Annotated in this window: 40 protein-coding genes; 4 read left to right on the forward strand and 36 right to left on the reverse strand. The window is 35.1% G+C overall.

All coding sequences use genetic code 11. The features are described from left to right. On the reverse strand, positions 1-831 hold an 831-nt coding region (locus J6L95_RS03470), incomplete at its 3' end, for an RluA family pseudouridine synthase (RefSeq protein ID WP_287458154.1). 222 nt (positions 832-1,053) lie between these two features. Here J6L95_RS03470 and J6L95_RS03475 point away from each other — a divergent pair. Further along, the gene (locus tag J6L95_RS03475) at positions 1,054-1,584 is read left to right on the forward strand and encodes an NUDIX hydrolase (RefSeq protein WP_029070608.1); all 531 of its coding nucleotides are present in this window, start codon (positions 1,054-1,056) and stop codon (positions 1,582-1,584) included. A gap of 11 nt (positions 1,585-1,595) precedes the next feature. On the opposite strand, the gene J6L95_RS03480 is transcribed toward J6L95_RS03475, so the two are convergent. From J6L95_RS03480 to J6L95_RS03515, 8 genes are all read right to left on the reverse strand, one after another. After that, positions 1,596-3,392, reverse strand: coding sequence for an HAD hydrolase-like protein (locus J6L95_RS03480; RefSeq protein WP_287458155.1), 1,797 nt, complete (start codon positions 3,390-3,392; stop codon positions 1,596-1,598). Between the two features lie 256 nt (positions 3,393-3,648). After that, a complete protein-coding gene (locus J6L95_RS03485) occupies positions 3,649-4,923 on the reverse strand; it encodes a phospholipase (protein ID WP_287458156.1) in 1,275 nt (424 codons plus the stop codon). Positions 4,924-4,980: 57 nt separating this feature from the next. After that, positions 4,981-5,763, reverse strand: coding sequence for an AraC family transcriptional regulator (locus J6L95_RS03490; protein ID WP_287458157.1), 783 nt, complete (start codon positions 5,761-5,763; stop codon positions 4,981-4,983). 91 nt (positions 5,764-5,854) lie between these two features. Beyond that, positions 5,855-6,640, reverse strand: coding sequence for a CpsB/CapC family capsule biosynthesis tyrosine phosphatase (locus J6L95_RS03495; RefSeq protein WP_287458158.1), 786 nt, complete (start codon positions 6,638-6,640; stop codon positions 5,855-5,857). A gap of 75 nt (positions 6,641-6,715) precedes the next feature. After that, positions 6,716-7,207 carry a hypothetical protein gene (locus J6L95_RS03500; RefSeq protein ID WP_074686481.1) on the reverse strand — a complete coding sequence of 164 codons (492 nt, stop codon included), beginning with the start codon at positions 7,205-7,207 and terminating at the stop codon, positions 6,716-6,718. A gap of 12 nt (positions 7,208-7,219) precedes the next feature. Beyond that, positions 7,220-8,212 (reverse strand): LCP family protein, encoded by a 993-nt coding sequence (locus J6L95_RS03505; protein ID WP_287458159.1) that lies wholly within the window; start codon positions 8,210-8,212, stop codon positions 7,220-7,222. Beyond that, entirely contained in the window at positions 8,181-8,864 is a 684-nt protein-coding gene (locus J6L95_RS03510) for a CpsD/CapB family tyrosine-protein kinase (RefSeq protein ID WP_287458160.1), read from the reverse strand. The genes J6L95_RS03505 and J6L95_RS03510 overlap by 32 nt, the downstream gene beginning before the upstream one ends. Continuing rightward, positions 8,864-9,604, reverse strand: a complete 741-nt coding sequence (locus J6L95_RS03515; protein WP_287458161.1) for a YveK family protein — start codon at positions 9,602-9,604, stop codon at positions 8,864-8,866. The genes J6L95_RS03510 and J6L95_RS03515 overlap by 1 nt, the downstream gene beginning before the upstream one ends. Positions 9,605-9,840: 236 nt before the next feature. Between J6L95_RS03515 and J6L95_RS03520 the strand changes: the two genes are divergently transcribed. Then, positions 9,841-10,035 (forward strand): hypothetical protein, encoded by a 195-nt coding sequence (locus tag J6L95_RS03520; protein ID WP_287458162.1) that lies wholly within the window; start codon positions 9,841-9,843, stop codon positions 10,033-10,035. Positions 10,036-10,046: 11 nt separating this feature from the next. Here J6L95_RS03520 and J6L95_RS03525 read toward each other — a convergent pair whose 3' ends face one another. The 6 genes from J6L95_RS03525 to J6L95_RS03550 all read right to left on the reverse strand — a co-directional run bounded on the left by J6L95_RS03525 (position 10,047) and on the right by J6L95_RS03550 (position 17,576). Further along, positions 10,047-10,514, reverse strand: coding sequence for a GNAT family N-acetyltransferase (locus tag J6L95_RS03525; RefSeq protein WP_287458163.1), 468 nt, complete (start codon positions 10,512-10,514; stop codon positions 10,047-10,049). Between the two features lie 58 nt (positions 10,515-10,572). After that, positions 10,573-11,124 (reverse strand): GNAT family N-acetyltransferase, encoded by a 552-nt coding sequence (locus tag J6L95_RS03530; RefSeq protein ID WP_287458164.1) that lies wholly within the window; start codon positions 11,122-11,124, stop codon positions 10,573-10,575. Between the two features lie 57 nt (positions 11,125-11,181). After that, complete coding sequence (locus J6L95_RS03535; protein ID WP_287458165.1) at positions 11,182-12,267, reverse strand: glycerol dehydrogenase; 1,086 nt, start codon at positions 12,265-12,267, stop codon at positions 11,182-11,184. A 98-nt stretch (positions 12,268-12,365) separates the two neighbouring features. Beyond that, a complete protein-coding gene (locus J6L95_RS03540) occupies positions 12,366-15,620 on the reverse strand; it encodes an SbcC/MukB-like Walker B domain-containing protein (RefSeq protein WP_287458166.1) in 3,255 nt (1,084 codons plus the stop codon). Further along, on the reverse strand, positions 15,589-16,206 hold the full coding sequence (locus tag J6L95_RS03545) for a DUF4194 domain-containing protein (protein WP_031588850.1): 618 nt from the start codon (positions 16,204-16,206) through the stop codon (positions 15,589-15,591). Before J6L95_RS03545 ends, J6L95_RS03540 begins: the two co-directional genes overlap by 32 nt. Continuing rightward, positions 16,206-17,576 (reverse strand): Wadjet anti-phage system protein JetA family protein, encoded by a 1,371-nt coding sequence (locus tag J6L95_RS03550; RefSeq protein ID WP_287458167.1) that lies wholly within the window; start codon positions 17,574-17,576, stop codon positions 16,206-16,208. Before J6L95_RS03550 ends, J6L95_RS03545 begins: the two co-directional genes overlap by 1 nt. 223 nt (positions 17,577-17,799) lie before the next feature. Here J6L95_RS03550 and J6L95_RS03555 point away from each other — a divergent pair, with 223 nt between their 5' ends. Further along, the gene (locus tag J6L95_RS03555; protein WP_074689169.1) at positions 17,800-19,266 is read left to right on the forward strand and encodes a nucleotide sugar dehydrogenase; all 1,467 of its coding nucleotides are present in this window, start codon (positions 17,800-17,802) and stop codon (positions 19,264-19,266) included. Positions 19,267-19,275: 9 nt separating this feature from the next. After that, the gene (locus tag J6L95_RS03560; RefSeq protein WP_287458168.1) at positions 19,276-20,358 is read left to right on the forward strand and encodes a GDP-mannose 4,6-dehydratase; all 1,083 of its coding nucleotides are present in this window, start codon (positions 19,276-19,278) and stop codon (positions 20,356-20,358) included. 13 nt (positions 20,359-20,371) lie between these two features. Here the strand turns inward: J6L95_RS03560 and J6L95_RS03565 are convergent, their stop codons facing one another. The 21 genes from J6L95_RS03565 to J6L95_RS03665 all read right to left on the reverse strand — a co-directional run bounded on the left by J6L95_RS03565 (position 20,372) and on the right by J6L95_RS03665 (position 41,584). Next, on the reverse strand, positions 20,372-20,965 hold the full coding sequence (locus J6L95_RS03565) for a YveK family protein (protein ID WP_287458169.1): 594 nt from the start codon (positions 20,963-20,965) through the stop codon (positions 20,372-20,374). Next, entirely contained in the window at positions 20,949-21,746 is a 798-nt protein-coding gene (locus J6L95_RS03570) for a DUF2334 domain-containing protein (RefSeq protein WP_287458170.1), read from the reverse strand. Before J6L95_RS03570 ends, J6L95_RS03565 begins: the two co-directional genes overlap by 17 nt. A 12-nt stretch (positions 21,747-21,758) precedes the next feature. Beyond that, positions 21,759-23,285 carry a lipopolysaccharide biosynthesis protein gene (locus tag J6L95_RS03575; protein ID WP_287458171.1) on the reverse strand — a complete coding sequence of 509 codons (1,527 nt, stop codon included), beginning with the start codon at positions 23,283-23,285 and terminating at the stop codon, positions 21,759-21,761. Next, on the reverse strand, positions 23,270-24,400 hold the full coding sequence (locus J6L95_RS03580) for a glycosyltransferase (RefSeq protein WP_287458172.1): 1,131 nt from the start codon (positions 24,398-24,400) through the stop codon (positions 23,270-23,272). The genes J6L95_RS03575 and J6L95_RS03580 overlap by 16 nt, the downstream gene beginning before the upstream one ends. Positions 24,401-24,409: 9 nt before the next feature. Further along, the gene (locus J6L95_RS03585) at positions 24,410-25,483 is read right to left on the reverse strand and encodes an EpsG family protein (RefSeq protein WP_287458173.1); all 1,074 of its coding nucleotides are present in this window, start codon (positions 25,481-25,483) and stop codon (positions 24,410-24,412) included. Beyond that, on the reverse strand, positions 25,480-26,556 hold the full coding sequence (locus J6L95_RS03590) for a glycosyltransferase family 1 protein (protein ID WP_287458174.1): 1,077 nt from the start codon (positions 26,554-26,556) through the stop codon (positions 25,480-25,482). Before J6L95_RS03590 ends, J6L95_RS03585 begins: the two co-directional genes overlap by 4 nt. Positions 26,557-26,561: 5 nt before the next feature. Continuing rightward, a complete protein-coding gene (locus J6L95_RS03595) occupies positions 26,562-27,611 on the reverse strand; it encodes a glycosyltransferase family 4 protein (RefSeq protein WP_287458175.1) in 1,050 nt (349 codons plus the stop codon). Beyond that, on the reverse strand, positions 27,580-28,482 hold the full coding sequence (locus J6L95_RS03600) for an ATP-grasp fold amidoligase family protein (protein WP_287458176.1): 903 nt from the start codon (positions 28,480-28,482) through the stop codon (positions 27,580-27,582). The genes J6L95_RS03595 and J6L95_RS03600 overlap by 32 nt, the downstream gene beginning before the upstream one ends. Position 28,483: 1 nt before the next feature. After that, the gene (locus tag J6L95_RS03605) at positions 28,484-30,100 is read right to left on the reverse strand and encodes a sugar transferase (RefSeq protein ID WP_287458177.1); all 1,617 of its coding nucleotides are present in this window, start codon (positions 30,098-30,100) and stop codon (positions 28,484-28,486) included. Between the two features lie 11 nt (positions 30,101-30,111). Continuing rightward, positions 30,112-31,323 carry a DegT/DnrJ/EryC1/StrS family aminotransferase gene (locus J6L95_RS03610; protein WP_287458178.1) on the reverse strand — a complete coding sequence of 404 codons (1,212 nt, stop codon included), beginning with the start codon at positions 31,321-31,323 and terminating at the stop codon, positions 30,112-30,114. Continuing rightward, entirely contained in the window at positions 31,316-33,259 is a 1,944-nt protein-coding gene (locus tag J6L95_RS03615; protein ID WP_287458179.1) for a polysaccharide biosynthesis protein, read from the reverse strand. The genes J6L95_RS03610 and J6L95_RS03615 overlap by 8 nt, the downstream gene beginning before the upstream one ends. A gap of 12 nt (positions 33,260-33,271) precedes the next feature. Beyond that, entirely contained in the window at positions 33,272-33,781 is a 510-nt protein-coding gene (gene loaP / locus J6L95_RS03620; RefSeq protein ID WP_287458180.1) for an antiterminator LoaP, read from the reverse strand. 333 nt (positions 33,782-34,114) lie between these two features. Further along, positions 34,115-35,026: an ATP-grasp fold amidoligase family protein gene (locus tag J6L95_RS03625; protein WP_287458181.1), complete on the reverse strand. Its 912-nt coding sequence runs from the start codon at positions 35,024-35,026 to the stop codon at positions 34,115-34,117. A gap of 214 nt (positions 35,027-35,240) precedes the next feature. Continuing rightward, entirely contained in the window at positions 35,241-35,753 is a 513-nt protein-coding gene (locus J6L95_RS03630; protein WP_287458182.1) for a DUF6568 family protein, read from the reverse strand. A 329-nt stretch (positions 35,754-36,082) separates the two neighbouring features. Next, positions 36,083-36,340 (reverse strand): hypothetical protein, encoded by a 258-nt coding sequence (locus J6L95_RS03635; protein ID WP_287458183.1) that lies wholly within the window; start codon positions 36,338-36,340, stop codon positions 36,083-36,085. Then, positions 36,337-37,461: a hypothetical protein gene (locus J6L95_RS03640; protein WP_287458184.1), complete on the reverse strand. Its 1,125-nt coding sequence runs from the start codon at positions 37,459-37,461 to the stop codon at positions 36,337-36,339. Before J6L95_RS03640 ends, J6L95_RS03635 begins: the two co-directional genes overlap by 4 nt. 139 nt (positions 37,462-37,600) lie before the next feature. Beyond that, positions 37,601-38,341 carry an ATP-binding cassette domain-containing protein gene (locus tag J6L95_RS03645; RefSeq protein ID WP_287458185.1) on the reverse strand — a complete coding sequence of 247 codons (741 nt, stop codon included), beginning with the start codon at positions 38,339-38,341 and terminating at the stop codon, positions 37,601-37,603. After that, the gene (locus tag J6L95_RS03650) at positions 38,329-38,553 is read right to left on the reverse strand and encodes a hypothetical protein (RefSeq protein ID WP_029070575.1); all 225 of its coding nucleotides are present in this window, start codon (positions 38,551-38,553) and stop codon (positions 38,329-38,331) included. The genes J6L95_RS03645 and J6L95_RS03650 overlap by 13 nt, the downstream gene beginning before the upstream one ends. A 143-nt stretch (positions 38,554-38,696) precedes the next feature. Next, the gene (gene groL / locus J6L95_RS03655) at positions 38,697-40,307 is read right to left on the reverse strand and encodes a chaperonin GroEL (protein WP_287458186.1); all 1,611 of its coding nucleotides are present in this window, start codon (positions 40,305-40,307) and stop codon (positions 38,697-38,699) included. A gap of 18 nt (positions 40,308-40,325) precedes the next feature. Further along, the gene (locus J6L95_RS03660) at positions 40,326-40,613 is read right to left on the reverse strand and encodes a co-chaperone GroES (RefSeq protein ID WP_029070573.1); all 288 of its coding nucleotides are present in this window, start codon (positions 40,611-40,613) and stop codon (positions 40,326-40,328) included. Between the two features lie 152 nt (positions 40,614-40,765). Next, the gene (locus J6L95_RS03665) at positions 40,766-41,584 is read right to left on the reverse strand and encodes a 4Fe-4S binding protein (protein ID WP_287458187.1); all 819 of its coding nucleotides are present in this window, start codon (positions 41,582-41,584) and stop codon (positions 40,766-40,768) included. Between the last annotated feature and the right edge of the window lie 287 nt (positions 41,585-41,871).

Here is a 41,871-nt window from a genome sequence, read left to right on the forward strand (position 1 = left end):
ATGGAATTCTTTCTTGATTTGTTTATTCCATTCAAAATCACCGTATTTCTTATCTCCCATCAAGGGATGATTGATACTAGACAAGTGCACACGAATCTGATGTGTACGACCAGTGACTAGTCCTACTTCAATCAAGGAGTAATCTTTTGTAGAAATAAGAGCGTGCACCTTTGTATGCATCTTTAGACTGTTAGGTGTTGTCGAAGGGACAATATGCATCTTCATTTCTTTTTCATCCTTGATAACGTAGTCAATCAGTTCCTGATCTTTTACATAGCCTTTTACAATTGTGCGATATGTCTTTTCAATGCAATGACGTTTTTTCATCATTTCATTAAGATCCTGCAAGGCACGCATATCCTTACCAAACATAACTAATCCACTGGTATTGCGGTCAAGACGATGAACTGGTCCTGGCGTAAAGCCAAGATCAGCTTCAGGATCATATTCGCCTTTTTGATAAAGGTATGTCAGCACTTGATTAGAAAGTGTGTTCATATCTTCATTGATATCAGGTTGCACTAGTAAGCCTGCTGGCTTATTGACAATGAGGATATGTTCATCTTCATAGACTACATCAAATGTGATTGGAAGATCGTGAATTGTAAGGGGTGAAGTATATTCTTTAAACTTATCATCATATAAGAAAAGAGAAACCTCATCTCCTAGATGAAGAATATGGTTTTCCTTGACACGTTTCCCATTTACTTTGACATCTTTTTTTCTTAGCATCTTATAGACAAGAGAAGATGGCGCTTTACACAAAAGCTTCTTTAAATACTTATCTATACGCTGATTTTCGTTATTTTGATCAATAATTAATTTCTTCATTTTTACCACCGCCAACATTATAGCATATCCGATTGACAAAAATAAAAAATATTTATGAAAGCCTTTACATCAAAACTATGTTTTGTTATCATGACTATGGGTAGAAACCATAATATGGCCCTCTAGACATCACATTCTGTGTGATCTTAGAAGAAAGCAATGCATCCCCCGCATTACTTTCTTTTTTCTTTATGTTATAATTTATAAAGCGAGGTACATATTATGGAAGAAAAATTGCGTTCTAAGACAATCTTTGAAGGAAAAGTCATCACTGTTACTCATGATGAAGTAAGACTTCCTGATGGCAATACTGCCTTAAGAGAAGTGGTGCTTCATCGTGGAGGTGTGGGCATTCTTGCCATTGAAGATGGCTGTATCCTTCTTGTTAAACAATACCGCTATCCTAATGGCATCGATACTTTAGAGATTCCTGCCGGAAAGCTTGAAAAAGGAGAAAATCCTGATGAAGCCTGCTTCAGGGAATTTGAAGAAGAGACAAACAGACGTGCTTCTTCAATGAATCTGATTTTTAAGGCTCTCCCTACTCCGGGATATTGTAGTGAAGTGCTTTATATCTATGAAGCAAAGGATTTTAAGGAAGTAGATGATTCTCTTCCTCAAGATGAAGATGAATTCATTAATCTTATTAAGATGCCATTAGATGAAGCATATAAAAAAGTCCTTACATCTGAAATAATGGATGCAAAGACAATCATGGCAATTCAATATGCCTATATAAATAAAGACCGCTAATCTTAGCGGTCTTATTCTTTATCTTTTTTCTTGTTAATAAAGTAAACAACAACTTCTACAATCGCAATAATGAAAGTATTGAAGAAATACACATTTGCGACACCAGCAGCAGCTGATGAGATAACACCATTGTTTTTCATCCAATTCGCATAGCTTGGAATTGGTGGAATAATAGCATGTAGCACTGTTAAGATTGCTGACATGAAAGCATTGGCAATATTGCTATAAACAAGATAGATATCTTTCACAAATGAAAGTACTCCATGTTCAAATGATGCCTGTAAACTTGTATAGATCAATAATCCAACAACAAGAATAACAAGTGAAAGAGAGAATGTATAAAGAATATTCATTAAAGCAGATCCCACTTTTTCAAGTGTAACTTTCTTTTTCTTTGGTTCTTCTTTATCAGTTTCTTTTTCTTCTTCAGTTTCTTTTTCTTCTTCACTAAAGATCTTATCAATAACAGAATCCAATTCACCAGTAGCCTGCTTATCTAAAGATAATGATGTTTCTTCATCATCTGGGAAGAAAAATTCTTTAGGCTTATCAACTGGCTTAAATTCCTTAGTTGCTTCTTCTTCAACAACTTCTTCATCTTCTTCTGCAGGTTCTTCTTCCTCTTCATCAAGTGAAGGAAGAGAATCTTCAAGAGCCTTGAGTTCTGCTTCTAGATCATCTTCTTCATCTTCAACTAACTCTTCAGCAGGTTCTTCATTTTCCTGAGCACCATGTTCAATAGCTGAAAGCATGTCTTCTAGACCTGCAAGTTCATCTTCCAATGAAAGTTCTGATGTTGATTCTTCAGTATCATCAAGTGGAAGTTCTTCCTCTTCTTCAACTGGTAACTCCTCAGGAGCTTCTTCCTGTTGACGTTTTTCTTCTTCAAGACGTTGTGCTTCTTTTTCAAGCTCTTCTTGCTTGATGATCTTAAGCTGCTGTGTCTTAGAGATTTCATCATCTAAAGCTACCGGATCAACATTCAATTCTGAAAGTCGCCATTCATATGTCTTGTTGACAATATCCATCAAGTCATTATCTCCACTGTAGACATCTGCAAGATGTCCTCTTACGGAATGAAGCTCTTCTGGTGACATATTATCATCCATTCCAAGAATGGACTGATACATTGAGAAGTCTTCATAGCGTCCAAAGATAATGTCATTCAATGTTTCATACATGCTCTTAGATACTTCGTAAGAGATTGTATGTTCCTTATCTCCAGCCTTTACAAGATCTTCTACATAAATAAGATTAATGCCAGCTGCATGTCCTGAATCCAACAATTGTCCAATAGAAGTAATAAGCAATGTCTGAGACTTATTTACGCCATATTTTTCAACGAGGAAATCGATAATGTCCGTTGATGGGAATGGCTGAAGCTTAGTATCTGTACCAATAACGTAGTCGATTCTATTATATAGTTTTCCTTTTTCAAGATAACGAATAGCATCTTTTGTCTTATGCGTTGAAACAACCGCAATCTTAATATCTTTCTGTTTAAGATATTCCAAAAGTTCCATTACGCCATCATTAGGCTTAATGCCTTTCACCTCAAGATAATCATATAGGTCTTTTTCTACAGTCTGATTAAACGAAGATGAGTTCGTCGTACTAGATAGAGGCAATGAATCATACATGGTAAACATGTTTCCCAAGGCATTATAGAAAGTCTGTCGATCCATTGCGACCTTTTGTTTCTTGCATAAGTTTTTATAAAAGTTATAACGATAATGATTTAATGGAAAGATACATCCATCTAGCTCAATTATTACAAGCTTTAAATCACTGACATTCTGTCCTGCCATAAATCCATCCCCTTTTGCCTATTATAACAAATATTAATATATTACGTTATAGAAAAAAAAGCAAGTCTTATAGAAATAATCGTAAATGTGTGTTGCTATTTTCTAAATCATCATGAACTAATCTACCTCTATATTTTCCTACTTCTTCCTAGGTTTTGCAATACTTATCTGTTACTCTTTCTTTAAGGATAACATATTTCAAATCAATATAGAAAGTTTTATCTTCTAAAAAGAAAAAAGCGCAAATTCTTGCGCTTTATTTCATATAACGTGATGCCCAATTAAAGATGCTTATTCCTTTAACACTACGTGGATGATTTCTCATGACATAGATCCATGTCCAATGGTCATTGTAGTAGACAGCTTCTTGTCTATGATCATAATTATAGTCTTCATACACTTTAATCTTTCCATCATATGTCTTATAGAGCGTCAGCTTCAATCTGTCATTAGCAGTTTCATATGTTGTATAGCCAAAGCGATCAGTGCGTTGATGTACTCTTTGTCCTTCACTTAATAGTGACCACATACGCTTAGAACTCTGTTCAGGATCGACAGATGCATCTGTTTCTCCCTGAACAAGCCATATGGAAGTCTTGGCCTTCTTCATTGTCAAAATATCCTCATTTGAGACTTGATTGACAATTGCAGGACAAATGATGATACCTGTATCAAAGAGACGTGGATAGCGAATAATCATGCGTGTTGACATATAGCCACCAGCTGAAGCTCCTGATACCATGATCTTATTGATACGATATTTCTTTGCTACAAACATAATTTCCTTATAGGCCTTTTCAAGCAGATTCTCACTATCCGCATTATACCAAGTATCTGGTACCTGGAATGCCATCACATTAGCGCCTTTAAATGTTCTTTGTGCTTCTTTTGTAGCCCATCCAACAGTTCCACGATTAGCGAGCATCTGTGCGACATTATTATGAGTCTGTCCCTTGATATCTCCTTCTCCATTGCCGTGGAACCACACTATAAGACGTCTGCTATTGGCATTATAGAACTGGTAATTCAATCCGTAGTGTCCTTTGACACTTCTGAACTTGGATGTTTCTTCATTGATGATCTTCTTCTTAATAACAAATCTCACATCCTCCTTCTTGAGAGAATACAAATCATGATTAAGCGTAATCGTATAAATCAGCTTACCAGGATAATTACGCTGTTCAGTAAGCCATGTCAATGTAGAGCCTTCCCCTTGATTTAAATACAGTATCACTTTCTTGCCCATCTTTTTTACTTTCTCGATGGTTCTGTTGGTATCATAGTAGACATTTCCTTTATCTACTCCAAAATCCACAATGCTTTTCGCATTGATCGTAAAACTGTTCTTAGTGATACCTTTCAGGGACTTCAAGGAATGAAAATCAATAACAATACGATCGACCACTTCACCTGCATCAGTAACGCTCGCATAAAGCTGTGCCTGATATGATGAAGAGGCATGAATTGGCATAATCATAAATGAAAGCATCATTATGCCAGATAGTACAATAGTCATTATCTTTTTCATCATAATGCCCTCCTTATAATTATTGTAAAGAAAAAGAGAATGACATGTCTTCCCAATTTTCTAGGAAGGACATACCATTTCTCTACTTCTTTCACGATAGTTCTTAGGTGTCTCGTCATAAAGCTTCTTGAAGATTCTATTAAAAGACTGAATGCTTTCAAAGCCATTCTGAAAAGCTATTTCCAATATCTTCTTATCACTTTCCATAAGGTCCAATAAGGCATGTTCCATACGTACATTTCTTAAGTACTCATTGATGCCAATACCAAACGTCTTCTTGAACTGTGTAGAAAGATAGCTTTCATTATAATGCGTCAATTCAGACAGAGCTTCTAGATTAATATGATTCTGATAGTGTCTATCAATATATTGCTGAACAAAAAGAAGAACATTAGAAGAAAATGAATCAGTAGATACTATTCCTGTTTCTTCTTTTAAAATCTTTATCATCTTCAACAATAATAAATACGTTTCAAGCATCCTATCTTTTTTATGATAAGAATAGACTTCCAAAAGAATAAGTATAAGTTCTGGCGTGCGATACGGATTTTTTCTTATCGCAAAACCAAAATGCTTATGATTAAGCATCCATGACAAGAAGCGATGATTGATTATCAAAGAAAGCATTTCTGTGTCTTCAAGTAGAATTGCTTCATGAAAAACATTATTATTAACGAGGCAAAGATCACCCTTCTCTACAATAGTTTCTTCTCCCTCTACCGTATATTTTAGTTTTCCTTTTAAGATGTAGTTGATCCTCAAGGAATCATGGTAGTGGCGTACTTCATCGAGATGAGTGAAAAAACAATGTTCAATAGCATAATCCGAAGATGATATTCTCATATGAGCCCCCCTTTATATTAAGGTTAACATGAGAAACTCCCTATTCTATCCTCATTTTCACAAAACGAAAAAATAGTGCTTTTTATGAGCACTATTTATGATGAAGCATTTTCTTGATTAAATGTCTTCTATATTTCGGATGAGTAATAGGCTTATCCAATAAAATCTGATGCGCATTTTCATCCATTAACAACTGGCAATATGCTTTAGGATATCCGTATTTTACAAGATACTTATAACATTCTTGCATATTAGGAATACGTCCTCCCTGCGCTCTATGTGTATCAGTGCCGATCACATGTACCATATTGCGATCAAGTAATGTCATCGCATTTTTATGATGGAGAGACTGCTTATCAAGTATGCTTGTAGTATTGACCTGGATTACACATCCTAAATCGATGAGATACTGTACATAATCAATGTCTAATACGCTATGGAAATATCGTTCAATATGTGCCACGATGGGAATATAGCCCTTTTTAATAATTGCACGTAGATAATCATCAAAATGTTCCATAAAGCTATCTGTCGGCTTGATAACATTGTATTCACATAAAACATAATGCGTATTTTCAATTGGAAGAAATAGGTCTTTTTCTACAACTTCAGTACTGTTTTCATTAAGCATCAGTTCACATCCACTATAGACGTTAATATCAAACTGTCTTGCTAATTCTTTTAATTCATTGATGCGATCTAACGCAATGTCTTTGATATCGCTGCTCATAAAGCCACTTGTAAAATGTGGTGTTGCAACTATGTCAGAGATTCCTTGTTCCCGAGCTAAAGCAAGAGCTTGCTCTGCTTCGTTTTTTGTAGAGATTCCATCATCGATGTCCCATGCATAATGGCCATGAATATCTACATACCCCATTTGAATCACCTCTGGTAGTCATTTTACCATAAAAAAAGAGATAATCCCATAGAGGATTATCTCTTTTTTATTACATTAAGCTATATAAACTAATGCAGTAGTACCAAGTCTGTTCCATTTACCAGTAACTGTTTTTTTCTTACGGTTAATAGTTAACTTAGTGAGGTACCATTTTTTAGCCTTTGCACTGTAATGTAATGCATAAACTTTCTTTACTTTCTTAGAAAGGTTAGGTACTTTAAGAGTTACTTTAGTGTTCTTAGATGATTTTTTCTTTTTTCTATAGATACGAACCATCTTAGAAAGTTTTTTCAACTTTCTTAATTTAACGCCTTTAGCTTTAACAACTTTCTGTCCCTTAAGTGCCTTAGCTACTGAAACAGACTTCTTGTTGTACTTGGCAGCTACCCCTTTCTTTGAAACAATCTTGCTAGATAAAACAACTCCGCTCTTGCTTGCTTTTTTAAGCACTAAGCTTGCTGTCTTTGATCCAGCTGCATTGACACCTGCGAACGTAGAGAAAACCATTGCGAACGCAAGCACAAATGCCATCATGAATTTTTTCATAATACTCTCCTCCTATTCATAATATATTTTGACAATCATATCTTTTAGAGATGATTGATCAAGGTAATATGCATCATAATCGCCATCCTTGCCATTCTTTCCAGGCAAGACATAGTTTTGATCAGATGTGTATTTATATTCAAGCATCATATTGCCAAATGTGACGATATCCTGATAGGACACATTAGTAACGATACGTGATACAAATCCATACAATTTAGCAACAGTCGATTCGAAATCATCACTAAGCATCGCTTTTATCTTTGCATAGAAAGCTTCATAGTATGCCTGCTGACGAGCAAGTCGATCCTGTGCAGAATAATCCTTATCTGTGTCTCTGGTTCTGACAAATGTTTCAACATTTTCTTTTGTGATTTTCACAACATCGCCTTTTTTCATTCCATTTACTTTTGCAAGTGAATCATTTGGTACTTTTACTTCTAATGTACCAACAATATCCTGCAGCAGTTTGAGGGAATCAAGATCCATTGACCCATAGCGAGCAATCGGAATATCCATCATCATCTTAGAGACAGCACGCATGGCTTTCATACATCCAGATTTCTCATCCGTACCATAAGCATAAGCAAGATTGATATGATCTTTTTCCCATCCTAATGATTCTCCATCAAAATCAGTCTTTTCAATTGATGTTATAGAATCACGGGGAATAGAAATCAATTTCACCTGCTTCTTTGCACGGTCAAAAACCAATAATCCCATTGCATCAGACTGTCCAAGTTCATTTTCTGTTTCCGGGTTCTTTTCCGTCTTATCAATTCCTAACAAAAGAATTGAAATGATTGACGTATTGTACTTATAGCTCTTTCCATGATAACTAATATGACGATAATCAGAATCCTTATTAACCTTAGTACTTTCACCTTTATGATAAGTTGCAACAAGTCCAATACACAATGCGACTGACAATAATCCGATAAGAAAGAACGCAAACTTTTTTCGTTTCTGTTCTTTAATAATATCCATAATATCCATAGTAGCCATAGCGGCCATAATCCTGGGAAGAAGCTTTTACTCGACTCAGGACAACCCCTACAACTCTTCCTCCGTTATTTGTTAATTCACCAATTGCACGCTTGGCAACCTTCTTTGAAGTGAATTCATTTCTTAAAACGAATACAGTTCCATCAACTGCGCGTGATACAACAGTTGCATCAGATCCAGCCGCTACAGGTGGTGTATCGATAATCACATAATCAAACTGTTCTCTTAAAGTTTCAATCATATCTGTAAAATGAGAAGACGAAAGAATCTCTGATGGATTTGGCGGTGTCTTACCTGCCAACATGATATAGAGATTATCGATATTAGTACTATTTAGACCATCTTTTCCTTGATTAGTTAAAAGTTCAGAAACACCATCATGATGCTTAGTAAGCATTAGATACTCTTTTAAAGATGTTCTTCTTAAATCACAATCCACAAGACAGACCTTCTTGCCCATCTGAGCAAAAGCATATGCTAAATTAAAGGCAATAACAGTCTTTCCCTCATCAGGAATAGAAGATGTCAATGAAATCACTTTCAGATTCTCCGTATACATTAAATTTGTTCTTAGCTTCTTAAATGATTCAAGAGAAGAAGAATGAGTTGTAATGGTCTGTGTTTCAATTTCAATAAAATTTTTCTCTTCCATTATTTCTTACCTCTCTTCTTTCCAGATTTCTTGACATATTTCAATGATTTATCATCTACTACAACCGCTAATACTGGAAGATCAAGTGTTGCTTCCACATCTTCAACACTCGTAAATGCATCATCAAGTACAAAACGCAATGTAATATATCCTAAACAAAGCAACATACCAATTAAAGTACCTAAAGCAGTTGCTTTTACAAGACTAAGCCCTACTCTTTCATTATTAACAATCGCTTTTTCAATACGATATGGTTCCTGTGAATCAATCTCACGTATATCATCCATTCCTTCTTCTACAAGAGCATTACAGATTTTCATCGCTTCTGTAGCACTATCAGAAGTAACAGAAATCTTTAAAATACGTGTTTCCTGAGGATTTTCAATTTTTATCATATTATTAAGCTGCTTTGTTGTATACTTTAATGAAAGCTTATTAATAACTGCCTCAAGATTAGGTCTCGATGTAAAAATAATTTCATAATCTGATGTTAAATTAGAACTCAACTGTAAAGATTCCAATGAAATCTTTTTATCCGAGCTTCTTAAATACACCATTGAACTAGACTGATAATGTGGTGTTGACAAAAATGTAAAATAAGATAATCCCAAGATACCTCCTGCTAATGCACATACAACGACAAAGTACCATAATGTCTTGATCTTTATAAACAAAGCTTTAAGATCAATCTCATAGACATCATCGTTAAACTGTTTAAGTGATTCATTTGCTGAATTCACACTACCCCTCCTATAACCAAAATACTGATTAACGGTATTTTTTTGTCAAATATAAATATATTATAACATAAAAATTACTTTTTAAAAGAAAATCAAATTTAAAAATTTGAAAAAAGCTACCAAAAGGTAGCATGCGAATAATCTTATACTTATAAAAACAGTATCTCTTTTGTTCAAGAGCATAAGTCTTGTCAACATCATATAAACTGTTAGAATAAAACAAAGGAGCGTGAATCATGGATAGAGTTCTGCATCGTATTCTTATTGCAAACTGTTTCGTACTGGTTTTTTTCATCAGCATTGCTATTTTAATGAACACTTCTGATTTATTTGACACTTTCTTCTTTTATTACAGCATAGCTTCTGCCAGCTATTTTATAGCTGTTATCATCATTTATTATTTTACTGAACACAAAAAAGCAAGGAGATAATTCTCCTTGCTTTATAGTTTCATATAGTCTTCCATATCCTGAAAGCCCAGCCTACGATAAAGATGCTTACCTTCTTCTGTACTTTCAAGATAGATCTTATCAATACCAATCTTTTTTGCAAGACGAATAAGACAACGACAGATGGCTTTACCAACACCTTTTCCACGGTGTTGTTTTTTTGTATAGATATTCATAAGATATCCACTTTGACCACTCATATTATCAGGTGAAGGCATTTCTCGATGAAGACACATACCGCCCCATCCTAACAACTCTTCACCCTCATAAGCTGCCACTGCAATATGTCTATTGGCTTCAAGCTCTTCTAAATAATACAGTCTCGTCTCTTTCTCAAGACTTGACCATTCCTCATCGCTCATCTCTTTCTTTTCTTCTTCAAAGACCTGCGATAATGAGAGTTTTCTCATCTTAAGTAGTTCATCTACATTCTCAATTGTCAATTGCTTTATCGCAATCATAATTTCACTCCTCTTCTTCATTATAGAAAAAGGAAGTAAAATCACTGTGAAAAATGAATTATATATCTTTATACGCTTTAATTGATGGATGAATAATATGTTCATTAATGATTTTTTCCATCCAGATCATATGATACCAGCGATCAAACTTGTAGCCACAGTTTTTAAATGTACCTACTTTATGAAATCCTAAATGTGCATGGAACTGTTCACTGTTGTTGGTTAATGTTTCATCTTCAACTTCAGGAACGCTAATGCAGGCATAAAGGTTGGTCATTCCCATTTTAAATAATGCCTTCTCTATCTCTTCATAAAGCTTACGTCCATAGCCTTTCCCTTTAGCGTGGTGATCAAGATAGATGCTTAGCTCACATGACCATGAATAGGCAGCACGAGGATAGAAGGCATGAGCATAAGCATATCCTTGAACTTGACCTTCATCTTCAATGACAAGATAAGGATAAAAAGACATGATCTCCTTCATACGATCAATAAACTCATCTTCACTCACTTCATCATATTCAAATGTGATGGCTGTATTTTTAATATAGTAGTTATAGATTTCAATAAGACGTTTTGCATCTTCAATTTTGGCATCTCTAATATGCATATATTCTCCCCCCTTATTGTTTTCAAGTTTAATCAACAAGAAAGAGGAAGTCAATCTTTAGAGTTCTTGTCCTAAGGCATCTGCTAAGATAATAGCATCATAAAGTTCATCAGGAGTGACATCACCTGCAAGGTTATGAATCGTTTCTCCTTCAACGCAGGCATTTTTAGCAATAGTGCGCACATCTTCACGATTCGTGATGCCTAGTTTCAATAAAGTAGTAGGAAGACCTACTTCTTTACAGAAGTTCTGCACTTCATAAAATTCTTCTTTTGAAGCACCTTCAAGAATCAGCTGTACAAGAGTCCCAAAAGCCACGCAGCATCCGTGATCAGCACTATGTCCACCAAGTGAAGTCACACCATTATAGAATGAATGTGCGGCTGCACAATTGACATTGTCCGCACCTACTCCTGACATATAGACATTCGCTTCAATAATAGCATCCAAAGCTGGTGTCACCACATGTTCCTCACAAGAGCGAACAGCCTGTAAGCCATATTCACGCAATGTCTCATAACAAGTTTTCGCAATCGCCATTCCGGTTCTTGTAATACCTGTTCCTTCAAGACTTGGCGATTCAGTACGATAAGATGCACGACCTTCAAAATAAGTACCTAAGGCATCTCCCATACCTGCAATCAAAAAGCGCACTGGGGCATCGGCAATCACCTGGCTATCTACCATGACCGCATCAGGGTTAGTTGGATAGAATAAATACTGATTGAAGCTGCCATCATCATTATAAATAACTGACAGACCAGTACATGGGGCATCAGTTGCTGCTACAGTTGGAATAATGACAATATGCTTGCCTGTATAATAAGCTGTTGCTTTTGCTGTATCGACAGCTGATCCCCCACCAACTGCAACGACAACGTCAATATGGTCTTCTTCAACGATGGATTTCATTTTTTCAATTTCACTTTTGCTTGAAAGACCACCGAATACTTCATAGCGACGATAGTCATCATGATCCTTAAAGCTTGTTTCTAATGCATCATGGCAAGCCTTATATCCACTGTTGGAACAGATAAACAGCCATCTTTTTCCCATATAGTGCATTTCATCATAAAAATGATAAGTCGCATCTCTTCCTTGTACATATTTAAGAGGTTCTCTCATTGCACGCAATAATTTCATATGTATCACCCTTTCTTTTTGCGATATCTATATTATAGTTCACAATAGAAGCTTTGTATTAAAATTATTACATATTGAAAAAAGGAATCCGAAGATTCCTATTTAAAATGATATGGCAATAGTTTCATGCTATTGTCTTTTCCATATTTTATAGCCTGTAAAATCACATCTGCTTCTTGTCCAATATCACCAAGATTGCTTGCTGAACAGAAGAAACACTGTAGTTTCTTTTCCTTGAAGAATCTTACCATCTTCATGACATTATCAGGACTAAGTTTTTCAAATGGTTCATCAATAAAGAGAATACGCGATGAATTATCACGATGATTATAGATCATCAATAAAGCTGAAATTAAGATCAAAGTATAAGGAATCTGCAGTTCGGCACCCGAGTTGCTGCCAATCTGCTTAGATAAGCTTCCCTGCTTAATTGTATCATTGCTGAAGAGAATATCATAAGACAAGTAGTTACGATAATCAGCGTAGTCATCAATATCATCAGAATTGATGATATCATCTACAATCTGATCCATTTCCTGATCTAATTCTTCAATATTAACATTACCTGATGTAAAAGTAAGCAGACCTTCACTTAATGTCTTACCAAAACGAATGATTGATGCATAATCCGATGAATCATCTTTAAAATGTACATCAAAGACATACTGTGTATCATAGCCTGTTTCACTTAATTCCTTATTAAGTCGTTTTAATTCCATCATGGCATCATTACAGAACTTAAGGATCTTTAAGGCAAACTCATTCTTGAAGTTTTCACGATAATGAGATTTCTTTTCAATCAAATCTGTCTTGATCATTTCAATATTGCCCATCTGAATATCATTATAACGATGACGGAACATCTTCTCTGCTTCTAACGTATTGACAATAGTGGCTTCAGAATAATACTTTCCACCAAATTCTCCCTGTAATCCCATAATGCTTGCGACCAGCTGTTCTCTTTTCTTATGAAGAGATTTTGCTTTGCTTTCAGAAAGAACATTGCCTTCTTTATGAGAAGAAAGATAATCTTCATATTGATTAATAGCCTCATTGGCAGTAATCTCATTTTTCTCTCTTGCATCCTCTAATGCCAGCTTTGCTTCTTCTACTTCTTTTTTACGTGTATCAAGCACACTCTTTAGCTTCTTGATCTGTCGATCAATATTATCCATCTCATAGCGATTATTCGCTACTTTTTGTTCATTGTTCTTCTTCTTTTCAAGAGCTAATTCTCTTTGATGACGGATGTTTTCAAAATCAATGTTTTCATGCATCTGTCTTGTCAGTTCTTCAATATGACTTTGACATGCAAGCAATGCCTCATTGTTTTCTTCTATATGAAGATCAATATCAAAATCATACTGATCATGCAAAATAGAAAGCATTGCCTGGAAATCATTCTTGAAATCCTGAGCGTAATGCTGATTCTTTTCTAATGAAGAAAGACGTGCCATCAATTCATTCAAATGTTTTTCATGTTTCTCTATATTTAAAGATAACGCACTTTCTCCAAAGACATAATCGTTCACATGATGAAGATCTAAAGAGAAGATTGTCATATTAAGACTGGCAGTCCCATCTTTTTTCATGCCTCGTGGATATTCTTTTACATTGTCATCTTCAATAGCAACAATCTTTCCAAGAAGGAACTTAAGATAACGAGTAGCATGAATATTGCTGACAGAAAGCTTTTCCATCAATGACTGTTCTACGCATTCAAAATCTTTTAGCTGATACGTATTGACCAATCTTGCATGAGGATAATTCCCCTTGTTTCTTACCTGTTGAGCGATATCAAGATAAGAAGGATCAACGATGATATCATATCTTCTCCATCCAAGATAGTTTTCAATAACCGCTCTCCACTCTTCATCTATTTCAGTAACATACTTGCAGACCATTTCTACTGGTGAATCAATATTTTTCTTTTTAAAGACATCCTTGATATCTTTAATTAAAGCCAAATTCTCTTTTGCTTCATGGTAGACAAACTTATTCTTTGATAAGGCTTCAATAATATCCTTTTCTTCAACACTTTGTGTATGAACATTTCTTTTCTTTTGTTCAAGAAGTGGTATTTTCGCATTATTGATAGAAGCACACTCTTCAACAATACGACGCAAGTTAAAGATTGCTTCTTTTTTCTTTGTCTTTATTTGAGAAATGATCTTATGATCAAGTGCATCTAGATGATTCTCTTCACTAAATGTATTGATCTTCTTTTCAATATAGCCAAGCTGTCCCATCAGCTCTTCTAGATCTCGCTTTTTAAATTGAAGCTGTCTGCTCTTTTCTTCAAGCTGTGATTCTCTATCTTTATAATGATGAAGTGACTTAGTGACATCCCATTCATCCAATGTTTCATCTAATCCTTCTATTTCTTGAGCAAGAAGAAGTATTTCATCATTTAAGGATTCATTTTCTTTTTCACAAATTGCTCTTTTTTCTTTGTTTTCTTCAATTTGATTATTGATATCTTCAATAGTGTTCTTTGCTTCTACAACTCGCTTGTAGGCATTCTTGATTTCATCAAGAAGAAGAATATGATCATAATGATGATATTGATCATATTGATCAATGATCTTTTTGATAAAACTGATTTCTTCATCTAAACGTGTTAATGTACGATTAAGTTCATCAATGTCTTCCTTGGTTTTCTTTAATTTAGAAATATCAACTTTCTTTTCATCATCAAGAACATAGTTCTTAATGAAATCACTGATCTTTCCTACTTCTTTTGGATCATAAGTCAAAATGGATTTAAGTTTTCTTAAATAATTCTTTCTTCCTTCATTGTAAGTAGAAATCTTTAATCCCAATAGTGACATTGCTTCATTGAATGCTTCATCTTTATTAGGCGCATAGCTGATGTCATTGACTTTTCTAAATTGCTGGAAAGTGTAAGGAATATTGTCTTCACTTAATGGATGAATATCATCGAGTGACATATTTTCAATATTGAACCATCTTGTTTCTGTAGTGTTAGCTGCATCATCTTTGATAATACATCCGGTAATTAAATATTGATCATTGAGATCATCATACCATTCAAGCATGATGTAGGCGTAGACTTCATTATATTGAGAAACCGGTCTGCCATATTCATTTCTTGATGCATTGATAAGCTTTCTTACATAAGAATCAATTGTTCTTTTCTTTGAGCCTGTACCTTTCGCATCAGATGAACTGTTGAATCCAGTATCACCGATGTAGGCATACTTGATCGCATCAAGCCAGGCAGATTTTCCTGATCCATTGTTTCCGGTAATATCGGTCATTAATCCGACACGATCAATGCTGTTTTCAAATCCATACCAGTTAATCAGCCATGTTCTCGTCATTGTAATCATTGTCTTCACCTTCTTCCCTTTCCTTTATTTTTTCTTCTAGATCTTTTAGAACCAATGCAAACTGTTCTTCTTTCATACAAAACATAATAGAAGGATAGATTTCTAGTGTTCCTCCTTCTTCTACATTAAGACGAAGATCTCTATCTTTAACTGAAATCAGATTATAGCGTCTAAACTGCTTATAGGCATTTCTTTTTTCAGATGGCGTAATGTCAAGATGCAATGACTGAAGTCGATCTTGTACTTCTTCAAAGTTAACGATAATACGTTCTACCCAATTGGCTTTCTTTTCTTCATAAATAAGCATCAATACAAAAAGCATATAGATGGTATGAGGAGAAAAACGATGGAAATTATAAGGAGTCTCTTCTCCATTTTGTAAAGAGAGATCGATTAATGAAACAATTTCATCTTCTTCATTCCACTCTAATCCATAGCCGATTTCTTCTAGTCTAGACATAATGAATTCTCGATGTTCATTATCCATAATGTAGTCATAGACCTTCTTATCTTTTCTTCGCATGATAAAAGTTGAACCTAATAGTTTTCTAATAGCAACTTTATACATCTCTTCATCTACTATCATTATTTTCTTCTCCTTATAATCATATCTGGCATTTCACAAAAATCAGTCACTAATCTTCGATCGGTAATATTGATTTCATATGGGAAATCTTCATTGTTTACATACATCAGTGCAGCAATCAAGGTTAAGACATCTTTCTTATTCTTGATCATATCCTTATTGATATGTACCTTCTCCTTAATATGCCATCCATCCATATATTTTGCGACATTATGTTTAGAGTAGGCTCTATTTATTGATCGAGATAATAGTTCCTGTTCTTTCTTGATTGTATCTTCATCAATAACAATGGGCTTAATTGGCATTACTCGTCCTTTATGCATATCTCTTTTCTTCTTTAAATCAAATGACTGTCTTGCGATAAAAGACTGATTGACAATATTGATACATTTCTTATTAATACTCTCTACACTTTCTTCCATTAGATCAGGATGGTTGTTTACAATCTGGAAGAAACGTTCTATAGCTGGATGAAGACTATCATGATAAGTCAAACGCATACGTATACGCTGATTAGCAAGTACATAATATTCATCAATACGGTTTTCAATGATGTTCATATTATCTTCATAGCTATAATCCAAAAAGCTTATAATGCTGCTGAGTCTTAAACGAATTGTTTCCTGGTTGACATGATCTTCACGTGGTGCATCATAGACCATCTTTTCTATTAAGGCATCATCTTCATATTCTAGCTTTCTACAATAGTTGATAATGACAGGAATAAAAGCCAATACGTTCCCATCATTCTTTAATCTAAAGTAGTTGTTAAAGAAATCCTTGATCATCTCTTCTTTACTTAAAAGATGTCCCATATGGGATAACTCATTGGTATCCAATAACTTCTTAATTAATGCAAGGATATTATCACGTAAATCAATAAGTTCATTTTTCAAGGCATTCTTATGCATTTCCAATGGCTCTAGAATCTGCTTGTAAGGTTCTAATCGACGGTAGCCAAATGTATCATCGCTTGCCGCTCTGACAATTTCATACATGGCAAAGATATGGCCTTTACTGTTGTCAGCCCCTCTTCTTACACTCATCAATCCATCCATCAGGATACGACACTCAGATGTGATACGAACATAGTATTCTAATCCGTTTCTTGACTGTTCTCTTCGGATCCATCCACATTCTTCAAAATATTTTAATATATCATTAGGTGTGCTTCCCATTGCTTCTTCTTCAAGAAGAGACTGATAATCAAATATCTTGTTTTTAGCATCCTGTTCATAAAGATCTTCCCTGCTATTAGCCATCGCTATTAAAGCCTGAATGATCTGAAAATAGATTGTACGGTTTTCTCCTGTTAAGGGATTAAAGAATTTCTCATTATCAAAGGTATCAAATAGATTCCAGAAATTCATCGCATAACACCTCTTTTCTAAACGTGATTTCTATTATACAAAAGTTTTCCTCCTTATTCTATGGCTTTTTTCATACTTTATGTCTAAAACTTTGTATTTGTTATTTTAAATAACATTTATAAAGAAGCAACTTGTTTTTATATTCTAAAATTGATTTTAATTGAAATATAATGTATAATATTTTCTATAAAATGTTATTTATAATAACATAAGGAGGACTGGAATGAAAACTTTATCCAAGAAGCGCCTAAGTGAGACGCTTATCTCAAAAAGAAAAGAACTAAACTTTACACAAAAAATGCTTTCAGAAGCAACTGGCATCAACCGTGCTATGATCAGCCGTGCAGAAAAGATGGACTATGTTCCTTCAATTGAACAGCTTGAAAAACTATCTGAACAGCTTCATTTTGATATCACTGATCTTTTTGAAGAAAAAAGATCAGTCAAGAAAACAATTGATAAACACTATAACATCGCTGTTGCGGGTACAGGATATGTAGGATTATCCATCGCTACGCTTTTATCTCAGCATCATCATGTAGAAGCTGTTGATATTGTTAAAGAGAAAGTAGATATGATCAATAATCATCAATCACCTATTCAAGATGACTATATTGAAAAATATCTTAAAGAAAAAGAATTAGATCTTCATGCAACTCTTGATGGAGAAGAAGCTTATCGTAAGGCTGACTTTGTGGTCATTGCAGCGCCTACAAACTATGATTCAAAGAAAAACTTCTTTAATACCTCAGCTGTAGAAGATGTTATTTCTTTAGTATTAAAAGTTAATCCTCATGCGACAATGATTATTAAATCTACCATTCCAGTTGGATATACAAACACTGTTAGAGAAAAATTCCACACTGATCGTATTATCTTCTCACCTGAATTCTTAAGAGAATCAAAGGCTCTTTATGATAACCTTTATCCTTCTCGTATTATTGTAGGATGCGATGAATCAAGCAGAAAAGAAGCTGAAATCTTTGCGGAATTATTAAATGAAGGTGCTTTAAAAGAAAATATCGATACATTATTTATGGGCTTCACTGAAGCGGAAGCTGTAAAGCTTTTTGCAAATACTTATTTAGCACTACGTGTTTCTTACTTCAATGAATTAGATACTTATGCAGAAAGCAAGAACTTAAATACTCAAGAGATCATCAACGGTGTCTGTCTTGATCCTCGTATTGGTTCACATTACAACAACCCTTCATTTGGATATGGTGGATACTGCTTACCAAAAGATACTAAGCAATTGTTAGCAAACTTTGAAAATGTTCCTCAGAACATGATTGAAGCCATTGTTGCTTCTAACAAGACAAGAAAAGATTTCATTGCGGATCGTGTTCTTGAAATCGCAGGTGCCTATGAAGCCAACAGCAGCTATGATGAAAGTAAAGAAAAAGAGGTTATCATTGGGGTATATCGTTTAACAATGAAATCTAACTCTGATAACTTTAGACAATCTTCTATTCAAGGGGTTATGAAGAGAATCAAGGCTAAAGGAGCAACAGTCGTTATCTACGAACCAACTCTTCCTGATCATTCAACTTTCTTTGGCAGCAAGGTTATCAATGATCTAGATGAATTCAAACGCATTTCACAGGCCATCATTGCCAATAGATACAATTCGTGTCTTGATGATGTAAAAGACAAAGTCTATACACGAGATCTATTTAGAAGAGACTAGGAGGTTTTTATGGAACATATAGAATTAAATGGAAAGACTGTTCTCGTAACAGGTTCAGCTGGCTTTATTGGCAGCAACCTTGTTCTTTCTTTATTAAAAACAATTTCTTCTATTCATATAATAGGATTAGATAACTTAAATGATTACTACGATGTAAACATTAAAAACTGGCGTCTTAAAGAAATTGAAAAAGAAGCTTCTTTACATCCTTCTTCTTCATACACTTTCATTAAAGGAGATTTATCAGATGCACAGTTAATCAATACTATCTTTAAAGATCATGAACCAGATATTGTAGTGAATTTAGCTGCACAGGCTGGTGTACGTTATTCTATCACTAACCCTGATGCCTATATTTCATCAAATCTGATTGGTTTCTATAATATTCTTGAAGCTTGTCGTCATTCTTATGACAATAATAAGAAAGGCGTAGAACATCTTGTCTACGCCTCTTCTTCAAGTGTCTATGGTACAAACAAGAAAGTACCATATAGCACTGATGATCAAGTTGATAATCCTGTTTCTTTGTATGCAGCTACAAAGAAAAGCAATGAACTTATGGCTCATGCCTACGCCAAGCTATACAATATTCCATGCACTGGCTTAAGATTCTTTACGGTCTATGGTCCTGCAGGTCGTCCTGATATGGCTTATTTTGGATTTACGAATAAGCTATTAAAAGGTGAAACAATCAAGATCTTCAACTATGGAAACTGTAAGCGTGACTTCACTTTTGTAGATGATATCGTTGAAGGAGTACAGCGTATCATGCAAGGTGCACCAGAAAGAAAGAACGGTGAAGATGGTCTTCCTCTTCCACCTTATTCTATTTATAACATCGGAAACTCTCATCCAGAAAATCTATTGGATTTCGTCTCTATTCTTCAAGAAGAACTCATACGTGCTAAAGTGCTTCCTGAAGACTATGACTTTGAAGCACATAAAGAACTAGTCGCTATGCAGCCAGGAGATGTACCCATTACATATGCGGATACATCCGCATTAGAAAGAGATTTCCACTTCAAGCCGAAGACAACACTTAGAGAAGGTCTTCGTGCATTTGCCAAGTGGTATAAAGACTTCTATCAATAATAAAAAAACCAGGCTACTCGCCTGGTTTTTTCATAAAGAATTTAAATACAATAAGCAACGCACATAGACCAACAACACCAATGACAAAGAGAGTGACATGTTCCATTAGCGATGCTCCCACATTGATATGAGATACTTTCCCCTGCTGAACAAGATAAGGAACTTGTCCGTCAAGTTTACGAATACTCTTCATTCCTTCCTCCGCAAGAGCATCCGCTATTTTTTTTGCTTCCTCATTATCAGAGGAAGTCACTGTGATCTTAAGAATACGTGTATCTGCTGGATGTTCTACATTGATCATTTCTAATAATTCATCTTCATCATAAGAAAGATGCAATGAAGACATCACCGCCTTTAAATTAGGACTAGCGGTAAAGATATGCTGATAATCGGAAGCTAGACTATTGCTTAGCTGTAGATCATCATAGGAAATCTCTTTCTGATTGCTTCTAATATAAACGGTAGCAGTTGATTGATATTGCGGTGATGTCAGAAATTTATGATAGACAATTCCTCCTGTCACTCCCAATATCAATGAAATTAATAATATATACCAATATGAAAATAAATATAAAATAAGCTGTCGCAGATCAAGTCTTTCTTCCATTTTTTCTCCCCCTTCTCTTTATTAAGACATGCAAAGCACTGAGCTTTGGACGAATATGGTTTTCATAAAAAATAAATGCTTTTTCACTTATCATCTGAACAAATGGATGACCTTCTTTACGTGATGCAAATTCATTGAAATCAACGATATCCCGATGATGATTTTCTAACAAAGACACAAATTCCTTATAGGCAAAAGCCTTGTCTTCACGCACCCATTCATGGGCGTGAAAGACAGCTGTATAGTATCCGTTAAAACGAATGGCGGGGCATCCGCTTGAGCGACATGGTACACACAGGATTCCTTCCCTATTCCACACCGTATGGCTTTTCCCATCGGAGATGTGGGTAAAGCCATTGGCTGCTAAAGCTTTCAATGTATTAAGATCATAGCTGTGGCGAGGGGCAAAGAAGATGGTTGTGTGTATGCCATGTTCTTCTAGGATTTCTTTGCCTTTCTTTATGGTTGCGTATTGATCTTCGTAGCTGCGTCCTGCAAATTCTGAATAGCCTGGTCCACTCACGAGGGTCTTTCCTTGGTGGATGCATTCATGAAAGCAGCCGTGCATCGCAAGGGTGTAGCCTTCTTTTTGAAGGGATCTCATTTCTTCCCAGAAATGGAGGTCTTCTTTATCAATAAGAAGCTCTGGATCTCGACATTCAGGAACAACCCCTAATAGCGGCTTGACATCATATTGTTTTAACAGAACTTTCGCTTTTTCCCATTGTTCTTTGTTCATCGTGGGACAAAGATCATCAAATCTTACAAGTATTTTTTTCAAATCTGTACCTCCTTAATGTTTCACCTTGATGACTGTCTTTACAAAAGCAACCATCTCCTGATAACTATCACTTTTACGATAAGCAAGATAATAAAGAAGATGTGGAACGATGGCACAAAGTACAATCATAATAATGAAACCAATAAAACCATCAATTGGGACAAGACGTGTCATAAAGTAAGTAATGCCCCCATTTACAATCGTGATCAGTGCATAGGTTCCATGCTTGACATAGAACTCACGTGAACTGCACTTAAAATAATGCGCAAACAATACCGCATTGCGGGCAATAAAATTAAAGAGCACGATCGTAATGATCGTCGCAAGAATAATACCGGTCACACCGTAGAAATAACCCAGCGAAGCATTAAGTACGATATTACCGATAGCTTCAACGATATACCAGACACGCATCTCCCAATAGAGACCTGCTCCCGAGGTATAGAGATTACGTGTATTGTTCATGGTGATAAGATAAAAATAAAGACAGAACATAACCATGATATAATTTGGAAAAATCATCTTTGCATCACGAAGCCACAAGGCCATAAAGGGCTGATAGAGACAGCACATGCATATAGCCATCCAGCCGCAGATCCATTCAAAGATAAATGTAAACTTAAACAGATCACGATAGTTCTTCTCAACGCTCTCTTTCACAATACTGTTGCCAACAGAGGCCTGCATCGCATTAATAATCATTAATGTGATGCCATAGAGCGCACTGTAGATATAGTAGTAGTTATCGTAGATTGCCACTGTCGTTAAGCCTAAATAAGCAGAAAGAAAAATAGAATCCATGCTGTTGCGGGCTGTATCGCCAATGCGATCGACAACGATTCCCTTAACCTGTCGCATGATCTTTTCTTTTGTGGTCTTATCAATTTGTCCTAATGGCTTAAGATGAGGAAAGAACTTATTGGCAAAGTATTGCGTCAAAAAGTTATTTAACAATGTACAAAGCGGCATCAATGCCACAAATAACATATAGTCTTTGGCAATAAAGAGAATAATCACCTGTGCAATCCTCAACAATGTTGAAGAGAAAGTATAGATGTTGTTGACAACATCATCTCTTTGCATGGCGGTTAATAGGACACTCTTGTAGCCAAAAAGCATATAAGAAAGACTTGTATCAATAAGATAGATAAAAAATAATAAATAAATATTCAGATCTTGTGGATAGCTTCCTGAAATAAGACTTGGCAAGAACGGCATGACAAACAAGCCACCAAGCAGGAAGACTGCACCGATGATCCAATAGATCTTTCTTAAATAAGCTAAAATAGCGCAGATGCTTTCATGATCATCTAAAGCGACAGGCTTATAGAGCACAAAGACAATTGCTGTCGTAAAACCTAAATCCGCAAGATTTAAGACATGAAGAATGGAATGAAAGAGACTGCTTAACCCCTGGTATTTTGCCCCAAGAAGATAAAGGACCATCGTCCTTGTCAAGAACGGCAATAAGATATTGGCACCCTGTCTTAAAAAACCACTGACAAGATTTCTTTTTGTATTCTTTATTCGTGATTCCATGTTTCATACCTTTCTAAATATAATCCTTCAAGCTTTCTTACGCTCTCTTTAATATCCCAATCTTCCAAGTGATCATAGATGACTTCTTCTCTTCTTTCGATATGATCAATCAATGTATCAGCCCATTGTGCTGCATTTCCTAAAGGAAGAAAAGTAATCAGATTAGAGACCTTGATCTCTTCTGAAATCACATCTGACGCCACAATCGGTAAACCCGCTGCCTGCATTTCTACAAGTGAAATAGGCATACCTTCTGAAAATGACGGGAAGATCGCCCCATCGGCCATCTGAAGACATTCATTGACATCATCTCTATTAGATAAGATGTGGACATCATCTTCTAGATGAAGTCTTTTCACCTTATCAAGAATCACCTTTTCCTCTGTTCCTGAACCAATCAGAAGAAGAGAAGCTGACGGACGCTTCTTCTTGATGTCATTAAAGACATCAAGAAGGAAATCATGATTTTTGATCTTATCAAAGCGTCCTACATGAACGATAAGAAGTGCATTCTCATTAATATGAAGAGCTTTTCTCTTCTCTACTTTTGAAGAAAGATTTTGATATTGATCAATATCAATACCGTTGTTTAATACCTCAATATATTGAGGAGAGATGAGATGAGACATCTCTTTTTTCATTTGACTATGCAAGGCGATAATCTCTGTAGGATAGTGGCTGATGATCCATTTAAGATGTCTCATCTGGATATGATCTTCAATCATTCTTGAGAAATCAAAATGTTGCGTGTAGAACATGATCGTGTTCTTTTTTGGTTTAGCAAAACGGATATAGTTTTGTAAAGCCAGATGAAAATGAATAATATCAGGAGAAATCTCCCTAATAAGTTTTCTTACTTGAAGATAGATTTCAATATGATTGAGGATACGATGATCGAGACGACGACTATCAAAGTGCTTGATATTATCACAAAGATAGATGACCTTTATCCCCTGTTTTTTAAGATAGTCTTCGTAGGGAGAATCGGGAAAGTGTTCAATACATAAGACAGTGACATCAAAAACAGAATGATCGATATGTGTCATATAGTTCTTGACGAGTGTCTCTGCTCCTCCGGTATTGAACCCGTGAATAAAATGCATGAGTTTAATCATAAATCCTCCTTAAAAAAAGAATCGATAAGGATCAATGATTGATCCTTTTGTAATGTAATAGAAGAAATATATTAATGACAAAATACAGATGCCATAAAAATACAATTTATTATTGACGATAATGCGATCAATAATGATAGGAATAAGCAGAATTAGGAATATACTGTAATAGAGTACTGCTCTTCCTAAAATAGTGATTGAATAGCTTAAACAAAGTATAATGATCGCAATCAATAAGGCATTTCTTGCATATTGTAGATTCTTTTCTTTATCTTTGATAAAGAAAGAAATAATCAGAATAAGATTGTAGATCATTAACATGGTATAGCTCGTATCGGAGGTGTCATATTTACCGCCAATGTATTTAGCATATAAAGGAAGACTGTTAATGATAAAAAGAGCGAGTGGTCTTCCTAATACCAAAAGAATTGCTTCTATTGCCAGAATGATGAAGAGATGTTTTTTCTCTAGATTTAATCTTGATAAGAAATAAAATGGCAATAAGATCAATGCGGATGTGTGAAACAATGATGCAAACAGGATGCTTACTATATAAGGAAGCAGCTGTTTTTTATGAATAAAGTGAAAAGCCATCAGGCTAAAAGAAATCGCAATCAGCTGTCTAAAGATACCTAGACTATAGCCAAAGAAGCCAAATGCAAAATAAACGAGAATGCTGATATATGGATTTTCAGAATAATGACTTATAAATATACAAAGTGGTATATAGATAAGTGCTGCTATGACAAAAAGAAAGAACGTTGGTGAAAAGGAATATAGGGCTGCTATTTTTGTTAATAGGAAAAAGCCCGGTTCAAAGTCATAGGGATAAACAAGCGGAGCACTAAGAATCGTATTTCTAGGAAGCGATTGATAGTACTTTAATGCCTGAAGATAGACGGTTGTATCTGCCCCCATGTTTGTCTTTCTAAGTCCAGCTAATAGAATCAAAAGAATCGCAACTATAAAGCAGAAGACCTGCTTTTGTAATTTAGAGACAGAATTGTACGTTATTTCCATATAAGGGAATAGAGCTAACCAGATAAGGCTCATGATCAAGAAGAAGATAAAGTAGACTGTCATAGTTCCTCTTCAAAAATAAGTGAGATAAATGTCTTTACTACATCTTCAATGTCATAGCCTTTTTCTTTTAGTTCCTCCACATAATGTGTACGTTCTCTTTCCCTATTCATTTTTATCTTGTCTTTCCATAAAGATGGTGACTCTTCAATAGAAGCCATCTCTATCAAGTCAGTAAGAAGCACTTCCTTTGTGATGGTGTCAGAAATAAGACAAGGCAAGCCGTTGGCTTGTGCTTCTATGACGGTGTTTGGCATGCCTTCATAAAATGAAGGAAAGACAAAAAGATCCATCGCTGAAAGAAGCGATGGAATATTTTTTTGTAGACCGCAGAAGATGACTTCATCTTTGTAATGCTGTGCTCTTTCTTTTATATCATAGAGAAGCTCGCCTTCTCCTATAAGCATCAGTCTGGCGTTTTTTTCTTTTCTGACTTCTTCAAAGATATCTAGAAGATAGTCATGATTCTTCTGATGAGAGAATCTTCCGATATGACCAATGACAAATGTGTTTTCTATATTCCACTCTTTTCTTACACGTTCTCTTTCTTCTTTATTAAATCGGTATTGTTCTAATGCTAATCCATTATGAAGAAGATGGAAATCTTCGTTCTTGCCAAACGTATATTCACCTGCTAATGAAGAAGGTGCGATCTTGGTAGTCGCAATACGATTGAAAGGCTTTCTTAAAATGTTGTTGATGGTTTTTCTTAAAAAAGAATCCTGACTGCTTGCATTGCAGGAGCGTACACATAAATGTGTTGCACCACCTTTCTTGCATGCTAAAAGATCGAAGTAACCAATGGGCGTATCACATAGTTTGAGTACATAATCATAATGGTGATCACTGACAATCTTCTTGAGCGCCTTATAGCTTTTTATTGGAGAAGAGGTACGAAGTGGAATTCTAAAAATACGTCCTCCTAGTTTTTTTACTTCTTCTTCATAGACGCCTTCGTTAGTAGAGACGATAAAGTCCATATGATAAGAAGAAGGAAGACTTCTATTGATTTTCATAAGAAATGTTTCAGCTCCTCCCATATCGAGTGAACTGACAATGCAAAGTAAACGTTTCAATATAATCATCTCCTTTCTAGTGTATCTATGATCATCTGAATATAACGATCTGGCTGATAGAGTTGCGCACTTTCACGTGCGTGTTTTTTCATTGTTAAAATTTCTGTATTATACATAAAAGTAAGCATTGCCTGTCTTAATGTCATGATGTCTTCTTTAGGATAAAGCCATCCATTTTGTCCATGAACTACTATCTCCTCATTGCTTGCCCATCTTGAAGCTATAACGGGAAGCCCGGATGAAAAGGCATCAATAAGTGTTCCTGGGAAGCCTTCTCCTTTCCATGTTGTAGGAAAAAGAAGAGCATCATAATGTTTTAATGTAGAAACACTTTCATTAAAATTAACAATACCTCTATATCTCACTTCTTCTGGTGCATGTTTCATAACGAAATCAAAGCGTTCTTTATATTGTTCATCGATGGGCCCGTAAATATCTAATTGGCAGACCTTATTTTTGAGGTTAATAAGTTGAACAGCTTCAATCGCTTCTTCTACCCCCTTTTCTTTCATGACTCTTGAAAAGAGTACGAATTTAAAGAGCGGATGATAGGCCACTTCAATTTGAGTGATGGGCAGTCTTTTAAAATTAGGGATAACTACACAATTAGTTACACCCACATCTTCTAATTTCTTTTTTAAAAGATGGGTTTCTACCCAGTTGACTTCAAAACTATTAAGGTACTTCTTAAACTTTGGTTTGTCTTTGACATACTGATCAAGATTTCCACCAATGACATCATGATAGATCTGCTTCTTGAATACTTTCGTAAAAAAATAAAGTAAAGGAAAATAGAAGGACATACCATTTCCTGATAAAAGAACAATAATCTGCTTATGTGTCAATATTGCTTTTAATGATGTAAAAAGAAGTCTTATTGGATTCTTTTTCATATAGGTATCTACAATATTGATAGTCCATGAAGACTTCTTTCTTAATTCTTCATAAAGCGTCAATGTCTTTACTGTCTGGCCATCGCACAAATTTTGCCCTTGGGCAAAATGTCCGATGATCAGCACCTTCTTATGCATCTTCATTGTTGATGAGATGTTCAATATGAAGCATCTCCCCCCACTCTTGATCATATGAATCAGGATTAAATGGCATCATACCTGCTCCTGGTGTAAAGGTAAGTTCTGCAAAATAGAAGGTATTGTTGGCAATAAAGAAATCAACACGTACAAATGGAAAATCCTGACTGAGATCTTTTGCAGCAATATACATATCGTTGAAGAAGGGTGGTTTTTCCATTTGTTCAATATCAGCGTAGTCATCTCTTTTTAAAGGAATCTTTTCTCCATCAAGAGTGAAAAAGCCTAAATGTGCCTGTCGATCATGAATAAGATCTGTGGATACATATATAAATTGTGGTTTTCCATTAAAGCAGAAGAATTTATAATCTGTGATGACGTCTCCTAAGAATTCTTCACAGATGATTCTGTGGCTTTTTATTTTTGAATAATGTATTTCAATATTAAAGTTGCCAAAGTCTTCTTTTTGCCATTTTCTTAATTGTTTCTTGATCTTCTTTTCATTTGCTTCTTCTTTGTTTGAAACAACGATGTTGTAGGCACAGCCATGCGTACATTTTAGTACAAACTGACTAGGCAGCTGTTCCCAATTGATGTCATTGACATCATCCCATACGCCAATGAGTTTATTGAGAATACGGCCATATCCTTTCTCTTTGATATAGTCTCTTACAGTGTATTTATCTGTAGCTTTGATCACATTTTTATCATTTGGATAATAATACAATTTGAGCCATTGAATCTTTTCATTGAATGTCTTTGGATCTTTAAGATGAAGCGTCTTGGATAAGACAAGACGGTAATAGATCTTTGATAAGGTTTCATCTGATAAGACATATCTGGCAGCTACCTGTGTCTTTCTTCTTAATTTATAAAGCAGTGAATCACGTTCCATTCTATGTCCTTTCCCCTTTCTTGACATATCGTTTTTTCTTGTAGAATCCAAATATCATATTGCGTAATGTACACAATAGACTCATAACTGGATTTTTCTTTTCAGCAATGCGGAAAAGACGATAATGCCATGTTATTAATGTTAAAAGTGAACTAGAAGAAATACTGTCAAGACGGCCTCTTCGATAAGAGGCAAGTGTTTCATCTAGATGAAAACAATCACATTTTTGAGATACTTTTAGCCACATGGCATAATCGTTGTTTTTCTTGATATCTTCAATTTGAATGACGCCCACCTTGTTGGCATCATACATAACCGTTAAACATCCCATCCAGCAATAACGATACATCCCTCTCATGGTGATACGTTTTGGTCCTTTCACTACAACATTCATCTTGCCTCCACGATGATTGATTTCTTCATAGTTGGTATAAGAGAAACTGTAATTGTTCTTGTTCATAAATGAAAGCTGCTTTTCGAGCTTCTCTTTATGCCAAAGATCATCTGAATCTAAAAAGGCCATCCACTGTCCTTTAGCTAGACGTAAGGCCTTATTGCGAGACATCGCTGCCCCTTCATTGGTTTTATTGTAAATAATGGTAATACGTGGATCATGAATGTCTTTCAATACATCTTGAGTATGGTCAGTGGAACAATCATCTACGATGATAAGTTCCCAATTGCGATAAGTCTGATCAAGGACGGACTGAATAGAAGACTTGATTAAAGTGGCCGTATTGTATGATGGCATAATAATAGAGACCAGTCCTTCTATGCCTTTTCTGACATTGTTTTTTTGAATTTTCTTGGCTTCAAATTGTTTGATGTCATAATCCATTTCTTCTATTTGACCACTTTCAAGAAGATAATCTCCATAGTCCAATGCGGTCGCATGATTGTCCATGGAGATGCCTTCTTGTTTAATGAAAGCTTTCTTTACTGTTAAAAGGATGATCTTTAGATCACCTAGAAAGCTCACCTTTTCGACATAGCGTCGATCCCATGAAAGCTTATCTTCCCAGCTGATCGCATTTCTTCCATTGACCTGTGCCAATCCTGAAAGACCGGGTTTAGCGCTATGACGAATACGGTCCTGTTTGCTCATAAAGACCATATCTCTGACAAGCTGTGGGCGTGGTCCTACTACTGACATGGTGCCATTTAAGATATTGAAGACTTCAGGGAGTTCATCTAGTGAAGTTGAACGTAGCCATTTTCCAAACTTTGTTAGTCGTTTTTCATCACTTAATAATTGTCCCTGTTTATCTCGTTCATCAGTCATGGTACGGAATTTATACATCTTGAAGATGGTTTCTTTTCCTTCTTTATCAATTAATCCTGGTCGTTCTTGTGTAAAGAGAACAGGAGATCCTAGCTTGCATCTTACCAGTAGAGCTACAAGAAGATAGAGTGGTGAAAAGATAATAAGGGCAAGAAGAGAAGCGGTGATATCAAAAAGACGCTTAGTGCGTCTTTCATAGAATCCTTGTTTTCTTAATGGAATAGGCTCAATCTCTTTTGCTTGATAGCTAGTACGCTGAGCTTGTTTTTTTAGTGAGTGAACACCTACAATGGCAAGAAGGCCTAATGCAAGTGCGTATTTTTTCTTACGAGACAAAAAAGCACCCCCTATTCAAAGCAGGCGCGTATGACATCAATGATGTAATCTTGTACTTCAGGTGTCATTTTATTGTCAGAAGGAAGACAGAGTCCTCTTCTAAAAAGATCTTCTCCAAGATGTGTACATGTAATAAATGGATAACGGTGGAACAATGGCTGCATGTGCATTGGTTTCCAGATAGGTCTTCCTTCTGCATTAATTTCATTTAATGCATCAAGTATTTCATGTGGGCATGTCTTGTTCTTTTCACTTTTATAGAGGACATTATGATCATCTCTTATCTGTGGGCACATGGCCTCTTCATCGATCAGAAGACAAGTCAGCCAATTGTTGGCCTGTCCTTCTTTTATGATTGGATTTAGTGTCACAGGAAGATCACTTAATCCTTCTTTATATCTTTCATAGATATCCTTTTTTTGATTGATGTGTTCTTGCAAGTAATTCATCTGCCCTCTTACAACGCCGGCAATGACATTGGACATACGATAGTTGTAGCCGAGTTCTTCATGCTGATACCAGGGCGCATTTTCACGTGACTGTGTACTCCATTTTCTTACTTTATTGGCATCTTCTTCATCTTTACAGATAAGGACACCTCCTGATGAACCAGTGATGATCTTATTGCCATTAAAAGAGTAACATCCATAATGACCAAATGTTCCTGTCTGCTTTCCTTTATAGGTTGCTCCCATGGATTCGGCTGCATCTTCGATAAGAATAGCATCATGTTCATTAATGATATTCATGATTTCTCCCATATTGGCAGGTGTACCATAAAGATGCACAAGTACGACAATCTTAACTTCTGGATAAGTATCAAAGGATTTTCTTAATGCGTCAGGATCCATGTTCCAGCTGTCTTTTTCGACATCGATAAAGACGGGAATACCGCCTTCATAAAGAATCGGATTGATGGATGCATCAAAGGTCAAGTCAGAACAGAAGACACGATGTCCTCTTAATGTTTCCCCTTTTCCATAGGCACGTTCTGTTGCTAGTTTCATAGCCATATGCAAGGCTGCTGTACCTGATGATAATGCAACAGCGTAATGATCTGTCATTTTTGAAATCTGATTTTCTAATGTATTGATGTTTTCTCCTACAGTTGACATCCAATTGGTCTTATAGGCTTCTTCCATGTATTGCATTTCAAGATCATGCATGGTGGGAGAAGACAGATAGACTTTTTCATTGAGCGGTGATTTATTTTTGTTATACATTGTCTGTTTCCTTTCGTGGATGATATGTGTTAACCATCGTTGCCACATATTCCCTTATATTGCTGTCATTCTCATATGCTTTTTTCATCATGGTTTCCAATTGTTTTAGGAAGCCATCAATATCAAATGGAATAGGATTGCCAATAAAAATAAGATTGTTTTCTGTCTTTTGTAGACCTTCTTCGGCCATCAGCTTTTCTTCATAAAGCTTTTCTCCCGGTCTTAATCCGGTGTAGACAATCTTGATATCCACATTGGGCTTGAATCCTGAAAAGCGAATTAAGTTTTTCGCTAAGTCATCTATCTTAACTGGTGAACCCATATCCAATACGAAGATTTCTCCTCCCTTGGCAAATGTTCCAGCCAGTAAGACAAGTGATACCGCTTCAGGTATTGTCATAAAGTAACGTATCATTCTTGGATCAGTGACGGTGAGTGGTCCACCTGCTTCCAATTGTTTTTTAAACAATGGTACAACTGAACCGTTGGATCCAAGAACGTTACCAAATCTTACAGCTACAAATTCTGTTTCAATGTGATCATAGTCATCTTCAATAGTGACATCAAAATCTTCCTGAAAATGTGTAAACAGTTCAGGAATCTGATGCGCTTCATTGCGCTTGATTTTTGCATCAAAGGCTTGAATGATCATCTCGCAAAGTCGCTTTGAAGCTCCCATGATATTGGTTGGGTTAACAGCCTTATCAGTACTTATTAGTACAAATCTCTTACAGCCATTCATCACTGCTGCATAGGCTGTCTTGTAAGTCCCAATCGCATTGTTCTTGATGGCTTCATTAGGGCTCACTTCCATCAATGGAACATGCTTATGGGCAGCTGCGTGGTAGACGATATCGGGGCGATATGTCTTAAAAAGATCCCAGAGTCTTCTGGAATCTCGCACAGATCCAATTTCTACAATAAAATCAAGTTCAGGATAATGATATTTCAATTCCTGCTGAAGATCATAAACATTATTTTCATACATATCAAAAATAATCAGCTTCTTAGGATTATTTTTAGCAATCTGGCGACAGAGTTCTGATCCAATGGATCCTCCTCCACCAGTAACGAGGACAGTCTTTTCATTAATAAAAGAGAAAACTTCACTTAGATCAGCATCGATTGGTTCTCTACCAAGAAGGTCTTCAATTGAGACTTTCTTCATATGACTTACTCTCACTTCTCCGCTTACTAACTGATACATGCCTGGAAGCACCTTAATTTCACAATCAGTATCCTTGCATATTTCTAGAATTTCTTTTCGTTCTTTTGCATTCGCACTAGGTAAGGCAATATAGATCTTATCAACGTCATACGCTTCAACATTGGCCACAATATCATTTCGTCCCCCTACGATGGGCACATCTTCAAGATATTTATCCCACTTGCGTTCATCATCATCGATGATGCACACAACACGTTCATTGACTTCCTTAGCTCTTCTGATATCTCTTAAGATCATCATTCCCGCATCTCCTGCTCCTACGAGCATGACTCGATGACTTGGCTTACTTGTACGTGAACGTATAAGTAAGATAAAGCGATAAGAAAAACGAATGCTGATCATGAATAAGAACTGCAGGAGACCTCCTATTAGATAATAAGAAATAGGCATTCTATTCAATAACATTATTGTCACTGTAATATGAAAAAAAGAAGTCACCACCGTGGCTCCTACTACTCTTACAAGTTCCATATAGCTTGCAAAACGCCAGATACTTTTATATAAATTCAAGTAAATAAAAACAACTATACAAAATATTGTATAGATGGGAACAAAGTGTAGCCATGTCTTTAAATAGATTGGCTCAATAAGTGAATAACTTAAATCAAATCGTAACATTAAGGCAATAAAATAAGATAAATTAACGACGGCGATATCATATATCAGTAACAATAAAAAAACTTTCTCATTCTTAAGCTGTTTTAACACACACACACCCCTTTAATTTTTATAGATTATCTCTAATCCCATTTTTACTTTTGATGTAGTATGAAGAAGATCCACATCAAGATAAGCCAATCGTTTATGACGATCTACCTTCTTGATCTGTTTTTCATGTCCCTTTAATGGTCCCTTGAAGATATTCAAGTGATTATCACTAATATAGCCATAGGACATCTCTACCACATTATTCTTAGAATACTCCATTAAATAATTGACTTCTTCTTTAGGAATAGGAAGAAGGTCTTTCTTCTTGAGAAGCCGGGTAAACTCAGGAATCTCTTCAAGTTTGACATAAAGTTCTTCAATATTATCCGCAATAATAAAAACATATCCTGGAAATAATATCTTTTCCAGGATATGCCAACTACCTAAATAACGCTTTTTATATTGATACTTTAAAACAATACAATCATGAAGTAGATTTCTTGAAATTAAAGAAAGACATTTATTAGCAACCTTTTCCTCTTTTCCAACCTTCACTTGCATTACATACCAATTATCATACATATAAATCCCCCCTTAAGACGTGCTTCGCCTGTTCGCTATAAAAAAGCGAACTGAATAATTATGAATGATCTTTTGAAAAACGCGACAGTGCGACGATTAGTCATTTGGATCTGTTTTAAAAGCAATACCTTATAAAACGGTTGCTTTCACATCTTATCACAGGTCTTTTTTATTCACAAACCATCAAAAAGATAAGATTTTAAGTCTTATTTATTATTTTTATTATGATAACTTATTAAAATTATAAAAAAGTCATTTTCCTATATACATATTTCAATTCAATAAATATTTAATCGAAGATTTGACTTCTTTCGTTATTTTCAAAATATGGAATTATTTCTTTTTTTCAGGTAATTGTAGCTTCTTCCCTAACATTAAATCTATTTCGTAGGGTAGTTCTGCATCAAAGCCACTGTGATTAAAGATTGTCATTTCCCCAAAGTAGACATGATCATTGATTTCATAAAGATCGACCCTCATTGCAGGTGATTCCTTCCCTAATATTTCTGCAATACGAATCATTTCATCTATATGTTTTGGCTTGATGGTTTCAAAATCTACGAGCTCTGTCAGATAAGGATTATATGGAAGAAAATTCCAGTCCTTATCAAAATAATAAAAATCAGGAAGCTTTGTTTCTGTTCTTCCATAACAGACCATGAAATGATCAACATGACCATTTATACATTGAATCTTATAGTCAATCAGGGAATCTCCCATAAACTGTTCACAGACAATCTTTCTTTTTACATTCTTATAGGGCCACTCTCTACATGTAAGATAGTAGTCCTGATTTAACCCTTTTCTTAGTGCTCGCTTGACTTTCTTCACATTCATCTTGGATTTATCTTTGCATATATACATTCCACATCCGGAATTATGATTACATTTTAATACAAACTGCGTCGGCAACAATTCAAATGGAATTTCATCTGGATCATCCCATACACCAATAAGAGGAATCAGATGTTCTTTTCCAATTTTTTTAGCGACATAATCACGAACGAGATACTTATCCACTAACATTGTGTACTTATCATTTCGATCATACAGTTTTAGCCATTGCAGCTTTTCATTAAATGTCTGTGGTGATGTAAGGTTCAGTTCTCGGTGAAATAAGGCTTTATAGACTTTCTTTAGATATGTTTCATCATCTAGATAATCTTCACCAAATCTTGCTGCTTTGACAAGATAACGATAATCTTCATCAGAGACTAAACGAAGGAGCTTTTTAAAAACATTCATTAACGCTTATACCCATAACAATATTGTTATGTCCTTTCTTTTGATGTCTTCCCACCATCAAAAGAGAAATCATTCCTGTTAACATTAGTATAGCTCACATTTTACACTTTTAAATTAAAAATATCGCTTATTTTATCAATATTTTTCTTTTTGTAAAGACTAGTCAAATCACTGTCTTATATGACAAAAAAATAGCTTATGAATAACTCATAAGCTATTTTTTAAAGTTGACCATCTGATCAAGAATATGACGCAATTCTTTTCTTTGTGATTTTGTCATTCGTGATACTTTCGCATTATGTCCTTTGACAGTATCAAGATGAACTTTTATTTCATGTTTATCATTGATGCTTACTACAAGTGGGACATAGATGCGCTTCTGGTGAACGTATTGTTTATAGAATGCGGTTAATTCATTTCTTAATGGTTGAGTAAATGTCTTATCATGGGTATTTAAGACATAAGCCTTCTCATTTGCATTCTGTAGACTTTCATCTAGTACCGGCAACAATTCGATACACCATGGACATTCAGGAAATCCAAAGTAGTAGATGCCCTGCTTTTTTTCTCTGATGCGTTTCATAATATTACTTGGAGATGTCTTGATCATACGTGGTGTATGATCATTGTAGGCAATGGCACTCTCTGATTTTTGGACATAGATATTAATTAGTGTCAACGTTAAAATGAAAACAACAATACCAATAATTACTTTACTTTTTTTCATGTTTTTTTAATAGATTAATAATGGATAAAAGAATAACTTCACCATCTGTGCATATGGGCAATATATTAAAGATCTGACAAAAGCACATGACCTTAAATACGAACCACTTATTATTAGGAAGGATAAAAATCAATGTAACCATCAAAAGTGGTGCTGCTCCGACAAGTAGGTTTTTTATATCTTCGTGAGTGTTTTTATATGTAATGGACGGAATAAGGTTATGTATTTTGACTTGAGGATTGAGCTTTAATATACGGGCAATAAGATAGTGAAGTGATTCATGCAATAAGATGGAGATTATGATTTCTACTATAATCTCTAGAATAAGATTAAGCATGTTTTCTATTTATTAAGAAATACACGCCCATCCACACTGCAACAAATACAATAAGAGTTAATGCACTCTTACATGTCAATAAAAATACATTCTCTAAAGTATGTGCTGTCATTTTTGTAGTAATGCGCATACCTAACATTGTGTAGACAACACCTGAGTGCTGAATAGTAAATAATGTGCGAATAAAATCTAGAACGAAAACAATCAGATAGACTGTTAACGCGATGCTTAATTGTTTCATATATTTCATTGTGTTGCCTCCTTCAAAGTATAATATGCAATAATCCATAAGATCATAAGAATAGCGCATAGCACATATGTATTTGCGAGCAAGTAGATCATCATCAATAAGATGATCACTATAGAAGTTATGAGTTCATTCATATTGCTTATTCGTTTAGGCAAAAGGATACCTAAAATTAATGCGGATAAGGAAAGATTGAAACCGTAAAGAAATACCTGTACGTTATGGTGTGTCATTATGCCAACAAATAATGAAGGTATTCCTGCAATACAAATAAACAGAGTCAACCAGGATAATTCATACAAGGGCTTGATTCTATAGTGTGTAAACATGCGTCTTAGTGACAGTGTTGTATTGCCATAATACAAGAATATCAATGATAAGAACGGGAGAAGGAAATTTAATCCTTCATTGTCTTTAATAACAAAATGACAATAGAAAGAAAGAACAGCAACAAGAATGCAGACAATCTTAAAGAATCTTGTTCGAATAAGGGCCAACAAATATACAGAGTGACTACAAGCAGGGATAAACTTATATTCACTTCTCATATAAAGATTAAGATCCTTCTGCATACTCCAGCTGATGAGAAAAAGGGCTATTCCCACTATCATTGATATCATCATGATTGCTAGTAAATTAATGGGCTTATTGGCAATATAGCTATCGATCTTGTATCTTATATCTACAAAATGAAAGTAGAAAACAATAATCAAGATCAAGCGATAGATACGTCTCCCCCATCGATGATGAAGACAGGAATAGATAAAACGCAGCATCTGAAATATTCCAAGAAAAAAGAAATGTGCGCTTATCACAATAATCATTGCGGTTATGAGTCTTGACGTTATCAGAACAAGCATGGGTATTATGATAAAAACATAGAGCTCAAATAAAATGAGTGCCAATGTTAAATAAAAGAGTCTCTCACTATTTATAATGTCTTTTTTACTAAATGGCAGTGCTTTTGTAAAATAGAGAGACTTCTCATTTAAATGTACTCCTGATTCCAATAGCAAAAATATGAGACCAGCTAATAAGCCTGTCAAGTTATAGAGACTTGAAAGCGTCTGTCTTTTAGCAATCATCAATTGATTTAAAGTTGTAGAGTCTGCAATATTTTTCACAATATTGACCTGTTTTACATTTATATAGAAATAGAAGAAATAGAGGAAAATAAATCCTAATGAAAGAATTATACGTATATATTTCTTTCGTAAAAAAGGATGGGATAAAATACCTTGAAAGGAGTCTTTAAAATAAAACTTATAAAGACATAACGTGTTCATCAATAAGTTCTCTTTTTTCCTGATATGTTTTTTCTTCTTTAATTTCTTCTATCATCTTTAATGGATCATCTTCTACATGATAAAGCTTCCCTTCTTTCATCATGTAACAATCACAATCAAATCTTTGAATAAGATGCATCTCATGTGTAATAAGCACAAATGCTCTTTTATTTGAAAGCTTTTGAAACAATTCTTCTAAAAGAAGCACTGTTTCAAAATCCAGCCCATTAAAAACTTCATCTGCAAAAATGTAGTGTGTATTGGATGCTATTGCAACGCTAATCTGTATTTTCTTTTTCATGCCATAAGAATAGGTTTCAATAAGCTTGTGATAGGCTTCATCAAAATCTAGAAGATGAATAAGCCACTCTACATTTTCTTTGTTGGAATAAGGATAACGAGATAAAATAAAATCCACATATTCTTTTCCTGTCATATACTCTGGCAGATAGAAGTCAGAGGGAATATAGAAGCATTCTTTTTTTCTATCTTCATCTGATAATGAGGATAAAGTTATTGTTCCTTCATCTTTATCTACTAAATCATTGATTAAATTAAAAAGTGTTGTTTTTCCACTTCCATTTACTCCAACAATAATAGTGATACCTTTCTTATTAAATGTAAAAGAAAGATCATCGATTACTTTATGATCCTTATAGGATTTTGTAAGATGTGAAATATGAAGGGCGTCTAATGCGCCCTTGTTTAACGTGAACATCCGATACCCATTTCCCAGATCTTAGGCCAATGAAGTTTCACTTTACCAGTAAAATTGTAGCCTTTGCTTGTACAATAGAAAGCATAAGCTGCTACTGCCACAAGAACCACAATTGCAAAGACGCACCAGAACCATTTGTTTTCTACTGTATCTTCGTATTTCTTGTTAAGCTGACATTGGTATAATGCTAAACTTGTTTCTAATCTGTTCATAATAAAATCTCCTTTCACAAGTATTGTATTATCTATATAGTTATTCATCTATATTATTTCTCTTAACGGTAAGAAAAACGGATAAGCGGTCATTTGTTTTAATGAAAAAAATAAATCCCAGCATCAAGCTGGGATTATCTATATTAGTACATATTCATATTATTAACAGGAGGTTTTGGGGCTTCTTTTTCAGCTACTACGGATTCAGTTGTCAACAATGTGCTCGCAATTGATGAAGCGTTCTGTAATGCCGTACGTGTGACTTTAACTGGATCGATAATGCCTTTTTCTACCATATCTACAAATTCTTCATTGTAGGCATCAAAACCGATCTTATTATCTGATTCTTTTACTTTATTGACAATGACTGAGCCTTCTAGTCCAGCATTCTCTACAATGTGGTAAAGTGGCGCTTCCATTGCTTTAGCAATGATCTTAGCACCGGTCTTTTCGTCTCCTTCAAGAGTAGAAGAAAGAGTCAGGACATCTTTAATCGCATGTACATAAGCAGTTCCTCCACCGGCAATAATACCTTCTTCTACAGCTGCACGAGTAGCGTTCAAGGCATCTTCTAGACGAAGTTTTGCTTCTTTCATTTCTGTTTCAGTGGCTGCACCAGCACGGATCACAGCGACTCCACCAGCTAATTTGGCAAGTCTTTCCTGTAATTTTTCTTTATCAAATGAAGATGTTGTTGATTGAATCTGTGACTTAATATGAGCAATACGTGCTTCTAGCTTATCTTTATCACCTAAGCCATCAACGATTGTTGTTGTATCTTTAGTAACCTTGATACTCTTAGCACGACCTAATTGTTCAATAGTCATATCTTTTAATTCATATCCTAAATCAGAAGTAATGACTGTTCCACCTGTCAATGTTGCAATATCTTCTAGCATATCTTTACGTTTATCACCAAAGCCTGGTGCTTTTACTGCCACAACATTGAATGTACCACGTAACTTATTGACAATTAATGTTGTTAAGGCTTCTCCTTCTACATCATCAGCGATGATTAACATAGAAGAACCTGATTTTACGACTTCTTCTAGCATCGGTAAGATATCTTGAATATTGGTGATTTTCTTATCTGTCATTAAGATGTAAGGATTATCTAGTTCAGCAACCATCTTATCCATATCTGTTGACATATAAGGAGATAAGTATCCATGATCAAATTGCATACCTTCCACAAGATCCAATTCTGTTTTCATGGTTTTTGATTCTTCAACAGTGATGACACCATCGTTAGACACTTTCTCCATAGCATTAGCGACCATTTCTCCTACTTCTTCATTTTCTGCAGAAATAGAGGCCACTTTAGCAATCTGGTCTTTACCATTGACTGGCTGACTCATCTTAATAATTGATTCAATAGCACAATCAGTGGCTTTCTTCATACCTTTACGAAGAACAATTGGATTCGCACCTGCTGCCAAGTTCTTCATTCCTTCATTGATCATAGATTGTGCTAACACTGTTGCTGTAGTTGTACCATCACCAGCAACATCATTCGTCTTAGTAGCTACTTCTTTAACGACAGCTGCTCCCATATTTTCAAATGGGTCTTCTAACTCTACATCTTTTGCGATAGTCACACCATCATTAGTAATAAGTGGTGAACCATAGGACTGTGATAAGACCACATTTCGTCCTTTAGGGCCAAGGGTTACTCTTACTGTATCTGCTAATTTATTAACGCCCTGTTCCAATGATTTTCTTGCATCTGCACCGTATTTAATACTTTTTGCCATAACTATACGCCTCCAATATTATTCAATAATCGCAAGAATGTCTTCCGCATTAATGATTGTATATTCTTCATCATCCATCTTCACAGTTGAACCTGAATACTTCTGACAGATCACTTTCTGTCCAACTGACACCTCTACAGGAATCTTGTTTCCATTGGCATCATTTATGCCAGGACCAACAGCTACAACCTCTAAATATTGTGGCTTCTCTTGAGCATTTCCTGTCAGAATGATTCCAGAAGATGTTTTTTCCTCTACTTTTGCTTGTTTTAAAACAACACGATTGCCTAATGGCTTAATATTCATATGCATTCCTCCTAACTGAAAATATCTCCGTTAGCACTTAAACATGTAGAGTGCTAACACAATTGTTATTGTACTCAATTGTTAATGAAAATCAAGGGTCAAAATGAATTTATTTTGATAAAACATAAAAAGAAGCGTTAAAACGCTTCATTTTATAGTGCTTTTTTTGGACAATTCCTAACACATTCATTGCATAAGATACATTCTGTCCCATTTTTTCTTTTTCTTGAATCATCGAGCATATCTACTTCCATTGGGCATACTCTTCTACATTTTCCACATGAAATACATTTATCATGATCACATGTAATTCTAAATAATGAGAAATAACTCATTGGTTTCATAAAAACGGTGATTGGACAGATGTATTTGCAGAAGGCTCTGTTATCTTTAAATAGAAATGCTAAAGTGATGCCTACAACATAATAGAAGATATTGCCAATGATGAAAGCATAAAACATGATTTTCTCAATGTGTGAGACATGTGTTAAAAACAAGAATGACACAAAGAGAAAAGATAATGCAAACATGATATATCTGATCCATCCAATCTTTTTTCTTGGAGATTGCGGTACCTTATATGGCAACAGATCAAAGACCATGGTACTCCAGCAGGCATAACCACACCAGCCTCTTCCAAAAATCAGCGGGCCAAATATCTTAGCGACAGCATAATGGATTGTGGCTGCTTCAAATACACCTGTAAACAGGTAATACCAGAATCCTTCTATCTGCATATTTTCATGAGATATTAGTCCTAAATAAATGAGCATATATAGACCTACAAGAAGCTGAACGACGCGTCTTGCATGTTTATAGTTTCTTGTAAATAGAAATATTCCTAATGAGATAGCACAGCCAATGTAACTGAAGTTTACAAGATAAAAAAGATTGTTCTTAGTAAGCCATAAGGAAATGGCAATTGTTTCAAATATGATCAGCATCAATATTGAAAAACGATATTTTTTCATATAATTTCCCCCACTGTTTTTTATCGTATCATATTTCTTTTTGAAGTTCGATATAAACAGTTTAGACAAATATGAAAACAGAGCTGTAAACTACTTTACTTACACAATTCGTCTTGCTGGATTTCCAACAATAGTGACATCTTCATCTGACACTCCAACGGCTAAAGCACGTTGGGTTCTTATATACATTCACTTCCAAATATACTCGAAAGCATATGAGACTAATGAGTTTCTATAAGACTTTCACTACCAAAGATGCCATTGCATCCATTAGCGATAGCATAAGG

The organism is Kandleria sp. (assembly GCF_017934775.1).
Lineage (GTDB): Bacteria > Bacillota_I > Bacilli_A > Erysipelotrichales > Coprobacillaceae > Kandleria > Kandleria vitulina.

Excerpts from the sequence above, each read along its gene's own strand:
- J6L95_RS03600 (WP_287458176.1), bottom strand. The coding sequence starts at position 28,482 with ATGGAACGTGATTCACTGCTTTATAAATTAAGAAGAAAGACACAGGTA.
- loaP (WP_287458180.1), bottom strand. The coding sequence starts at position 33,781 with ATGTATGATAATTGGTATGTAATGCAAGTGAAGGTTGGAAAAGAGGAA.
- J6L95_RS03510 (WP_287458160.1), bottom strand. The coding sequence starts at position 8,864 with ATGGAAGAGAAAAATTTTATTGAAATTGAAACACAGACCATTACAACT.
- J6L95_RS03630 (WP_287458182.1), bottom strand. The coding sequence starts at position 35,753 with ATGAAAAAAAGTAAAGTAATTATTGGTATTGTTGTTTTCATTTTAACG.
- J6L95_RS03475 (WP_029070608.1), top strand. The coding sequence starts at position 1,054 with ATGGAAGAAAAATTGCGTTCTAAGACAATCTTTGAAGGAAAAGTCATC.
- J6L95_RS03635 (WP_287458183.1), bottom strand. The coding sequence starts at position 36,340 with ATGAAATATATGAAACAATTAAGCATCGCGTTAACAGTCTATCTGATT.
- J6L95_RS03505 (WP_287458159.1), bottom strand. The coding sequence starts at position 8,212 with ATGGCTACTATGGATATTATGGATATTATTAAAGAACAGAAACGAAAA.
- J6L95_RS03580 (WP_287458172.1), bottom strand. The coding sequence starts at position 24,400 with ATGATTAAACTCATGCATTTTATTCACGGGTTCAATACCGGAGGAGCA.
- J6L95_RS03665 (WP_287458187.1), bottom strand. The coding sequence starts at position 41,584 with ATGAAAAAATATCGTTTTTCAATATTGATGCTGATCATATTTGAAACA.
- J6L95_RS03480 (WP_287458155.1), bottom strand. The coding sequence starts at position 3,392 with ATGGCAGGACAGAATGTCAGTGATTTAAAGCTTGTAATAATTGAGCTA.
- J6L95_RS03545 (WP_031588850.1), bottom strand. The coding sequence starts at position 16,206 with ATGATAGTAGATGAAGAGATGTATAAAGTTGCTATTAGAAAACTATTA.
- J6L95_RS03560 (WP_287458168.1), top strand. The coding sequence starts at position 19,276 with ATGGAACATATAGAATTAAATGGAAAGACTGTTCTCGTAACAGGTTCA.
- J6L95_RS03495 (WP_287458158.1), bottom strand. The coding sequence starts at position 6,640 with ATGGGGTATGTAGATATTCATGGCCATTATGCATGGGACATCGATGAT.
- J6L95_RS03525 (WP_287458163.1), bottom strand. The coding sequence starts at position 10,514 with ATGATTGCGATAAAGCAATTGACAATTGAGAATGTAGATGAACTACTT.
- J6L95_RS03520 (WP_287458162.1), top strand. The coding sequence starts at position 9,841 with ATGGATAGAGTTCTGCATCGTATTCTTATTGCAAACTGTTTCGTACTG.
- J6L95_RS03555 (WP_074689169.1), top strand. The coding sequence starts at position 17,800 with ATGAAAACTTTATCCAAGAAGCGCCTAAGTGAGACGCTTATCTCAAAA.
- J6L95_RS03485 (WP_287458156.1), bottom strand. The coding sequence starts at position 4,923 with ATGATGAAAAAGATAATGACTATTGTACTATCTGGCATAATGATGCTT.
- J6L95_RS03535 (WP_287458165.1), bottom strand. The coding sequence starts at position 12,267 with ATGAAATTATTGCGTGCAATGAGAGAACCTCTTAAATATGTACAAGGA.
- J6L95_RS03550 (WP_287458167.1), bottom strand. The coding sequence starts at position 17,576 with ATGAATTTCTGGAATCTATTTGATACCTTTGATAATGAGAAATTCTTT.
- J6L95_RS03610 (WP_287458178.1), bottom strand. The coding sequence starts at position 31,323 with ATGTATAACAAAAATAAATCACCGCTCAATGAAAAAGTCTATCTGTCT.
- J6L95_RS03660 (WP_029070573.1), bottom strand. The coding sequence starts at position 40,613 with ATGAATATTAAGCCATTAGGCAATCGTGTTGTTTTAAAACAAGCAAAA.
- J6L95_RS03530 (WP_287458164.1), bottom strand. The coding sequence starts at position 11,124 with ATGCATATTAGAGATGCCAAAATTGAAGATGCAAAACGTCTTATTGAA.
- groL (WP_287458186.1), bottom strand. The coding sequence starts at position 40,307 with ATGGCAAAAAGTATTAAATACGGTGCAGATGCAAGAAAATCATTGGAA.
- J6L95_RS03565 (WP_287458169.1), bottom strand. The coding sequence starts at position 20,965 with ATGGAAGAAAGACTTGATCTGCGACAGCTTATTTTATATTTATTTTCA.
- J6L95_RS03645 (WP_287458185.1), bottom strand. The coding sequence starts at position 38,341 with ATGTTCACGTTAAACAAGGGCGCATTAGACGCCCTTCATATTTCACAT.
- J6L95_RS03490 (WP_287458157.1), bottom strand. The coding sequence starts at position 5,763 with ATGAGAATATCATCTTCGGATTATGCTATTGAACATTGTTTTTTCACT.
- J6L95_RS03575 (WP_287458171.1), bottom strand. The coding sequence starts at position 23,285 with ATGGAATCACGAATAAAGAATACAAAAAGAAATCTTGTCAGTGGTTTT.
- J6L95_RS03650 (WP_029070575.1), bottom strand. The coding sequence starts at position 38,553 with ATGAACAGATTAGAAACAAGTTTAGCATTATACCAATGTCAGCTTAAC.
- J6L95_RS03540 (WP_287458166.1), bottom strand. The coding sequence starts at position 15,620 with ATGATTACAATGACGAGAACATGGCTGATTAACTGGTATGGATTTGAA.
- J6L95_RS03500 (WP_074686481.1), bottom strand. The coding sequence starts at position 7,207 with ATGAAAAAATTCATGATGGCATTTGTGCTTGCGTTCGCAATGGTTTTC.
- J6L95_RS03625 (WP_287458181.1), bottom strand. The coding sequence starts at position 35,026 with ATGAATGTTTTTAAAAAGCTCCTTCGTTTAGTCTCTGATGAAGATTAT.
- J6L95_RS03585 (WP_287458173.1), bottom strand. The coding sequence starts at position 25,483 with ATGACAGTCTACTTTATCTTCTTCTTGATCATGAGCCTTATCTGGTTA.